This is a genomic window from Gordonia sp. CPCC 206044 (assembly GCF_048537895.1).
Lineage (GTDB): Bacteria > Actinomycetota > Actinomycetes > Mycobacteriales > Mycobacteriaceae > Gordonia.
Genome location: NZ_JBCLVL010000010.1, coordinates 173,015 through 227,652, shown reverse-complemented (window position 1 = coordinate 227,652; position 54,638 = coordinate 173,015). Strand labels below are relative to the sequence as shown.

43 protein-coding genes (1 of these 43 cut by a window edge) are annotated in these 54,638 nt (G+C 65.6%); 27 read left to right on the top strand and 16 right to left on the bottom strand.

From position 1 onward, the window contains the following. Nucleotides 1-741: 741 nt before the first annotated feature. From AAFP35_RS17505 to AAFP35_RS17465, 9 genes are all read left to right on the top strand, one after another. Entirely contained in the window at nucleotides 742-1,584 is an 843-nt protein-coding gene (locus AAFP35_RS17505) for a hypothetical protein (RefSeq protein ID WP_419222906.1), read from the top strand. 106 nt (nucleotides 1,585-1,690) lie between these two features. Further along, nucleotides 1,691-5,878, top strand: coding sequence for a hypothetical protein (locus AAFP35_RS17500; RefSeq protein WP_419222905.1), 4,188 nt, complete (start codon nucleotides 1,691-1,693; stop codon nucleotides 5,876-5,878). Nucleotides 5,879-6,302: 424 nt separating this feature from the next. Continuing rightward, complete coding sequence (locus tag AAFP35_RS17495) at nucleotides 6,303-7,169, top strand: hypothetical protein (RefSeq protein ID WP_419222904.1); 867 nt, start codon at nucleotides 6,303-6,305, stop codon at nucleotides 7,167-7,169. Continuing rightward, the gene (locus AAFP35_RS17490; protein ID WP_419222903.1) at nucleotides 7,169-8,056 is read left to right on the top strand and encodes a hypothetical protein; all 888 of its coding nucleotides are present in this window, start codon (nucleotides 7,169-7,171) and stop codon (nucleotides 8,054-8,056) included. Before AAFP35_RS17495 ends, AAFP35_RS17490 begins: the two co-directional genes overlap by 1 nt. Further along, nucleotides 8,056-8,904 carry a hypothetical protein gene (locus AAFP35_RS17485; protein ID WP_419222902.1) on the top strand — a complete coding sequence of 283 codons (849 nt, stop codon included), beginning with the start codon at nucleotides 8,056-8,058 and terminating at the stop codon, nucleotides 8,902-8,904. The genes AAFP35_RS17490 and AAFP35_RS17485 overlap by 1 nt, the downstream gene beginning before the upstream one ends. A 52-nt stretch (nucleotides 8,905-8,956) precedes the next feature. Then, nucleotides 8,957-14,287 (top strand): hypothetical protein, encoded by a 5,331-nt coding sequence (locus AAFP35_RS17480; RefSeq protein ID WP_419222901.1) that lies wholly within the window; start codon nucleotides 8,957-8,959, stop codon nucleotides 14,285-14,287. 13 nt (nucleotides 14,288-14,300) lie between these two features. Continuing rightward, nucleotides 14,301-15,209, top strand: a complete 909-nt coding sequence (locus AAFP35_RS17475) for an immunity 49 family protein (protein WP_419222900.1) — start codon at nucleotides 14,301-14,303, stop codon at nucleotides 15,207-15,209. A 1-nt stretch (nucleotide 15,210) separates the two neighbouring features. Next, nucleotides 15,211-15,588 (top strand): hypothetical protein, encoded by a 378-nt coding sequence (locus AAFP35_RS17470; protein WP_419222899.1) that lies wholly within the window; start codon nucleotides 15,211-15,213, stop codon nucleotides 15,586-15,588. Between the two features lie 38 nt (nucleotides 15,589-15,626). Then, nucleotides 15,627-16,505, top strand: coding sequence for an immunity 49 family protein (locus AAFP35_RS17465; RefSeq protein ID WP_419222898.1), 879 nt, complete (start codon nucleotides 15,627-15,629; stop codon nucleotides 16,503-16,505). Between the two features lie 273 nt (nucleotides 16,506-16,778). Here AAFP35_RS17465 and AAFP35_RS17460 read toward each other — a convergent pair whose 3' ends face one another. Continuing rightward, complete coding sequence (locus tag AAFP35_RS17460; protein ID WP_419222897.1) at nucleotides 16,779-17,774, bottom strand: hypothetical protein; 996 nt, start codon at nucleotides 17,772-17,774, stop codon at nucleotides 16,779-16,781. Between the two features lie 108 nt (nucleotides 17,775-17,882). On the opposite strand from AAFP35_RS17460, the gene AAFP35_RS17455 reads away from it, so the two are divergent. The 6 genes from AAFP35_RS17455 (at nucleotide 17,883) to AAFP35_RS17430 (ending at nucleotide 24,629) form a co-directional block, all read left to right on the top strand. Then, complete coding sequence (locus AAFP35_RS17455) at nucleotides 17,883-18,413, top strand: hypothetical protein (protein ID WP_419222896.1); 531 nt, start codon at nucleotides 17,883-17,885, stop codon at nucleotides 18,411-18,413. Between the two features lie 81 nt (nucleotides 18,414-18,494). Further along, entirely contained in the window at nucleotides 18,495-19,691 is a 1,197-nt protein-coding gene (locus tag AAFP35_RS17450; RefSeq protein WP_419222895.1) for a hypothetical protein, read from the top strand. A gap of 55 nt (nucleotides 19,692-19,746) precedes the next feature. Next, nucleotides 19,747-20,259 (top strand): YbaB/EbfC family nucleoid-associated protein, encoded by a 513-nt coding sequence (locus tag AAFP35_RS17445; protein ID WP_419222894.1) that lies wholly within the window; start codon nucleotides 19,747-19,749, stop codon nucleotides 20,257-20,259. A gap of 43 nt (nucleotides 20,260-20,302) precedes the next feature. Continuing rightward, nucleotides 20,303-20,611: a hypothetical protein gene (locus AAFP35_RS17440; protein WP_419222893.1), complete on the top strand. Its 309-nt coding sequence runs from the start codon at nucleotides 20,303-20,305 to the stop codon at nucleotides 20,609-20,611. Nucleotides 20,612-21,592: 981 nt separating this feature from the next. Beyond that, nucleotides 21,593-22,903: a hypothetical protein gene (locus AAFP35_RS17435; RefSeq protein ID WP_419222892.1), complete on the top strand. Its 1,311-nt coding sequence runs from the start codon at nucleotides 21,593-21,595 to the stop codon at nucleotides 22,901-22,903. A gap of 469 nt (nucleotides 22,904-23,372) precedes the next feature. Then, on the top strand, nucleotides 23,373-24,629 hold the full coding sequence (locus tag AAFP35_RS17430; RefSeq protein WP_419222891.1) for a DUF222 domain-containing protein: 1,257 nt from the start codon (nucleotides 23,373-23,375) through the stop codon (nucleotides 24,627-24,629). Nucleotides 24,630-25,104: 475 nt separating this feature from the next. Here AAFP35_RS17430 and mycP read toward each other — a convergent pair whose 3' ends face one another. Further along, entirely contained in the window at nucleotides 25,105-26,484 is a 1,380-nt protein-coding gene (gene mycP / locus AAFP35_RS17425) for a type VII secretion-associated serine protease mycosin (protein WP_419222890.1), read from the bottom strand. Continuing rightward, nucleotides 26,484-27,974 (bottom strand): type VII secretion integral membrane protein EccD, encoded by a 1,491-nt coding sequence (eccD, locus tag AAFP35_RS17420; RefSeq protein ID WP_419222889.1) that lies wholly within the window; start codon nucleotides 27,972-27,974, stop codon nucleotides 26,484-26,486. The genes mycP and eccD overlap by 1 nt, the downstream gene beginning before the upstream one ends. Before the next feature lie 142 nt (nucleotides 27,975-28,116). Here eccD and eccCa point away from each other — a divergent pair, with 142 nt between their 5' ends. After that, on the top strand, nucleotides 28,117-32,175 hold the full coding sequence (eccCa, locus tag AAFP35_RS17415; RefSeq protein ID WP_419222888.1) for a type VII secretion protein EccCa: 4,059 nt from the start codon (nucleotides 28,117-28,119) through the stop codon (nucleotides 32,173-32,175). Between the two features lie 131 nt (nucleotides 32,176-32,306). Here the strand turns inward: eccCa and AAFP35_RS17410 are convergent, their stop codons facing one another. Together AAFP35_RS17410 and AAFP35_RS17405 are read right to left on the bottom strand one after the other, a co-directional pair. Next, on the bottom strand, nucleotides 32,307-32,843 hold the full coding sequence (locus AAFP35_RS17410; protein WP_419222914.1) for a ferritin: 537 nt from the start codon (nucleotides 32,841-32,843) through the stop codon (nucleotides 32,307-32,309). Nucleotides 32,844-32,955: 112 nt separating this feature from the next. Further along, on the bottom strand, nucleotides 32,956-33,882 hold the full coding sequence (locus AAFP35_RS17405) for an LCP family protein (protein ID WP_419222913.1): 927 nt from the start codon (nucleotides 33,880-33,882) through the stop codon (nucleotides 32,956-32,958). Between the two features lie 673 nt (nucleotides 33,883-34,555). Here AAFP35_RS17405 and AAFP35_RS17400 point away from each other — a divergent pair. Together AAFP35_RS17400 and AAFP35_RS17395 are read left to right on the top strand one after the other, a co-directional pair. Further along, a complete protein-coding gene (locus AAFP35_RS17400; protein ID WP_419222887.1) occupies nucleotides 34,556-35,494 on the top strand; it encodes an AurF N-oxygenase family protein in 939 nt (312 codons plus the stop codon). Between the two features lie 6 nt (nucleotides 35,495-35,500). Next, complete coding sequence (locus AAFP35_RS17395) at nucleotides 35,501-36,211, top strand: DUF4873 domain-containing protein (protein ID WP_419222886.1); 711 nt, start codon at nucleotides 35,501-35,503, stop codon at nucleotides 36,209-36,211. On the opposite strand, the gene AAFP35_RS17390 is transcribed toward AAFP35_RS17395, so the two are convergent. Both AAFP35_RS17390 and AAFP35_RS17385 read right to left on the bottom strand, forming a co-directional pair. Then, the gene (locus tag AAFP35_RS17390; protein ID WP_419222885.1) at nucleotides 36,182-36,991 is read right to left on the bottom strand and encodes a CPBP family intramembrane glutamic endopeptidase; all 810 of its coding nucleotides are present in this window, start codon (nucleotides 36,989-36,991) and stop codon (nucleotides 36,182-36,184) included. The genes AAFP35_RS17395 and AAFP35_RS17390 overlap by 30 nt on opposite strands. Before the next feature lie 33 nt (nucleotides 36,992-37,024). Beyond that, nucleotides 37,025-37,780 carry a DUF2470 domain-containing protein gene (locus AAFP35_RS17385; protein WP_419222884.1) on the bottom strand — a complete coding sequence of 252 codons (756 nt, stop codon included), beginning with the start codon at nucleotides 37,778-37,780 and terminating at the stop codon, nucleotides 37,025-37,027. A 141-nt stretch (nucleotides 37,781-37,921) separates the two neighbouring features. On the opposite strand from AAFP35_RS17385, the gene pheA reads away from it, so the two are divergent. Then, nucleotides 37,922-38,863, top strand: a complete 942-nt coding sequence (pheA, locus tag AAFP35_RS17380; RefSeq protein ID WP_419222883.1) for a prephenate dehydratase — start codon at nucleotides 37,922-37,924, stop codon at nucleotides 38,861-38,863. Continuing rightward, nucleotides 38,863-39,525: a histidine phosphatase family protein gene (locus AAFP35_RS17375; protein ID WP_419222882.1), complete on the top strand. Its 663-nt coding sequence runs from the start codon at nucleotides 38,863-38,865 to the stop codon at nucleotides 39,523-39,525. The genes pheA and AAFP35_RS17375 overlap by 1 nt, the downstream gene beginning before the upstream one ends. A gap of 11 nt (nucleotides 39,526-39,536) precedes the next feature. Here the strand turns inward: AAFP35_RS17375 and AAFP35_RS17370 are convergent, their stop codons facing one another. Together AAFP35_RS17370 and AAFP35_RS17365 are read right to left on the bottom strand one after the other, a co-directional pair. Further along, nucleotides 39,537-39,887 carry a metallopeptidase family protein gene (locus AAFP35_RS17370; protein ID WP_419222881.1) on the bottom strand — a complete coding sequence of 117 codons (351 nt, stop codon included), beginning with the start codon at nucleotides 39,885-39,887 and terminating at the stop codon, nucleotides 39,537-39,539. 4 nt (nucleotides 39,888-39,891) lie between these two features. Beyond that, nucleotides 39,892-41,355: a septum formation family protein gene (locus AAFP35_RS17365; RefSeq protein ID WP_419222880.1), complete on the bottom strand. Its 1,464-nt coding sequence runs from the start codon at nucleotides 41,353-41,355 to the stop codon at nucleotides 39,892-39,894. Nucleotides 41,356-41,534: 179 nt separating this feature from the next. On the opposite strand from AAFP35_RS17365, the gene serS reads away from it, so the two are divergent. Next, nucleotides 41,535-42,791: a serine--tRNA ligase gene (gene serS, locus AAFP35_RS17360; protein WP_419222879.1), complete on the top strand. Its 1,257-nt coding sequence runs from the start codon at nucleotides 41,535-41,537 to the stop codon at nucleotides 42,789-42,791. A 14-nt stretch (nucleotides 42,792-42,805) separates the two neighbouring features. Further along, nucleotides 42,806-43,738 carry an EamA/RhaT family transporter gene (locus AAFP35_RS17355; RefSeq protein WP_419222878.1) on the top strand — a complete coding sequence of 311 codons (933 nt, stop codon included), beginning with the start codon at nucleotides 42,806-42,808 and terminating at the stop codon, nucleotides 43,736-43,738. A gap of 222 nt (nucleotides 43,739-43,960) precedes the next feature. On the opposite strand, the gene AAFP35_RS17350 is transcribed toward AAFP35_RS17355, so the two are convergent. The 3 genes from AAFP35_RS17350 to AAFP35_RS17340 form a co-directional block, all read right to left on the bottom strand. Further along, nucleotides 43,961-44,587: a TetR/AcrR family transcriptional regulator gene (locus AAFP35_RS17350; RefSeq protein ID WP_419222877.1), complete on the bottom strand. Its 627-nt coding sequence runs from the start codon at nucleotides 44,585-44,587 to the stop codon at nucleotides 43,961-43,963. A 22-nt stretch (nucleotides 44,588-44,609) separates the two neighbouring features. Further along, the gene (locus AAFP35_RS17345) at nucleotides 44,610-46,232 is read right to left on the bottom strand and encodes a Rieske 2Fe-2S domain-containing protein (protein WP_419222876.1); all 1,623 of its coding nucleotides are present in this window, start codon (nucleotides 46,230-46,232) and stop codon (nucleotides 44,610-44,612) included. Nucleotides 46,233-46,359: 127 nt separating this feature from the next. Next, nucleotides 46,360-46,566: a hypothetical protein gene (locus tag AAFP35_RS17340; protein WP_419222875.1), complete on the bottom strand. Its 207-nt coding sequence runs from the start codon at nucleotides 46,564-46,566 to the stop codon at nucleotides 46,360-46,362. A gap of 123 nt (nucleotides 46,567-46,689) precedes the next feature. Between AAFP35_RS17340 and AAFP35_RS17335 the strand changes: the two genes are divergently transcribed. From AAFP35_RS17335 to AAFP35_RS17320, 4 genes are all read left to right on the top strand, one after another. After that, nucleotides 46,690-47,466, top strand: coding sequence for a lysophospholipid acyltransferase family protein (locus tag AAFP35_RS17335; RefSeq protein ID WP_419222874.1), 777 nt, complete (start codon nucleotides 46,690-46,692; stop codon nucleotides 47,464-47,466). A 9-nt stretch (nucleotides 47,467-47,475) separates the two neighbouring features. After that, complete coding sequence (locus AAFP35_RS17330; protein WP_419222873.1) at nucleotides 47,476-48,249, top strand: lysophospholipid acyltransferase family protein; 774 nt, start codon at nucleotides 47,476-47,478, stop codon at nucleotides 48,247-48,249. Then, entirely contained in the window at nucleotides 48,246-49,118 is an 873-nt protein-coding gene (locus AAFP35_RS17325; RefSeq protein ID WP_419222872.1) for an HAD family hydrolase, read from the top strand. Before AAFP35_RS17330 ends, AAFP35_RS17325 begins: the two co-directional genes overlap by 4 nt. A gap of 75 nt (nucleotides 49,119-49,193) precedes the next feature. Beyond that, a complete protein-coding gene (locus tag AAFP35_RS17320; RefSeq protein WP_419222871.1) occupies nucleotides 49,194-50,120 on the top strand; it encodes a haloalkane dehalogenase in 927 nt (308 codons plus the stop codon). On the opposite strand, the gene AAFP35_RS17315 is transcribed toward AAFP35_RS17320, so the two are convergent. The 4 genes from AAFP35_RS17315 to AAFP35_RS17300 are packed head-to-tail and all read right to left on the bottom strand — an operon-like array spanning nucleotide 50,103 to nucleotide 53,739. Next, nucleotides 50,103-51,272 carry an LLM class flavin-dependent oxidoreductase gene (locus tag AAFP35_RS17315; RefSeq protein WP_419222870.1) on the bottom strand — a complete coding sequence of 390 codons (1,170 nt, stop codon included), beginning with the start codon at nucleotides 51,270-51,272 and terminating at the stop codon, nucleotides 50,103-50,105. The genes AAFP35_RS17320 and AAFP35_RS17315 overlap by 18 nt on opposite strands. Then, nucleotides 51,269-51,814, bottom strand: a complete 546-nt coding sequence (locus AAFP35_RS17310; RefSeq protein WP_419222869.1) for an LLM class flavin-dependent oxidoreductase — start codon at nucleotides 51,812-51,814, stop codon at nucleotides 51,269-51,271. The genes AAFP35_RS17315 and AAFP35_RS17310 overlap by 4 nt, the downstream gene beginning before the upstream one ends. Continuing rightward, nucleotides 51,811-52,557, bottom strand: coding sequence for an SDR family oxidoreductase (locus AAFP35_RS17305; protein ID WP_419222868.1), 747 nt, complete (start codon nucleotides 52,555-52,557; stop codon nucleotides 51,811-51,813). The genes AAFP35_RS17310 and AAFP35_RS17305 overlap by 4 nt, the downstream gene beginning before the upstream one ends. Then, the gene (locus AAFP35_RS17300; RefSeq protein WP_419222867.1) at nucleotides 52,558-53,739 is read right to left on the bottom strand and encodes an acyl-CoA dehydrogenase family protein; all 1,182 of its coding nucleotides are present in this window, start codon (nucleotides 53,737-53,739) and stop codon (nucleotides 52,558-52,560) included. A gap of 50 nt (nucleotides 53,740-53,789) precedes the next feature. Between AAFP35_RS17300 and AAFP35_RS17295 the strand changes: the two genes are divergently transcribed. Next, nucleotides 53,790-54,638, top strand: the 5' portion of a protein-coding gene (locus AAFP35_RS17295) for a LysR family transcriptional regulator (RefSeq protein WP_419222866.1). It continues 78 nt past the right edge of the window; the window shows 849 of its 927 coding nt (coding positions 1-849); it begins with the start codon at nucleotides 53,790-53,792; the stop codon falls past the right edge of the window.

Below are 54,638 nucleotides of genomic sequence, written 5' to 3'. Positions count from 1 at the left end.
ACCGCACTGCGAGGCAACTCACCCGTCAGCCGCGTACCCAACCTGGCAGGTCAGTACAGCTAGCCAGACCAGGTCGCCGAGTCGTGCCAATGTGCTACTCCGTCATGGCGTGGAGGTACATATGGCGGAATCGTGTACTCGACGCCATACTCGTTTGACGAGATAAAGTCTCGGAAGTACTTTTCCGTCTTTGAACATACGACGGCAAATGGAAAGAAGGCGATCGCATACTCGGTTAACGACGTCGATGTTGCCGACCGTTGTGACCTTGCGTGGGGCGCCAGCTTTGGGACGGTCTGGCTGACTATTAATCGCCGGAGGCCGACGGACCCGCCGGATAATTGCAGATTTTTGAAGGAATGGGCGGAACTTGTGCGCAGTTCCGCCCCGAGGTGACTGCCGGTTCGCGATTGTTAAGCCGCTTTCGTCGGGGAAGATTTTAGAATGGCAGTACCGGATACTGGCCGAACACTTCCGCAGTTCACAGCCGCTCGCCGCGCTCATCCAAATGCCGCACGGCTGGGCGTGGGGGGAATCTTCGCCTAGAGCGGGACGCGACAGCCGTTGCTGCACGTGTATCCGCCCGGCATGTGCTGGGCCGATGACCAGGTCATTCGGCTGATCGACGTCGAGATCGCCTACTGGACGCCAAGCCTGATCGGTGATGAGAATCGTGTTCTGACGTTGGCGGCTGCGGCGGATTGAAGCGGTCCGTCACGAGCTTCGGGGTGGGGGAACCAGATGGCTGCGGGACCGGTTGTGCCGCTCGATGATTCGTCGATCTATGCCAGTGGCCTGTACGTACTCATCTCGGATCGCTGGTTCTCGGCCGAGCAAGGTGGTCGTTGGCCGCGGGATGTCGTTGCTGGTGTGCGTGCAGGCGAGGTTGTTCCGGACGGGTTCGTCAAAGCGCAGGATCGTCGAAAGTACGTTGCCACCAAATCATTCACGACCGCAGACCTCGCGGCGTTGTGCTGGGTGGAGGCGCGCTGTACGTGGAAGAACCGCGCATGGTCCATCACCAAGATCGACGACACGACTCGTCTGGTGACCCTGCAGATTGCGACCACCGTACGTGGGTACCCGCAGCACGACCAGCGTCCCGAGCCTGCCGACTTCTGGTCCTGGCCGGGGGTGGAGTACCGCGACAGAGATCAGATCACGGTCACCGTTCGACCCGACGAGATGGCGAACGTAATGCTCCTGGTGACGCCGTTCGAGGTTCCCTTGCCGGTCGCGCCGCTGCTGGACGACGACATTCAGGTGTGGCCGCGTTCGGCCCCGGCATCACCGTGGTTACCCCGGACCGAGGCGCTGCGGTTGGTACGCGAGTCGCTGGTCGGGCAGGAGACGGGTTCCTACCCGGTGGAGTCGATCCGGGCGAACCGGCTGCGAGACGGTTGGCGCGTGTGGGCGCCGCCGCCACCGCCGGCAGATCCACTGGACATGCGGGTGGGGTGGGCCGTTTGGTACGTGGCCGACGACGGTGTGATGTGGCGGTCGTCGACATCGACCGAGTTCGACGCGGCATCGATACGAATGACTCGTGAACTGAGCGAACGATTGCAGCTGGTCCTGCGGTGAAGATGATCGTAACGGCAGGCAGGCGACGATCTACTCGGGTGGGACGTGATGCCCTGTGACCATTGGGTTTCCGAGCGAGCTTGCTTGGGTAGGTTTCATCATCGGTGTGGAATGGCCAGAGGGCGACGAGGATTCGCTGCGCCGCATCGGCGCGGCATGGGACGACGCGGCGAGCGCCGTCGAGAGTCTTCGCCCCGCGTTGGTGGCCGCAGCGGGTGTGGTGCGCCAGAACATGTCTGGCGCCACGAATGACGCACTGACCGCGGCGTTCAACGAGTTACTCGATGGCGAGCAGTCTCCGGACAAGATCGCCGCGGCCGCCCGTCACGCGGCGAACATGTCGAACTCCACCGCCACCGACGTGGAATACACGAAGATCTCGTTCTACGTGATGATGGCCGTCACCGCGGCGCAGATCGCCTGGGCATTGGCGATGGCCCCCGCAACAGCGGGTGCGTCGATGGCAACGGCGGTCGCCGCCGAAGAGCTCGGCAAACTTGCTGCCCGGTTAGGCCTGCAGCAGCTGGTGGAACGGATCGCCGCGGTCGTCGGCAACGGGCTGGTCCTTGGTGCCGTCAAGGGAGCGATGACGAATGCCGCGATTGCGTCGATGCAGAGCGCAGGAATTCAGGCTTATCAGATCGCGGCCGGTGGCCGGAAAGGCTTCGATTCCGAGCGATTCCTCAAAGATGTGTCGACACAGGCGGTCGGAGGTGCCGCCGGCGGCGCGGCCGGGCAAGTCGTCGAATCCGGGGTTTCCAAGGCGCTCGGACGGTCCGTGGACGACCTCGGTGCCGGCAAGCGCGTCGGTGTCAGCATGGCAGCGGGAGCGGTCAACGGCGGTACCAGCGCGACGGCCTCCGGCGTCTACGCGAATCAGAAGTACGGCGACCCTTTCAATCCGAAGACGATTCTCGGGGGAATGGCCGCCGGTGCAGCGAGTTCCGGATCAGGTCGCCGAGGCGCGAGCACCCGCGACGACGCTGCCCCCGCGACCGGCCGAGCAGGGGATGCCGACCACTCGAGCACATCGGAAACCGGTGGTGCGGGACCGACCCAGTCCCCGCCGTCACCATCTGACGATGCCAGCGTCCGCAGCGCGACACCATCGTCGGCCACTTCCGCCGATTCGCCAGGTGGGCCGCAGGTTGGCCAACAGTCCTCGGCGGCATCGGTGTCTCCGTCGACAGAGGGCGGATCGGGTCCGATGGACGCGCCGACCTCCGCGACTGACGCGCCAACAACCTCCCCGGGCGGCGGCGAGGAACCTCCGGCCGCGGGAGATCGGTCGCTCGCCGAGTACCCGACACCATCGAGTTCCACCGAACAGGGCCGAAGCGACTCGTCGTCACCGGGGGAGAGTTCTGATTCCGCTGACACAACGCAAGATTCACCAGAGCGCGCGCAGGATGCAGGATCTGCAGCGTCGGGTGAGCAATCACATTCACTCGACGCGGATCCGGTGGATAGTGGGTCGGTCCAACCCTCGTCGGACTCGACGAATGCTCCTGGCGACCACAATGATTCGGGAGCGATAACCGAGCCGGCTGCGGAACCCGAGCAGTCGCCATCGACCACGCCCAGGGGTGAACCGTCGACGTCGACACCGGACCGCAATGCGGACAGTGACGCGCGGTCGCCCGAAACACACTCCGACGACGTGGATTCGGGCAACGGGCGTGGTGCCGCCCCGCAGGTCGAGGACACGTACACGGCCGTCGCCGGTGAAGGATCGAACTCGACGGCTTCAGAAGAGCTGGAGTCGGCGAAGGCCGATGCACACGAAGGTGATTCGAGCATTGCCGACCGAGCACCAGCGGCAAGTGTGCCGGTGACCGAACCAGATTCCGGCAGGGGGTCGGAATCGCCCCAACCCGATGCCACCACCGATGAGCGGTCGACGGCGGGAGCAGAGGGTTCGTCGACCGACCAGGCGGCCACCGTGCCCGGCGCGGACACCGCTGACGAGACGGCAGGCGAGCCGACGGCAACGAGCGGCGAGAGAGCAGACGCCGAAACTCCCAGTACGGCCGCTGATTCGCCGACGACCGAAAACGGTGAAGGCACCGAGGCTGCCGACGGTTCCGACCTGCCGGGTCAGTCCGGCGAATCCACCGACACCGCCGATACCGCCGACCCTTCCGACCTTCTGGACGAATCTGGCGAAGGTGCCGACGGGGTTGACACCACCGACTGGCCGGGTGAGTCTGGTGAAGCCACCGACACCACGGACCCTTCCGACCCGACGAAGTCGGAGTCAGCTGACGGCCTCCCTGATCACGACGAATCCGAAAGCAGTGGCGATTCACCCGATCCAGAATCAGACGCGCCGTCCGAGGGCAGCTCCGGAGATGATTCTGATGACGAGACCTCCGGTACTGATTCGGACGAGTCGGTGCCCCCGGCCACCCCCGACGACAGTCCCCCGGCGCCGGACACGAATCCACCACCTCAGCCATCCGCCGCGCAGTCGGATCCGGATGCCCCGGAACCAGATCACCCCGGTTCGCCACATCCTGAGCCCAGCGAACCCGAGCCGCGACCCGACGAGTCGCCGGCACCTGACGCATCGGCAGAAGCCGGTGTGCCGTCAGCGCAGGACAGTGCCGGAGGCCCTGTGGCCGAAGCGCCCGGTTCCGACGACCCGGGTTCATTCGAGGCGCCGACCGTATCGGAACCGGGTCCCGCAGCCCACGACCCTGGTGCGACGGTGCCCCAATCGGCGGGTCAATCGACTCAGGCGTCGGTCACGGCCGCAACGACGCCCATGTCGGCAGGTCAACCGATCACGGTGACGCCCGCCGCGACGGCACCCTTGTCGACCGCACAGGTGTCGATGGGAGGCGGACTGACGGTGGATGCCCCAGCGGCGGCGCCTCCACATGCCGTGACACCCGGGGCGACCACAGCGCCTCCGGCGCAGGCCCACATCTCGCCGCCGCCCCACGCTATGCGACCTGATTCACTTGGGGGAGATGGCGGTTCCTCGACGCAACGGACACCCGATGTGGATTCGCGCTCGACGCCCAGAGCGGACGGCGGTATGCGCAACGATGCACCACATCGAGCGGAACCGGCAGTCCGTCATGATGCTCCGGGTCGAGCAGACCCGGCGTTACGGCGGCCGGTGGGGCCTGAATCAGGTTCCCGGATAGGTGATTCGACGGATGCGCAACCGATTCTGGAGCGGCCTGTCCCGACACCGCCGCCCACACCACCGACTGTGGACATTCCGAAGGTGCCCGAACTCCATCCGCATGACGGGCCGCCTGATCCCCTGGCCCCCCGCGACGCGCCCGCGGAGGAGTTGCCACCGCCGAGAGGCGGCGATACGCCGCCGAAGCCAGACAGCCCGGAGACACCTCCCGGTTCCGACGAGGGCACCGGCCGCCACGGCAGCGATGAACACGTCACCGATCCTGAACCGCGCGACACGCAAGACACCGACGAGCCAGGGGGTAGGCCGGATTCCTTGCCGGGGCATGCTGTGGGGAACCTGTCGGAGAGTCTTGGCCGTGGGCTCGAGGTCGATGGGGCCGATGGTCCGTCGCTCGACGTCCCTGACGACCAGGCACTCTTGGGTGGCGACGCCGCGACCAACGCCGACGCAACAGGTCTACTCCTGCTCAATCATCACGCGGCGTGGTCGGACGGTTCGCAGATCGGTCGAGAGACCACGCAGACGCGGGCTCGACTCGATGCGGCGCGCGACGCACGAATCCGGGCAGTCCGCGACGCGAACGGCGCGGATCCGGTGCACGAGGAGCTCACCGAAGATGCCGCGGCCGAGTTCTCCGCCGATCATCCTGACGGTCGCGGACTGGATCAACCGACACACATCGCAAACGGCCCGATCTTCATCGGGGCGCCGACTCCGCCGGCAGTACCGCCTCACCACACTGTCGAGGACCGAGCGAACACGAGTGGGTCCGATGCGATCGCAGTGTTCGACGAGCACTACGCATGGGAGCGACTCTCGAGCCCCGACGACACGTCCGGGCTCGATGGAATGACCGTTCGCGAGCTTCAGGAGGCTGCAGGCGGCGAGTTCCGGAGCACCTGCGCTGTATCGTTGCGTGAAAGTCTCACGTTGTTGGGCGATCGGTCTGGTGCGCTACTGGTGCTTGCGACTGAGGGCGGCGCAGATGTGAAGGCGGTGCTGAACCGCAATGGTGCCCTCGTCGCGGTCTCCGGGCCGTCAGGCGAGCGCGTTGAGCGATCCCTGCCGGGTGCGTTCGATCAGCGGGCCTGGGCGATCACGTTCGGACCGGATGGGAGCCCCACCGACAGCTGAGGGTCGCCCCGGGGCTCGCATAGCACTCGCTGCGATTGTCCGGCGCCGTGTTGTCGGCGGCCACCAGGAATGGCTGCGACGTGCATAGACGGTGCGGGTCGAAGTCATCTGGATGGACCACCCGGGGTGGTCTCATGCGTTCGTAAGCCCGTTTCATCGGTACTCTGTCCAAGCGAGAACGTCGGCCTCCGATGACGCCGGCTCTGAGGGGCAAGCACCGCGTGGATCAGATTGATCAGGGGGTACGTATGGCCGCGGAAGTACTCGCGCCATCGTCTGGTGTGCCGCCTGCTAACCGACCCTGCATTATGTCAAGTTCTTCTGGCCTGAATGCCGCGACTTGCGGTCGGCGACCAACCCGCCGGGCCAGGGCGTTGGGGTTTCGAAGAGCGGCAGTTGGCAGAGTTGTCAGGGCGGTGTGCTGATGACGGCTGGCCCGCTAGTGCCGTTGGATGGTTCGACGCTCTACGCCAACGGCTTGTATGTGCTGTATGAGGGCCGCTGGTTCTGGGCGGAGATGGGGCGCTCATGGCCGAAAGACGTTGTCGTGGGAGTCCGCAACGGTGAAGCGATTCCAGAAGGGTTCGCTGAGACACCAAATCATTTTAAGTTCATCGCAACCCGAACGGTTGATGCTGGCGAGCTGTCGGCCGTGTGCAGCGTAAACACGTATTGCACCTGGAAGAACCGGGTGTGGAACATTGCGAAGATCGATGAGACAAGGCGAGTCGCAACGCTGACAATCGCCACGTCGTTGAAGGGAGGGTATCCGGAATCGGAGCCCTGGCCGCAGTCGGTGCAGTTCCGGGGCATGCCCGGAATCAACTACATCGATCGTGAACAGTTCGCCGCTGAGGTTCGTCCGGCCGAGATGGCACGGGTGATGTACTTGGTGAACCCGTTTGATGTTCCACCACCGATCCATTCACGCGTCGAGGAAAGACTCCAAGTGTGGGTGGATTCGGTGGATTCGTCTCCGTGGTTGCCTGCTGAGGATGCGTTGGCCCTGGTGCGTGAGCGTGTTGCCGGTGAGGATGCGGGTTCGTATCCGGTGGAGCGGTTGCAGGCGGATCGGTTGCGCGATGGCTGGCGTGTGTGGGCGGTGCCGCCGGCGTCGGATGATCCGTTGGATGTTCGTATGGGGTGGGCCATTTGGTATGTCGCTGATGATGGGGTGGTGTGGCGGTCATCGAACTCGACGGAGTTTCGTAAGGCTGAGTTGGAGCTGACGAATCAGCTGTTCAAACGACTCCACGCTTCGCGTCGTGTGGGTGCGGAGGAGGTGCGCTGATGGTCGCTGGGCCGGTTGTGCCGTTGGATGGTTCGATGCTCTACGCCGATGGCTTGTATGTGCTGTATAAGGGGCAGTGGTTCTGGGCTGACACGGGTAGGCCGTGGCCGGAGAGAGTTGTTGTGGGTGTACGTGCAGGGGAACCGATTCCGTCGGGATTTACCGAGACGCCCAGCAACTTCAAGTTTATCGCGACGCGCGAGGTGGAGACTGCAGAACTTTCGGCATTGTGCGCAGTCGAGACTTTTTGTACGTGGAAGAACCGCGTTTGGGCCATTGCCAAGATTGACGCGTCGACCCGGGTGGCCACACTGACGATCGCACAATACTTGCGAGGAGGGTATCCCGAATTCGAGCCGCGCCCACGGCTGCCTGAGTTTCGGCGAATGCCTGGTATCAACTATCGCGACGATGACTGGATCTCTGCGCAGGTGCGGCCGGCCGAGATGGCGCGGGTGATGCTTCTGGTTACCCCGTTTGAGGTTCCTCCGCCTGCCAAGCCGATATTAGATGGCGAAGTACAGGTGTGGGTGGATTCGGTGGATTCGTCTCCGTGGTTGCCTGGTGAGGATGCGTTGGCGTTGGTGCGTGAGCGTGTTGCCGGTGAGGATGCGGGTTCGTATCCGGTGGAGCGGTTGCAGGCGGATCGGTTGCGTGATGGGTGGCGGGTGTGGGCTGTGCCTCCGGTGTCTGATGATCCGTTGGATGTTCGTGTGGGGCGGGTTGTTTGGTATGTGGCTGATGATGGGGTGGTGTGGCGGTCGTCGAACTCGACGGAGTTTCGTAAGGCTGAGTTGGAGTTGACGAATCAGCTGCACAAGCGATTGCACGGTACCCGGCAGATGGCCGACGTCGGTGGTTTGACACCTAACGAGGGAGCGCGGTGATGGTTGCGGGACCTACGGTGCCACTAGATAGTTCGACGCTGTACGCCAATGGCCTGTACGGGCTGTTCGACGGCCGGTGGTACTGGGCAGATATGGGTCACCCGTGGCCTGAGAAAGTCATACTAGGTGTCCGTGCCGGCGAAGATGTTCCGGAGGGTTTCACGGAGACGCCAGAGAGTTTCAAGTTTATCGCGACCCGGGTAGTTGATTCGGATGCTCTCTCTGCGCTCTGTACTGTCGGGACCTACTGCACCTGGAAGAACCGTGTCTGGAAGATCGCCAAGATTGACGATACAAGAAGGGTTGCCACCCTTCATATTTCGCTGATGATCGAGCGTGGTTATCCGGAGAGTGAGCCGTGTCCCCAGCCGGAAGAGTTTTTTCGGATGCCGGGAATCAATTACATGGACCGAGAGTGGATCGCTGCGGAAGTGCGCCCGTCTGAGATGGCGCGGGTGATGTTGCTGGTCACGCCTTTTGATGTTCCCCCGCCGGTGCGGTCGCGGTTGGATGACCAGATCCGAGTGTGGGTTGATTCGGTGGATTCGTCTCCGTGGTTGCCTGGTGAGGATGCGTTGGCGTTGGTGCGGGAGCGCGTTGCCGGCGAGGATATGGGCTCATATCCGGTGGATCGGTTGCAGGCGGATCGGTTGCGTGATGGGTGGCGGGTGTGGGCTGTGCCTCCGGTGTCTGATGATCCGTTGGATGTTCGTATGGGGTGGGCCATTTGGTATGTGGCTGACGATGGGGTGGTGTGGCGGTCGTCGAATTCGACGGAGTTTCGTAAGGCTGAGTTGGAGCTGACGAATCAGCTGTTCAAGCGGCTGCACGCAACGCGGCAGGGCTGACGATGGGTTGGGGGCAGACGACCGGTACTGACGCGTGGGGAAGTGATCGACCGTGACTATCGGTTTCCCCAGTGAGCTGGCATGGCTCGGTGTCATCATCGGTATGGAATGGCCTGAGGGCGACGAAGATTCGCTTCGGCGGATCGCCACCGCCTGGAATGATGCTGCCTCCAGCATCGAAGACCTGGCGCCCGAACTGCAAGCCGCAGCACAATCTGTCCAACTGAACCTGGACGGCACCACTGCCGATGCACTCTCGGAGGTGTTCCAGCAACTTCTGAACGGCGATCTATCGCCCGAGAAGATGGCCGAGGCTGCCACGGCCGCTGCCGATATGTCCGATGCCAGCGCCACCAATATCGAGTACACGAAGATCTCTTTCTATGTGACGCTAGCGCTGACGGCGGCGCAAATCGCCTGGGCTATCGCTATGGCGGTGCCAACGCTCGGTGCGTCACTCGCAGAGATCGGCATTGCGGAACTCATCGCGCAAGTGGCAGTTCGGGAAGGTCTTCGGCTGCTGATCCAGAAGATCACGTCCGAGGTGAGCAAGCGAGTTCTTCTCAGGGCAGTGCAGGCGGCGGTCACCAATGCAGCGCTCGCCGGCCTCCAAGATGCTGCAATCCAGGGCTATCAGATCGCAGCCGGAGGACGTAAAGAGTTCGATTCCGGACAGTTTTCCAAGACTCTGGTGACCTCGGCGATCGGCGGCGCAGCCGGGGGTTTGGCTGGAGGGTTGGCAGAAAAGGGCATCGGCAAACTGGCCGGCCGTCAGATCGATGACATCGCCGGCCAGGGGACCAGATGGGCTTCTCGGTCTGTGGTCGGAGCGACAGACGGCGTCGTAAATGCCGCTGGCGCAGGAGCAGCAGGCTCACTCATCTACGGTGACAAGTTCGATCCCAAAACTCTTGTCGGAGGCGGACTTTCCGGCGGTCTGACGGCCGGCCCGGGCAAGCGGCCAGACGCAGGTGATGGGCCGAGCTCAGGGGACGGAAACCAGCCGTCCCCGAACGGTGACGGCTCGACGGACGCGGCAGACACCAACCCCGACGCCGCAGGGGAATCCGCGGCGTCACCCGAGGGGCAGCCAACCCCTGCGCCCGCGCCGGATGCAAACGGGGGAGCAAGTCCCTCCGATGGATCCGGAGATCCAAATAGCGGTACTCAAGCAGGACAACATGATTCGGAGGCGCCCTCGTCGTCGCCCGAGGCTCCCTCGGAGGCGCCGGTGGCGGACTCTCCGCAATCCGAACAGGCGCCCGCCAACAATTCCTCGGAGACATCGCCCCAGCCTGCCCAGACGCCGGAAGCATCGCCGCCGCAAACTCCGGACTCGACACCGGCGCCTACCTCCGATGTCTCGACGACCGAGGCTGGTCCCGAACCGTCGACGTCGGACACTGCGCCCACCACCGACTCGAGACCGGAGGGAGGGCAGCAGCACCCGAACGACGGAGGGCAGAACCGCGGTGATGTGCCGTCTGATGAGACACCGTCACCGGCGGGGTCAGATGACGCCTCGTCCGCCCCATCCGCTACACCCGACGGGCAGCCCCGGAACGAACCGGGTGCCACCACACCGCAATCCGCCGGGCAGACCACATCCCCAGGCGCCACGACGCCACAATCGGCAGGGCAGGCGGCCGCGTCCCCGGCAACGCAAAGTACACCAAACACTTCCGCTCCGAGCGCGACCCACTCTCCGGTAAACGCCGACACGTCACCCTCTAATGCGTCTGGCACACAACAGCATGCCACCTCGAGCCCTGACAGCCGTGCCACGGACTCGGGGCCGGGCAAGAACCAGACGGCCGCTGATCGCCCGTCGCCCCGAACTGATGGTGGCGCGCGGCCGGATGGGGCGCAGCACCGGCCCGACGCCACTTCTCCTCGGACCGAGACTGCGGCGAGGAGGCCCGCTGGATTCGAATCGTCCTCCAGGCCGGTCGAACACTCGCCAGGGCGTCCGGCACCTGAACGCGCACCAGGGCATTCAGATCGGGCCGCCGCTGAACATTCGTCGCCCAAGGCGCCTGAAGAAGCGAGCGCGCCCCATCGACCGGCAAGTGTCGAAGACGAGTCCGTTGGGCCGTCCCATCGGACGCCTCAGGAGACGGACTCGGCGAGTGACAACGCGACCGACACGTCTCGTCGTGACCAGTCGGACGGTCCCACTCGCCCAGACGAATCGACCGGCAAGAACGAGTCTGACTCCCCCAAGGGCGACGACGTCGACAGCGGTGTTGAAAGGTCATCCACGGATCACTCGAGCGACGGTGAAAAATCGGACTCGGCTGTGCCGGTCCATGACAGGGCGGAGCCGACCGGAGACCGGGCGGATTCTTCGGCGGCCTCACGTCGTATCGACGATCGATCGGATGAAAATGACAAAGTGTCCGGACTCGGCGACGAATCGGCGCTTCTTCTGACGTATCCAGACGGTGCGCGCACAGCTTCTGCGGGTTTCCGCGACAACGTGACTCAGACTCGAGCTCGGTTGGATGCAGAACGTGCTGCTCGCGGCACGCACGATGGCGCAAATGACCACGGAAAATCTCAGGCCTATGAGAATACTGGAGACGCAGGTGATGGCGGGTCTCCACCGAACGGACCAGATTCGACAGGGAGCGGGGGGAAGTCGCCGCGGCCCGATGTGCCGGCGCTGCTGGAAGAAGCGGCGTCCCGAAACGGATTTCAGCCATTAGAGGTTCGAGATCTTCTTCATCGCATTGCGGAGACTGGCGCAGGACGTGACCATCTCGAGCGCATGGGCGATGCTGAGATCGATGTCTTGATGGGGATGCGGGACGCGGTGCCACCGCCTACCCTTGCGACTGACCCGGTCCGCAAGGTCGTCAGCGGCCCCCAACTTGACGCGATTGTGAATCAGGTTCGACACGGAACCCCATTTACCCCGCCGTTCTCGCCGGGAAGCGTCGGCGGGTGTGTATCAGTTGTCTCCGATGTATCGGCGGTCATGCGATCGTCGGGCCAGATTGTCGAAGGACTCCGACTGGACTACCACGAAAGTCCGTTTACCAGACCTGATGCAGGCGACCATGTCTTCGTAATCGACGGACTGTTGGATCCAGAGACAAGCGAACTGAACACTCTCGATCAACATTTGATCGACGAACATAATCGGCGTTCGGGCCCCCCGATGGTGGTGGATCCGTTGTCCAGCTCGCTTCAATGGGGCGATCCACCGCACACTGGGGTAGGGTTCCCCGGCAGTGAGCGAGTCCTGACTCCCGAGTATCAAGCCGCCGGTGGGTCCAGGTTTGTCGACGGTGCCGAGTTCAAACGGGTGAACGCTGACGGTACTTCTGAAACTGTTGCGCGACTCGAGAATGGGGAATGGACCGCAGTATCGCCTGACCCGAATCTCGATTCGGGTGGGTTGGGCGCTCAATCGCAATCTCACGACACTTCATCGTCAGACAGTGGACTGCCCTCAGTGCATGAGAGGGATGCAGATCCGAGCGAGCCACTCGGAGATGCTGACTTGGGTGAACCTGATATCCAATCCTCTACGCGAGCTACGGACTACACGGACGATCCGGCCAACAACTGCGGTTCGGATTCCCTTTCGGCACTTGGTGATCACTTCGGTCGCCCGATCGATTCGATGGACGGGGAGCCCTCGGGTCCGGAGGGAATGAGCGGTCGGGACCTGGAAGCGCGGGGCGGCGGCGAGCTGCGTCCGACCGACCCGTCTGCCCTTCGGGAGCGCCTTCTCGAGCTCGGCGACGGTTCTGCGGCAGTTGTGGTGTCCGAGCACTCGCCGATCTCGACGTCGCCGGACGGACAACCGAGACCGGTTGGTGCACACGCGTACACGGCGATCAACAGGGACGGTGAGGTCGTGCTCGTCGACGGTCCGCCGCACGCGCGGACCGAGATGCCGCTGCCCGACGATTTCGGGCATCGTTCGTGGGCGATGTCGTTCGACCCGGACGGAAACCCGGTACACCCGATCAACCACGATCCGGCGACCCTTGGTCGAGATCGTCTGCCGGGCGAACGAGGACCTGATTCGCGCATCGGGGCGCGCTCCCGCGACGACGCTTCTGAGTCGGATGGTCAAGGTCCGCCCGACGGCTCGCGGCCCCGTGACGATGGTGAACCGCCAGGTCAGAAGTCGAAACCTGAAGAACCCGATACGCATTCGGTGCCGTTCAACCTCCTCGATGAGCATGACGCGACTCGTCCGGCCGCCGTCGACGACGCTTCGACGACCGGTCGGCCGGAGCCAGAGCAGGATTCGACGCAGCGGCCCGGCGCCGATGACCGAGCCGCCGACGATTCGACCGGACAACCGAGTCGCGACGAGGCCGAGACGGATTCGAACGACGCCGGTGAACCGGTGCCCGGCGGGGACCGCAACGGCCCCGACAACACCGGCGAGTACAAGCATCCGGTCGACAAAGCGGCTGAACGGACCGCGCAGGCCCGTGCGGAACTGGAGGAAGCGCAGCGTAGCGGAGATCCCAAGCGCGAGGAACAAGCCCAGCAGAACCTGGATCGCGCCGAACGGATCGAAGAACAAACGCGGAACGTCAACGATCCCGGCTACCGCGATAAGAACTACTACGAGTATCGAGAGTCCACCGGTGACTGGCGGGTTCGGTCCGGGCGCGACGATCCCGATGCGCCACGCATGTGGCGTGACGATCACGGAAACTTCTACCTCGACTCCGACATGCCCTATGTGCGGTCGCACTACATCGAGGGGAGTCGCGAACCCTTCGCCGCCACAGACGCTGAACGTGAAGCGGCACAACCGATGATCGACCAGCGCGATCAGACCATCGAGGATCGCAACGAGGCGGAGGCGGCGCGCAACGACCCGGAGAACGACGACGCGGGCATCGGCGCCGATTACCCGGCGCTGCACAACGAGGTCGGCCGTCTCGGTGAGTTCCTCGGCGACGTGGCTGCCGATCACGCGATGGTCAACAAGTACGGTGGCGACGGATCGACCGTCGAACGTCTGAACCCGGACGGCAGTTGGGAACCGGTGACGTCGGAGAGCGTGTTGTCGCGACTCGCGAACGATGTCGACGGCTTCACGCCGCAGGGCTCCGGTTCGTTCGACGCGGTGTACCGGATCACGTCGCCGGACGGGGACGTCACGGTGGAGATCGTGGAGGCCAAGGCGCCGGGAGGCAGCCTCTCGTCGCGAGTCGAGGACGGCGTGCGGTATGAGCAGGGCACTCGCGGCTACATGGACCCGATGTTGCGCAGGGACAAGTCGATCACCCCTGACGTCGATGCGGTGATCCAGGATGCCGACGAGATCCTCTACTCGTCCGTCTACGCGGTCGTGGACCAGAATGGTTTCGGTGGTTCGATCCGACGGGAATTCGATCTTGGTTGAGGAGTGGTAGTCGATGACGTACGTGGAAGCGACGCCGGGTCTGGCTTCGGACCAGCTGGAACATTGGCGTGACGAATACACCCGGATCCTGCCCAAGCAGGGCAGACGCCTGGCCAAGGGCTGGATCCGCGACGCCACCAGCGACACCACGCTGACGTCGTTGTTCGGGACCGCGTCCTCGGCGGCCGCCTATGCGGCGGCACTGGGTGATCCGTCGGCCCGGGGGCTCGCACTCCTCGCTCGCGAAGCGGGAAAGTATGCGGTGCGCGAGGCGCTGCTGCCCGACGGCGAGCAATTACAGGTCGAGATCGGTGGGGCATCGGGAGTGGTCAAGCGTCCGCGGCACACCCGGATGCTGTGGGCGGACAGCTGGCTCGACCTGTGGTGGCTGTGCTGGATCACCGGAGACCGCGAGGGCATCGACGTCGCGATGTCGGTGCCTGCAGACGGGGTGCGTGTCTTCACGTCGGTGTCCGGTGAACACGAGACGCCGTGGATGGATGGAATGCGCGCCTTGGCGAGCGGAGACAAGGAGCGGGCCGTCGAGTTGTTGGAGACGGCGTATGAGCGCACCGGCGACGTCTGGGTGGCCACGATCGAAGAGGCCGACAGCCGCTCTTACACGTCGTCGGTCAGCCGGTCTCTCGTGGAGTTGACTCTCGCTCTGGCCACTGCGGACGCAAGTGTGTTCAACGCCCGACTTGTGGCGGCGTTGCAGGCGCAGAGCGCATTTCTGGCGGCCAATCCGAAATGGGCGAAGGGGATGGCGGCCCACTCGTTCGCATTTCCGGCGTTGGTGTCCTGGGCCGTCCAGACCGGGATTTCCGTCGACGTGCAGTCCCCGTATCTCCAGGAGATCCTGCTGGAACCTGGATGGGCGCAACATACTTCGATACCCGATCTGGACACCTGGCGGTCCTGACGTGGTCGACGCCGTCGAACTCGCCGACGCGATGCGTGAGGTCGCCGAACGTCTCACGCCGCGGTGGCAGGCCATCGTTGCGGTGGCACTGTTCTCCGATGGGTTCGCCGACGTCGCACTCTACGACTACGAAAAGGGGACGGGCCGGTTCGTCGGCGCGCAGTTCTACGGGGAGGACCTTGTGTCGGGATTGCTCGCGGCCAGAAACCGGCATGTGGCCGCCACCGGCGCATGCACAGCCGTGGTGGCGACCGTCTTTCGTACCGAGCACCTCCCACGCGTGTGGTGTGGGTCCGCGGGGCCGGACGCGGCACCGCTGCGCGAGGTGTTCGACGACCACACCGCATTGGCGCGGTTGGTGCAGCCGCTCGGGTTGTGAGCCATCATGCACACGAAGACCGATGAAGGAGGCCCGCAGTGACATCGGTGGTGGAGCGCCATCAGATCCCCGACCGGGACGTGATCGCCCAGGATTTCGCCCGGTTGGATGCGAGCATCCCCGATCTGCTCGAACGGCTGAGGTCCGAGGAGAAACCGGAGAGCCCGGGCGGCCCCACACCCCTCGGCCGTCTGTGGGGAACATGTGTGGCCGCCGTGGAGGATCTTTCGCTGGTGGATCCGACGAGCCGTCGGATACGGGAATTGGCTGCGATGGCACGCCAATCGGGTGTCGGACTCTTCTGGGCTTCGGAGGGGCCGACATCCTGGCCTCCGGTACGAGTTCCGATCGGGCCGGTGGACTATCAGATTCCGGCCACCGGTCGATCGTCGGAGACGACACCTCAGGTGTGGGAAACGGTGATGTGGCAGCAGGAGATCTGCCGCATGGGTAACGCCCCCAAGATGCTGATCGCCGACGACGAGTTCACCGTCGACGGCACCCCGGACCCGTACGTGTTCGCATGGGTGGAGGCGATGCGCGCGGTATGGTCGCGTGCATCGCATGCCATCTCGGCGGTGACCACCGCCATCGAGCTGTCGAAACCCGAGAACGCTCCCAACACCGACTCGCAGTACCTGGACCGCATCGTGTACCCGAAGATGCGCACGTTCTACTACGCGATTCAGGGGCTTGACGACAAGTTCAACGAGTCGTTGCGGGGTGCGCTTGAGCAGCATCGGCGCTACTACGAAGCTCCGCAACGAGCGGGTGTACGTGCCGGCCTCATCTCCTGGCCGCTCCTCGGCATCGCTTGCATGGCAATGACATTCGGTAACGACGTGCGGGTGACCTCGGACTACCTGCCCGAGCAGTTGCTGTACCCGACGGACTGGGCCGATTCGTTGGGCTGGTAGGTCGACGAATTCGTCTGAGCAGGCGCACTGGCCGAGCCGAACCGGACACATCGCATGGGTGTGCGCCGTGGTCGTCTGGGTCGATCGATACGTGACACAGCCTCCCGGCGCCCAGGTCTCGACATCGGACGCGAATGATCGGACGGCCGAGCGGAACTCGTCATGACTGGTGTTGTGATACGTACGAAATGACTGGCCGAGTCGAAGAGGTCGGCTGTTACGGTCTGTGTCGTGTTCGGTCACGATGAACACACCAGGTCGGAGGTCGGTCAGTTACCGCGACGACGGTTTGGCGGCCATCTGCCGGTTGTCGGCAAAGCCGAGGTGGGGTGCCCATTGCTGAACAAGAGGCAGGACCTGCTCGAGCGGCGGCTGAAAGTCGAGGTCGTACACCGGACGTTCATCGATGCGGCGGCCGCTGCCCGGATCGGTGAACCGGGTGGCGAGAACAAGACGATGTGTGCTCTCGGTGTACTCGAGGGCGCCGGAGTTCGTGGTGTGCAGATCGGTCACCGCAGTCAGCCCCGCCACGTCGGTCCACGGCAGACGAACTCCGTTCTCCAGCATCACCCCGGCCGGATCCAGGACGAACTTCGGGACGCCGCGTTTGTCTCGCACCGTGATGACGCCGGTTGTCGACAATTCCTGCAACATCGCGTTCCGGATGGTCTGATCGGCGACGTAGTGCGAAGTCCTGACCGAACTCCAGAACTCGATATGTGGAGCAAATGCTCGGACAGCCGAACGGAATTCGTCATAGTTGTGGGTGTGGTTGACGGGCATCGTCTGACCGATCTGAATGGGTCGACCGTTCTGATCGGTCGCAGTCTTGGTCACCACCAGTGAGCACCGCTTCTCGCGGGTGGCCTGGGTGGTGTGCTGGTCCAGGGTGCGATAGGCCGAAAAGGCAGTGATGAAGTCGAGAGCCCGGATCTCGTCCCATCGAAGTGTGAACCCGTTGGCCCACAGACCTTCTGGACCGGCGGTGATGTACGGTTTGCCGATTCGCGAGCGGGCCACCAGGAACTGCACCGCGCACGGGCCGCCGAACAGCACCAGGAATCCGCCGGCGAATGCCGCCCCTCCGTACACCCCGGCGGCCAGACACACGAGCGCAGTGAGCGCCACCGCCCCGTTGAACGCGCCGATGATGATGAAACCTTTCCAAGACGGCGGTGCTGTACCGCGGACGCTCACCGGCGTCGTGGCGCGCGAGCCGTCCGGATGTGTGCTGGCGGGCCTGGGTGGGAACTGGTGTGGGTCTGCCATTCGGCACATGCTGCCACGTCGGGGCCGTCGGGCGGTGCCGCTGTCATTCGGTAGCCTGCCGGTTGAGTCGACAGCTGTTCGGACCGAAATCGCAGCATGGAGGTGACCTTGTCCGATTCGCCGCGGTCGGTGGGTGTGCACCCATCGATGTGGTCGTGCGTCGGTTGGCAGATGCGGCCGTCGTCGTCGACAGTGGTCAAGGTGCTCGTCGGCACGGTTTTGCTGGGGGCGGCGGCGATCGTGCTCGGTGCGTACGCGGGACGACCGAGAACGGGCTGCACCGACACCCCGTCCGGGCCCACCACGGGCGAATCGTGCATCTGGGGGCCGCCACGGCGACCGCGGATGGGGGTGATGGCCGAGATGCCCGCGCGGCCGGGGTTCCTCGTCGCAGGGATTGTCGGTGCGGTGGTGATCGCTGCGGTCGCTGCCGTGTACTTGCTGTGGCGCCGCAAGCCGAACCACATCGAGTGGGCCGAGTTCGAACGTCGCGCGTCGGTACTGCGTCGTTCCGTGCAAGATCAGTACAACCGTGATCCGAACCCCGGCAACGAGCAACTGCTCCGGCAACTCGACGCCGAGTACGGCCAGATCGCCTCCAGATACCGTCCGCCGCCAGTGTCATCGCCAGGTCGCTGACCTTCCCACTCCAGGTGGAGCCATGTGCGATCGCATGACACGGCGTTGCCGGTGTGCCGCGAACTCTCCTAAGGTGGCGACATGAGTTTGCCGTCGCTCGGAGGGGGAGGCCCGTCGGAGCCTCAGCCCGACATCCCCTTCAGCTTGGGGATGGACGTCGGTGCACCGAACCTGTCCCGTGCCACGCCCACCGGGGACGACGCCGTGTTCGGTGAGCGTCTGGTGGCAGCATTGGCGAAAGATGCACCACCGGGCTGGCACTCGATGGCGGCGACATTTTCGTTGACGGTCGGGCATCAGACGGCTCTCGTGATCTTCGCGACTGCCGAAGACGAATACCAGACGACCCCGTCGCAAGAAGCGTTCGGACTCGTTCGCGAACAACGCGACCTGTCGGCGTCGACGGGTCGGGGACCGTGGTGGCGGCTCGCCGTATCGGTGCAACAGGCCGGTGCACCGGTGATCGAAGTCGATCACGCCGAGCAGCCGTTCGGGGCCAACTTCCTGTTTCCACCGGATGCCTACCGCGCAGACTTCGCGGCGTATCCGGACCGGGACGTACCACTGTGGCTGGCAGCTCACGCCTTTCACGAAGGGCGACAGCATCGGACGCCCGAACATGCTGTCCAGCAGAGCCACTCTCGACGCTCGGATGTGGCGCCGGACGATCAATGGCCGTCGTTGGACGTGATGTGGGCCCGGTGGTCCGCGCTCGCTGCGGTGTTCGCTTCCATGACACCGGGTTTCGGACCCGGTATGGCCCCGGGAATCGCGGTCTTCGAAGCGGCCACCCACAGCGGTTCGACGCTCGTGCGGCTGCCCGGCGATCGAGCTGTGCTGTCGGGCGGGGTATTCGATTCGCACGAGCTGAAGTCCACGTATATCGATGGTGCGGAACTTCCGGATCTGTATGCAGGAGCGCCGATCTGGGTAGGAGACGCCACCCTCAACGTCCGTCTGGAGACCGGAATGCTGTCGTTCTGCTGGTGGTACGAGCGAGGACATTGGCACCGCGGGCAATCTCCGGACGCAGTCGCGAGTGCAGGAGCTGTGCCCGCGGTGGCCAGCACCGATGACACGGCGAACGCCATCGTCCGTGCCATCTCCGCTGATCAGTCGGCGAACCTCGTCGCAGTCGCGGAGGCGTTCGTCGGTGCCGTGGAGACCGGAACCGTCACGAGCACTCTCGTCGAGTCCCTGCTCCCACGATCACACGGGTACGACGTCGATGCGGCGCTCGTATCGTTGTCGGTGGCCGGACGTTTCGATGGCAGGTGACCAGGAATGACACCGTGGACCGACCGATCCCAACGCCAGGCCGGGGGTGCGAATCATGGCGAATGAAGAGATGAAGGAGATGCTGCACACGTTGCTGCAGGATCTCGACGAGCAGAAGGCCGACATGTCGACCCTGCAGCAGCGGTTGGCGGCGGTCACCGCCAGTGCGTCGTCCACCGATGACTTGGCGACCGCGTGGGTGAATGCCAAGGGCATCCTCATCCAACTCAAGTTCCACCCGGACGCCGTCGAACGGGCGGGCGGCCTCACCAACCTCAGCCGGTACATCACCGAGGCGACGCAGAAGGCCGCGCAGGCTGCACAGCGACAGATCGACGAGATCATGGCGCCCATGAAGGCGCGAATGGATAAGCTGCCCAAGATGTCCGAGCTGTATCCGGGATTGCCGGATCTCGACGACTTCGTGCCCGAACCCGTGGATCCGTCGATCGAGCCACCCGACTCGCCGTCGCGATCGGTGGACACGTTCGCGGACCCCGACGAGCACTACGAGGATCTCGACGACGCCCGTCCCGTCAAACGTGGTCCACTGGACCAGGCGTGGTGAGTGCGAGATCATGGCAACGACCGACCAACAGGGGGAATGACCGATGAGCGGTGGAACTACACAGGTCGAGGCGCAGCAACTGCTAGCCGGTGCCGCGCAACTCGACGGTGTCGCCGATCGCCTCAAGTCCATCCGGGACGACCTTCGTGGTCGGCTCGAAGCCGAAGGTCAGGCATGGGGCGCCGACAAGCCGGGTAGCACTCACGCGTCGGGCTACGATCCGCAATCGCAGGAGACCCTGGACGCGACCGAGTCGAAGATCGACACGATGATCCAGTACGTCCAGGGCATCGAGAATGCGGCCAAGACGTTCGTCGGCTCCGAAGACGCCATCGCGAGCAACTTCCGCTGAGCCTGTCCTGGGTGACCAACGCGTTGTCGGTCACCTGAACGACAAATTTGTGACAGCACGCGTTTCCACTAATGTATGGGCGCGTCGCCCGTCGGGGGCGAGGAAACTCAGGGTGAATCATGCGTAGAGCGTCTGTGCTGCTGATGGCCGTGGTCGTCGGCGCGTTGTCGTTGTTGGGTGCGGGTGTGTCGAATGCGGAACCGCAGTTGCCGAGGATCACGCAATACAGCGAGAACGTAGGCACCTTCGGTGACCATGACTATTGCCGCGGCTCGTTCAATATCGGGATGGTCGCACCGAAGGGTAAGCGGGGAGTGGTGCGAATCACGCTTCGTTCATTCGGGTTCACCGGCAATGGACACGGGTGGGCACGCGACCCACACTGCCGGTTCTATGCACTCGTGAACTCGACTGCCGGTTTTGGCGCGAATGCGTACCACCCAGTCTCATTTGGTCGCCGCGCGGGAGAGTCTGTGACGTTTGAATCTCGGACGGGGTCCGGCCTGAAGATGGTGACGGTGTCGACGTCTTCAATCCGACAGCGCGGACAGATTCAGAGTTTCGGTGCCTCGATGTACACGATCGTCCCCTGAGTCGGAACCCTCTGTCGGTCACGTAGCGGACACGATTATCGCATTACTACCTGTTTCGGTACTCTGTCCTTTGGAACGGTCGGGGTAAGGATTCAAGATGCTGTATTTCGGGGGTAACGGCAGCGGTATAGGAGCGCCGCGGACCGCGGGGGAGCGGTCTGCGTTGTCGCACCGTGCCGAGGCGATCCCAGTGTCAAACCTCCGTTTTGCCGGCGCTGTTCGTTGCCAGGCCGCGTCTTTACCGCTCGGCTGACTTCGCCTCCAATCGGCCTCGCACTCGCGTGATCGAGGCGACGGGGAGCGCCCTAATACCTGCTGCAACCGCAGCGCATCATCTCATGACCACACGGCGATTTGTCGGGGGCGTGATTCGAAAGGAAGAACTGCCATGGCCCACCCACCGAAGCGAGCACGGCATCGCGATCACGCATCTGCCGCACGACGCGGTCCGCTGCTGAAGACGGTCACCTCGGCCGCACTGGTTGCGTCGATCGCCACGGGTATGGGAGCAGGCCTCGCGCACGCCGCCCCTGAGCAGGGTGGCACCAGCCCCAGCGATACCGCGCCCCAGCAGGGCGGCACCACGCCGACGCCGAGTCCGGGAACACCCGAGCAGGGCGGTACCACGCCGACACCTGAGGCGGCACCGGTCAACGTCCCTGGCCCGGGCACGCTTCCGGCACCTCCGCAAGAAGCGCCGTACCAGTCCTACGTCGAGCCGAGCAACTACACGGCGCCGACCTACGAGACCAACTACCAGCCGCTGACGCAGCAGCCATTGAGCACGCCGAAGCCGACGGCGCCGGTGCGCCCCATCGCGCCGCCGCCCGACAAGATTCGCGTCGGCAACTACGTCACCGACATCCCGCAGGGCATGTCGGACAAGAATGTCAACTCGATCAACGCCTGGTCTGCCTACGGTGAGGCGAAGATCGCGCAGAACCTGATCTCAGTGGGTGTGCCCGCTGACGAGGCGTCACGACAGGCGGCCTCGACGATCATCGGTGTGATGGCCGGTGGCACGGCGGGTGCTGCAGCGCTTGGCATTCCGGCGGCCGCGGTAGGTGCTGTTGCGGGAGGTGTAATTGGAGTGCCGGTTGGTGCGGTCGCCGGAGCGATCTACAACGCTGTCGTATTTGGCCCGGCAGTGGCCGCAACCGGCGGACCCGTGAGCCCTATCGTTGGTCTCGGTGCGCTTGGGGGTGCAGGGATTGGCTTGGCTGCAGGTGCGGCCATTGGTGCTGTCGGGCTAGGCGCGGCCGGAGCGACCGTCGGCGCGGTGCTCGGCGGTGCGGCCGGCGGCGCCCTTGCCAACGCGCTGGGCGCGGGCGACCCGGGTGCTCACCCGAAGGAGCCGTGGAAGAAGGGCGACAAGAACGCGCCCAAGGCCAAGCCGCTGCCGAATCCGCAGGGTAACCAGTACGAGCTGCACCTCCCGGCGGAGAAGGCCGCGAAGGCTGGGCTGCCCAAGGCGGATTACGTGGTCAACCAGCGCGGCGACGTGAACCTGCAAGTCGGCGGGTTCAAGGCGAATTGGTCGGCCGAGCAGGCGAATGCCCCGTACCAGGCTCTGGGGGCCGGCGGCGCACAGCAGAAAGACAACGCGCGCAAGGTGACCAAGCAGAACGAGCCGAACATCAAGCAGATCCTGCCGGGCGTGCAGATCACTTGGCCGCAGGAGATCGCGCCGGGCCACTGACCCGTTACGACGCAGTCGAATCGTCCCGCACCCTTGTTGGGTGCGGGACGATTCGTTTCTCCGGTGCGCCGAAATCCGTTGCGTGGAGCGTGATCACCCGGAGGGCATTATCCACGCGTGCGGGTTCTGGTCAGAGTCCTCGTTGGGTGGCGTAGCGGCGGCAGCGCCGACAGGGTGGTGTGCTGCTGGGTGATCGAGGTGGCACAAGGGCGAGCCGAAGGAGTGCGGCAGTTAGCTGCGAGGTGTCATCAGCAGCCTGCACATCGAGGCCGGTTGCCTCCATTGTGCCCACCGCAGTGGTCGACTTCGTCGAAGAAGTGAGTTGTCAACATCCCTGTGTAACAACACCACTCAACAGCCCGAACCTGTCAGAGGTCGCCGCTACAATTGCATCAGGGCGACGACCGTGCCGCCGAAATACGTTGCTGCACAATAAGATACCTGTGGATGAACTATTCCCGCCGAACGCATGTTCGACTACAATCGAGTCATGCCGTTGGACACTCTGATTCCGTTGCTGCGTGAGGTGACGATCGACGCTGATGCGTCTGGTCGCCAGGTCTTCGAGACCACGAAGACGTTGATGGACGTGCGTAACCTGGTCGATCATCAGTTGGCGGTGCATGTGGCGGCGATGGACAGGTTGGGGGTGGCGCCGCGTTCCGGTGGTCGCACGCGGAGGTTGTTGATCGAGATGGGTGCTGCTCCGGCGGTCGCCGACCGGTGGCTACGCATCGGGACGGCCCTGGACCGGCTGGAGCGGGTGGCTGCTTATTCTGCGGACGGGGTGTTCTCTGGCGAGCACGTCGACGCGGTGGTGCGGGGGATGGCGCATATCGATCAGCGGGCGCCGGAACCGTTGTCGGCGGGGTCGGTGATCGAACACGAGTTGGCGTTGATCGCTCAAGCGTTCTCCGGTGCCACCCCACGCGAAGTACTCGCGGTGGCGCGGTCGAGGGGAAATCAGATCGCCGACGATGAGGGTGGGGTGCCGGCGGCTGAAGACCGTTCGATCAACGAGCTGTCGACCGCCCCGACTGCCGATGGCCGGTTGGAGGTGTTCGCCAACCTCGACATCGTCACCGGGGAGAAACTCGTGTCCGCGGTCGAATCGCTGTCCCGCAAGCGGCCGGAACCGGACGGATCCGAGGATGCCCGGTCGGCCGGGCAGCGTCGTGCGGATGCGTTGGAGATGATCCTGGATTCCGCGGCCAAAGCCGCCAGAACAGGTGACGCCGACATGGTGGTCGCCCCGAAAACACAGGTGAGTGTGACCGTGCCGGCCGACCACCCGGATCGGGCGTCTCTGGAATGGTTGGGTCCGGTCTCCCAAACCACCGCGCATTTGGTTGCCTGTGATGCCAGCGTCACCGTGTTCGACCTCGATGAGCACGGTGCACCCCTCGGCGTGAGCAACGGGACGAGGTTGTTCACCGTCCAGCAGCGTAAAGCGTTGATCGTGCGTGACCACTGCTGTGTGAAATGCGGAGCCGCTGCAGGGTATACGCAGTGCCATCACATCGTTTACTGGTCGCATGGTGGTGCCACGGTCATCGACAACGGCTGCCTGCTGTGCACCGCCTGCCACGCCCAGATCCACGCGTCCGGATGGGAGATCATCATGGGTGCCGATCGACATCCGTGGTTGATTCCGCCGGTCGAGGTCGATCCGACACGCACACCGTTACCGGCCTACAACCGGCGCACCATGACCCTCGCCGCCTGACGCCATCAGGGATGCGTTCGGCATCCAATCCGCACCCTCGACACCCACCCACCGCCGATCGAGTAGCCCGCGAGGCGCAAGCCGAGCGAGCGTATCGAGATCACCATCCCGACATCGCCACATTCATGGCCATCGAAACAGACTGACCCACCAGGACTTTCACCACGCCTAAACCAGCAACCCGGGAACCCTGGGTTGTGCACGACCCTTGACAACTCCACAGTGTGAAATAGGAACCCCTTCGGGTGCCCGCCGAGCAGTGAGCCGGCGGGCACCCGACGGCGGGCTCTCAAAGGCATCACCAGATCGCCCAGGGAAGGATCGCTCGCGATCTCGCTCTCGAGGACCCAGGTGCCGCTCGCAGATCGCACGTCGGCGGCCGACCGTACTCGCAGGCAGTTCCCGAGTCTGGCAACACAAGCGGACTCGATCTGCAGGAGCCAGTGGAATCTCGAAGGCTCGCCTGTGCCTCGCGTCAGTACTCGTCTTCGCTCAAGCGTCGCAGGCGCCGTCGCGGAATCGACACCGCCCACCAGATCACCGCGATGGTCACACAGACGCCCGCGCCGGCAAGTGCCACGTTGCGGGCGGTTTGGTCGGGCTGAGACATGTCGGGCGGAGCGATCGGTCGCCCGGCGGCCACGCCGGAGGTGTTACGTACCACGGTGTCACTGAGCGCAGCAACGGGATCCACGACCCCGTAACCGATCGCGTCGTTGCGGCCGGACCCCGCTCCGTGCGCGGTTGCGGTGATTCGATGCATGACGTCAGCCGCCGACATGCCGGGGAACTTGGCCTTGATCAGGGCGGCCAAGCCGGCCACGTACGGGCTGGCGAAGCTGGTGCCGTCGAGCGTCACCGGGCCGTCCTGGCCCTCTTGGCGATTCACCGCCTGACCACGCAACCCCACACTGACGACTTCGGTGGCGGGTGCCGCAACGGACACCCACGGCCCGTGCACGCTCAACGACCACGGACCACCCGTCGTGGATTCCACGCCCCCGACGGTGAGCACGTACTTGCTGTACCAGCCGGGCGACACGATCGTGTTCAGCGTGTCCCAGCCCTTGGCCGCCGGGTTGGCCGGATTGACTCCGGTGTTCTGCGTCTTGCAGGGTTCCACCAGGTTGCCCGCGGCGGCGACCACGACCACGTTGCGCTGGTAGGCGTACTGCAACGCGGCGCCGAGCTGTTTGTCCTGCATGTCGGTGCCCGCCGGGCCGCACGCGACCTCGGAGATGTTGATGACGTCGGCACCCTTCTGCACGGCGGCAACCACCGCATAGGCCAGGGTGCGCACGTTCCCGTAGCTCGACGAGGCGATGTCCCCGGAGTCGGCGTCGGAGCTGTTGCTGTCCTTGGTGCCGTACGCCAACGACGTCTGGCGGATGGCGATGATCTCGGCTTCCGGGGCCACACCTGCGAAACCGTCACTTGGGCTGGGCTTTCCGGCGATGATGCCGGCAACCATGGTGCCGTGACCGTCGCAGTCGGTGAGGCCGCCACCGTTGCTGACGAAATCGCCTCCACCGGTGACCTTCTTGAACCGTTTCGACGGCTGGACCCCGGTGTCGATCACGGCCACCTTGACGCCGTTGCCCTTGCTGTAACGCCACGCAGCCTGAACGTCCATCAGTTGCTGTGCGGTGGACGGGTCACGGACATCGGCAGCACTCGAGGCAAAGGGTTTGCCGCAGAGTGCCTTCTGCTCCGTGGGCTCGGGCGGACCCGACGGCACCCGCAGAACGAGGTTCGACGGAGAGGCGGTCGGCGGTGTCACCGCCGCCGCGGGCGCGGCAGACGCCCACAGCGCGGCGCAGACGACAGCGACCGCACCGGCCCGCACGAGACGCATCAGCGGTTGCGGACCATGGAGTAGACGTCCATGACCCAGAAGGTCAGCGGCGGGATGACGCCCACCAGGATGTACTCGAGGATCTCACCGGCGCGCTTCATCACCGGTGAGAATTCCTGTTGCGGAGCAACCACACCGGTGAACAGCGCCAGCACGACCAACGCGAGGACACAGCCGAAACCGATGTAGCCCCACATGACGTCGTCGCCGACCGCCAATCCGGCCATCAACAGGGTGAAGATGATCGCGCCCGCGGCCACCAGGATCGCGGTCTGGGCGACATCACTGTGAGCGCGTCCGCGTAGAGCGAGTACGACGGCGACGATGATCGCCAATGCGGTGGTCCGCCATTCGAAGCCGTCGAGCGGGTTCGCGGCCAGCAGGGCGCCGATACTCGCCAGCACCGCGGTGCCCAGAACGATCCCGGTCAGGTACTGGTTGGCCGTGTAGGCGCGACGTTCGAGTGCGCCCGCCGACGGGAGCGCCATGGCACCGATCGCACCGATGCCTTCGATACTCGGACGCACCTCGGCGTCGATCGGGTCGATCGGGCCTCCCGACGTCGGCACCGGCGGGAGCGGCAGTCGCGCCAGGCCGATCGTGAATCGCGGCGCGAGCAGGACGCACAGGATCGCGATGGCGGCCATCGCGGCGCCGACCTTGGCGACGTCCGAACCGAAAAGGGTGATCTCGCCCGCGGCGATCAGACCACCGATCGATGCGAAAAGGATTGCGCTGTGCATCATCGGCCCCACCGCGGTCACGCGGTACACGATCACCGCGGTGACAAGTGATGCAGCACAACCGAAGGTGAGGTGCGGCGCGCCGAACGCATGTGGGGTCAACAGCATCGCGCCGGCGAACACGAGGGGTTGCGCGCAGAAGGACAGTACGGTGGCGCTGCCCTCGTCGCGGTAATACCGCATGACGATGGTCGCGGCGACGACGAAAGCGACGGCCAACGCGACGCTCGCCGCACCGGCGATCCAGTTGTCCGACTGCCACCGCGAGGCCAGCAAGATCAACGCCGCGGCGATGCTGCCGACCATGGCGACGACGTAGCCCATGATCCGCGCCGAACGTGGCGACCAACTCGTGAACCGAGATTCGTTCAAACGACCGACAGCGTCGATGACATCGTCGAAAAGCGCTGGTGTCTCACGAGAGACGACGGACTTGAGGATGAGCAGGTCCCCATCGAGGATCTGGGCCTCGTTCAGGGTGCGATGCGACTCGATCGGATCCTGGCCGACCTTGCTCAGCGTCCAGTGCTCACGCTTCTCGTCGTCGGAAGGATTGTCCTTGTGGCGCCGTGGATTTCGCGACTCGATCAGCGTCACGAGATCTGGGAGCAAAGCGGCCACGGGGATCGACGACGGCAGTGCGACGTCGACTTGGGTGTTGCCACCGAGAATCGAGATGCGCGTCAGGTCGGGCTCACCGGTGTGCGCCTCTTGATCGAGATCGGCGAGCGGGTCCTCGATCGTCATGGTCTCCTACATTCCCCCAGGTCACGTGTGTTTGGGGCAGCAAACCAGAGCCCCGTCGTTTAGGCAATCTACCGGATTCTCGATAGCATCCCGGACAGTGGTGTGAGGCACCGTCCCGGGAATCGGTGCGTGAGGGGGAGCATTGGCGACCACGGGCTTTGTGCGGAAGCCGCGGATTTCTCCGCCGCGGGCGCCGGGCGGCGAGGTGGCGGTGCAGCCTCCACCGGACGTCCCCCGCGTGATCCCGGGCAGCATCATGATGAAGATGCTGCCGATCGTGATGATCCTCGCGGTGATCGGCATGGTGGCCGTGATGTTCACCGTCGGTGGACGGTCGATGCTGACCAATCCGATGATGCTGATGTTCCCGATGATCATGGTGATGTCGACGGTCGGCATGTTCATGGGTGGCGGCAGGCAGGGCGGTAAGAAGGCCGCCGAGCTCAACGAGGAACGCAAAGACTACTTCCGATATCTCGCCCAGCTGCGCGAGGACGTGCAGGCCACGGGCAAGACCCAGCGTCAGGCTCTCGAGTGGAGCCATCCCGAACCGAAGGCACTGCAGGGTGTGGTGGGCAGTCGCCGCATGTGGGAGCGCCGCCCCGGCGACCACGACTTCGGCCACGTTCGCGTCGGCGTCGGCAGCCAGCGACTCGCTTCCCGGCTGATGCCGCCCGAGACCGGACCCCTCGAAGACCTCGAACCCGTCTCCACCGTCGCGCTGCGACGCTTCGTCCGCACCTACTCGGTGGTACATCGCCTGCCGACCGCGGTGTCGTTGCGTGGCTTCCCGGCCATCAGTATCGAAGGCATCCGGCAGGAGACCCGCGGGCTGTTGCGGTCCATGGTGATGGAACTGTGTGCATTCCACGGTCCCGACCACATGCGTGTCGTCATCGTGTGCGCCGACGCCGAGGCCGAGTCCTGGTCGTGGACCAAATGGCTGCCTCATGTGCACCACCCGACTCGTCGTGATGCGGTGGGTGCCGAACGTATGCTCTACGGTTCGGTCGCCGAAGCCGAGGAGGCTATTGCGTCCGACCTGCTCGATCGCGGTCGTTTCTCCCGCACCACGCCGCCGACGCCGGGGCGTATGCATTACGTCATCGTCGTCGATGACGGCTATGTCAACGGCGACGAGCGACTGATCAGCGACGCGGGCATGGACGGCGTCTCGATCCTCGATCTCACCGCGTCACCTGACGGGTTGGCCGCCCGCCGCGGACTGCAGCTCGTGGTGCACGACGGCACCATCGCCGCACGCAGCGCCGTCGGCGTGGAGACCTTCGCCGACATCGACACCGTGTCCGTGCCGGATGCGGAGGTCTTCGCCCGCGGCATGTCGCGTTTCCGCATCGCCACCGCGGCGCAGATCGTGAGCCTCGAACAAGACAGTTCGCCCAGCGACCCCGGTCTGATGGCGTTGTTGAAGATCCCGGATGCCAACCGCATCGATCCGAACGTCGTGTGGCGACCACGCACGCCGCGCGAACGCCTACGGGTGCCCATCGGCATCTCGCAGAACGGCAGCCCCGTCGAACTCGACATCAAGGAAGCCGCCGAGAACGGCATGGGCCCGCACGGTCTGTGTATCGGAGCGACGGGTTCGGGAAAATCCGAATTCTTGCGAACACTCGTGCTCTCGCTGATCACCACGCACTCCCCGGACGCGCTCAACCTGATCCTGGTCGACTTCAAGGGCGGCGCCACCTTCCTCGGCCTCGACTCGGCGCCGCACGTCGCGGCGACCATCACCAACCTCGAAGAGGAACTGGCGATGGTCGACCGTATGAAGGACGCGCTGTCGGGCGAGATGAACCGCCGCCAGGAACTGCTGCGGTCGGCAGGTAACTTCGCCAACGTCGGTGACTACGAGAAGGCCCGAGCGGCCGGTAAACCGCTCGATCCGTTGCCCGCACTGTTCATCGTCGTCGACGAGTTCTCCGAACTTCTCTCGCAGAAGCCGGATTTCGCCGAACTGTTCGTCGCGATCGGCCGTCTCGGACGATCGCTGCACATGCACCTGCTGCTCGCCTCGCAGCGATTGGAGGAGGGCAAGCTGCGCGGACTGGACAGCCACCTGTCCTACCGCATCGGTCTGAAGACGTTCTCGGCCAACGAATCCCGCACCGTCTTGGGTGTTCCGGACGCGTACCACCTGCCCAGCGTGCCCGGCTCGGGCTACCTGAAGTGCGACTCGGCCGATCCGGTCAGGTTCAACGCCAGCTACGTCTCCGGGCCCTACACCACCCCGGACACCGTCGAGACCACCGTGTCCGAGCAGCACGGGCAGAGCCACATGAAGATGTTCACCGCCGGGCGCGTGGCCATCGACTACGACGATCTGCCGCCCAAGAAGGTCGCCGCGCCCAGCGGTCTGCCGTCACTCGAGGAACTCGAGGCGCCGCTGCCGAGCGCGTCGGCCGTCGGCCCGACGTTGCTCGACGTGGTGGTGTCGCGCCTGGCCGGACATGGACGTGCGGCTCACGAGGTGTGGCTACCGCCGCTCAACGAGTCGCCAACCGTCGACATGCTGGTGCCTTACGCCGACTGGCGCGAAGGTGCCAATCACCTCGGCGACCTGCGGTTCCACATCGGTGTCGTCGACCGGCCGTACGATCAGCGGCGCGACGTTCTGATCCTCGATGTCGGGGGCGCGGCGGGCAACGTGTCGATCGTCGGTGGTCCGCAGTCGGGTAAGTCGAATGCGTTGCGCACGATGATCATGTCGGCGGCGGCAACGCATGTGCCCGAACAGGTGCAGTTCTACTGCCTCGACCTCGGCGGCGGCACCCTGGCCGGACTGTCGGAGCTTCCGCACGTCGGTACCGTCGCCACCCGATCCGACGCAGACGGCGTGCGCCGTACGGTCGCCGAACTCGCCACGCTCATGCGCGAGCGCGAAGATCGATTCCGTGAGTTCGGTATCGAGTCGATGCGCGATTTCCGCAAGCGCAAGGCGGCCCTCCTCACCAGCGAGTCCGGTTCGAGCCAGGACCCGATCGCACAGGATCCGTTCGGCGATGTGTTCTTGGTGATCGACGGCTGGGCGGCGTTCCGCTCGGACTTCGAACCCCTGGAAGCAACCGTGACCACGCTGATCAACCAGGGCCTGACTTACGGCATCCACGTCGTGCTGACGGCGTCGCGGTGGGGCGAGATCCGTCCGGCGATCAAGGATCTCATCGGCTCACGACTCGAGCTGCGCCTCGGTGACCCGATGGAATCGGACATGGCGCGCAAGGTCGCGGCACTCGTCCCACAGGGGCGACCGGGCCGCGGTATCTCGGCCGAGGCGTTGCACCTGCTGGTCGGCTTGCCCCGACTCGACGGCGACAGCGACACCGAGACACTGACCGAGGCGGTGGCGTGGTCGGTCGATCAGCTGCGACGGACCTACCCGGGGCGCGGCGCTCGACGGGTCCGCAAACTCAACCTGCAGCTCACTCGTGCCGAGATGCAGCAGCGCACACGGGAACTGGGCCTGCATCTCGGGCCGCAGAAGATCCCGATCGGTCTGGGCGAGAACGAATTGGCCCCGCTGGTTCTCGACTTCGACAGCCAGCCGCTGCTGTTCGCGTTCGCCGACAACGAGAGTGGCAAGACCACGTTGTTGCGGAACATCGCGATGAGCCTCATGGAGCAGGGCACCGGTGCGCAGAACAAGATCGTGTTGGTCGATTATCGACGCACGATGCTCGGTGCCGTCGAAGGCGATCACCTGGCCGGCTATGCGACGTCGGCTCAGGCGTTGGGTCCGATGATGAAGCAGCTGCACCAGTATTTCTCGAATCGGCTGCCCGGCCCCGACCTCACGCCGCAGCAGTTGCGCGACCGCAGCTGGTGGGAGGGCCCGAACGTGCACATCCTCGTCGACGACTACGACATGGTCGCGTCCGCGTCGTCGGGCAATCCGCTCAGCGTGCTGGGCGAACTGTTGCCTTCGGCCCGCGACATCGGCCTGCGTCTGGTGATCTGCCGCCGATCCGGCGGTGCGAGCCGTGCACTGTTCGATCCGGTGATCGGCAAACTCAAGGATCTGTCGTCGGACATCCTGCTGATGAGCGGCGACCGCGACGAAGGAAACATCGTCGGGCGTACCAAGATGCAGAAGCTGCCACCCGGCCGCGGCGAGTTCATCTCCCGCTCACGGGGCAGCGAGATGGTGCAGATCTGCCACCTGCCGCCGCTGTTCGAGTAAGCACTGAGCACAGACCTTCGCGAGAGCAACCAAAAATCCCGCGACAGCAACCTGGCATGGTTGCTGTCGCGGGATTTTCGGTTGCTCTCGCGAAAAGTGGGGAAAGCGCGAGGGGTGGTGCAGCGTGAGGGTCAGAGATTGCCGCCGGCGGCCCGGGGCGCATTCGTGGTGGTCGCCTCGCTGCCGGACATCTCGCGTCGGACGAAGTTCTCGACGTCGAACATGTTGCCCTGAGCCCGCTCGGCGATGGTGTGCAGAGTGGTCATCGTGGCGACTTCCTCGACCTGCTCGGAGAGGAACCACTGCAGGAACTGCTCACCGAGGTAGTCGCCCTCGTCACGCGCGGTGCGGGCCAGGTCGACGATCTGCTCGGTGACCGTCTTCTCATGGGTCAGTGCGAGCTCGATCGGATCGCGGAAGTCGTCGAAGGCCGTCTGCGGCGCGGCCACGCCGGGCAGGTCCACCGCGATGCCGCGATCGAGCAGGTGCCGCACGATCATCATCGCGTGGTTGCGTTCTTCCACGGCCTGCGCATAGAAGTACGAGGCCAGCCGGGGCATGTCGATCCCGTCGTAGTACACCGCGATGGCGATGTACTGCTGGGATGCGGCGAACTCGTTTCCGATCTGCGCATGCAGCAACTTGTGGAAGACGGATTCGTTGGTCATTTCCGGTGCGGTCGATGCGGTCATGGCCACATCGTAGGAGGCTCTGAGCAGGTATTTCATCCAAGTGTTGGCTAACTGAGTTGAGCCTCAACTTAATTCGGATTGCCTTTGCTCAGCGCCCGATGACGCCACCGGAACTCGAGATGAGATCGTCGGGAACCTTTGTGCCAGAACGAATATGGGAGAAGAATTCTTCGGTGTTGGCGCCCACTGACAGCGAGTCGCCGTCGTCGGTGTACTCGCTGCCGCCCGTGGGAGTGGTCGTTGTCACAGGATCGCCACGCAACGCGAAGGCCAGGCCGACCAGATTCCAGATGTGGTCGCTCTGATCGACGGTCACCGCGTCCACGGCACCGTTGGTGAACGGGATGATCCGGAACGGATTGGCGAGCACCGAGGGGCTCGTCGCCTTGGCCATCAAGGCGTTGAGGAACTTTCGTTGATTGACCACACGTTCGAGGTCGGCGTTCGGGAATGCGCGGGTCCGCACCAGGCCGAGGGCTTGGCGTCCGTTGAGGTCGTGACAACCCTTCGTCAGGCGTAACCCGGCCTTGGGGTCGTTGAGGGGCTGGTCGATGCAGATGGTGACGCCACCGACGGCATCGACGACGCGGTCGAAACCGCCGAAACCGATCTCGGCGTAATGATCGATCCGGACCTCGGTGAGCTGCTCGACGGTCTGGGCGAGCAACTGCGGGCCGCCGAAGTTGAACGCCGCGTTGATCTTGTGCGACCCCTGCCCGGGGATCGGAACGTACAGATCGCGGGGGATGCTGATGATCATCGCCCGGCCGCTCGGCGGCTTGTGCACCATCATGATCGTGTCGGTGCGTGAGCCGTCGCTGTCGCCGGTGGACAACTGGGCGCGCTGTTCGTCGCTCAGGTCCGCGCGCGAATCGGTTCCGACGATGAGCCAGTTGGTGCCCGGCGTGTCGGCCGGGCGGCCTGCGTAGGAGACCAGTGCGTCGGTGCGGTGCAGTTTGCTGTCGTAATAGAACAGCAAGCCGACCGATCCGACGACGAGCACCAGCAAGATCACCAGGATCAGCCGGCCGATGCGGAGCTTGCGACGTCGCTTGCGGGGTGGGGGAGGGGTCGTCGACGCACGTGTTCCGCCGCGGCGCCCGGGGGGCGAATCTCCGCCACCCCGTGGCCGTGGCGGCGGCGGTGCATCGGACCGGCGCGACGAACCGGGGATCGGCTCGGGCTTCTGCGTGGGTGCGTAGCCGGCAGCACCACGCGATTGCGGTGTGCCCTGCTGCCCGGGTCGCGGTGGGGCCGGCGGGGGCCCGGCGGGCGCGCCCGTGTTCGACCAGGCTCGTGGCGGTTGATAGGCGGGATCGGGACGTTGTCCGTCGCGCAGATGCGCGGTGGGCTCGGGGCCGGGAGCGGGCGCAGGCCGACGGGGCGTGAATCGGCGCGTCGGTCCGCCCTCGGGTGCAGGTGCGCGACCCGGCGGAGGCACCCGCCGCGTGCGGTCGCCGGAGCGCGGCGCGGGCCCGGGCTGGGGTCCGCGCCGGTGCATCATCGGCGGCTCGGGCTCGTTCATCTCCCCCAATGTACGCACCGCCGAACGACATCCCGCCCGTCCGAACGGTCACGAGTGCGCATCCACACACGCCGACAATCAATAGTGTGACAGTGAATGTTGACACATAGAGACGGTCGTCATAGTGTCGGAGATCACAGGACATCCAGTTCGGAGGTCGTCGATGAGCGTGACAGCACAGACCGGACAGCGTGACGGTACCGACCGCCGCGCGGGCGCCGACGATGGTCGCGAAGCGATCGCCCGCAGGCTCATCACCGGATCGGTGAAACGGTCGTACGAGCCGATCGTCGACCTCGACTGGGACAGCGCTCCGGTCCCGGGGCGCTACTTCCTCCCGCCGGGCGCGCTGTCGCTCGTCGGCACCGAACTCTGGAACCAGATGACGGTCGAGCAGCGCATCGAACTGTCCCGACAGGAGATGGCGAACATCCTCTCTGTCGGGATCTGGTTCGAAAACCTGTTGAATCGGACGCTGTTGGCGCGTCTGATGAGTGCCGACCCCGCCGCGGCCGCCACCCACTACGCGCTCACCGAGATGGGTGACGAATGCCGGCACATGGTGATGTTCGGTCGTGCGATCGAATGGTCGGGAGCCCGGCCGTACCGCATGGTGCTCGCCGATCGCATCGTGATGACGCTCCTCCCACATGTGCTGCGGGGCAGCCTGCTGTGGGTCGCGGCACTGATCGGTGAGGAGATCTTCGACGCTCTCCAGCGCGAGATGCTCGAGGACCCGGAACTCCAACCGCTGATCTCTCGACTCATGCAGGTCCATGTGGCCGAGGAGGCCAGGCACATCGGCTTCGCCCGCGACGGCATCATGCGCCGCAAGCCGATTCGCGGTCGGTGGGAGACGTTCGTCGCCGGGCATGGTCATGCGCTCGCCGGGGTGATGTTGCGACGGTTGTTCACCAATCCGGCGATGTACCGCCGTGCGGGTCTCGACGGTCGCGCCACGGCGCGCAGCGCGCGGGCGAATCCGCACTTCCAGGATGCGCAGGTGCGCGGATTCGCCTCCCTCGCTGCGTTTCTGGAGGAGGCCGGCCTGATGAGTCGCGTGGCCCGCTACGGGTGGCGCCGCGGCGGATTCCTGCGGTAGTCGTCGATGACGACCGTTGCGATCCGTGGCACCGGCCCGCTCGCGAATGCGTTGCGGGACCGGCTCGAACGCTCCCCGTTGTCGATCACGATGGTGGAGCGCGAACCGGCGAATCTGGTCGTGCGAGAAGGAGCCGCGCCGCCGGACAGCCATCTGGGATTGACGTCGGCCGACGAGCCCGGTGTGTTCTACCTCGACGACCCGCTCGCCGTCGGCTACCTGGTCGCGCTCGCCGAACATCACGAGGTGTCGGGCGCCTCGACGGTGACCGTCCGGCGACCCATCCAGATCGAATGGGCGAGACGCGGTTCGCAACGATTGCGGCGCAGACGATTACGCAGATTCGATCCCGTCGACTACGACTGGGGAGGTCCGGAGTCGCTCGACGACGATGTCTTCGACGGCACCGTCCGACTGGACTCCGACGACGGTGACGAGGTCACCGCGCGGGTCCGTCTGGTCGGTCGCGTGGATCCGTTGGACGGTCGATACCACTGGGGCGGCACGGTGTTCGGCGCAGATGTGCGTTCCTGGAAGGAGTCTCGCGTCGGGCGGGTGACGGTGTCGGCGCACGGGCGCGAACCCGTCGATGCCCGACTGTCCGAGATCACGCCATCCGGTGACGTCCACATCGTGGGGGTGGGCCAGCCGCCGTACGAGCTGGACCCGCTCGTGGTGGACGCCAGGTCAACCGACCCAGCTCAGGTGATCGTGTAACAGCGCGTAGCCGACGAAGGCGACGATGTCCATCACCGAGTGCGCGACGACGAGTGGCCAGATCCGCGTCGTCACCTGGTAGTAGCGGCCGAACACGAGTCCCATCACCAGATTGCCCAGACCGGCGCCCACACCTTGGTAGAGGTGATAACCCCCGCGCAGCACCGCACTGGCCGCCAGCGAACCGTTCTCCGACGCGCCGAGTTGTCGGAGCCGGGTGATGAAGTAGGCGACCACGACGATCTCCTCGGCGGCCGCATTGCCGATCGAGATGAGGATGAGGATGGGCCAGCGCCACCAGATGCCGTCGGTCTCGGCGGGGACGAGGTGGGCGTTCATCCCGAGGGCGCGGGCGATCGCGACCAGTGCCAGGCCGGGCAGGCCGATCGCGGCGGCGAGCCCGAGCCCTACGGGCACATCACGCTTCGGCGCCCATCGCGCAAGCCCGACCAGACGGAGGGCGATACCGCTGCGCCACAACAGATAAACGCCGAGCGACCCGATCGCGAACAGTCGGATGGCGCTCATCAGCTGACGCGTGAAGTCGAGCCAGCCCAGATCGGAGCGGCTCGGATTGAGCGCGACCGTCGAGTTGCCGATGCCGCCCGACAGCTGTGCCTCGATCAGCGACAGGGCCGCGGACAGCGCGGAGAACAGGAACGTCAGGACCCCGACGATGACGAGTTCGATGATGATCCCGCGACGTTCGACAGGATCGGTGACGACGGCGATGCCGGGCGGCCGTGTCGGTGTGAGAAGGCTGAGACGGCGGCCGGTCATGCTCGACAGCCTACGAGCCGTTGGCGCCCGAGGTCAGTCGGGCAGGCTGTTCATGAACGGGCAGCCCGCGAGACCACGCAGCGCCAGCGAGAGCTCCCGGACATCGGCGACCGGGCGCGGGAACGGCAGCCGGACGTCGGAGTCTCCGGCCGGGCCCTCGATCCGGAATCGGATGCCGAACCGGTCCAGGCCGAGCGGTCGTACCCGACCGTTGCGGAGTTCGCGGGGCAGCTTGCGCGCCAGTTGTCCGATGACGTCGGCATGGTCGGCGTCGAGGTGGGCGATCCAATCGCCCTCGTACTCCCAGAACGGGTCCGGTTCGGCGCCGGCCAGATCGGGTGCGGTCACCGCCGCCGCCCCGGAGGAGGTCGCGATGACCGCGCTGTCGATCTGCAGGCGCAGCATCGACGAACCGTGCCCGAGGTCGAGCAAACCGTCGTCGGGGTGCTCGGTGGCGATCTCCACCGCCAGGTCGCGCTCGAGGTTGCCCGGAACCGCGTGCAGGTTGCCGTTGAGCCAGATCAGGGAGCGGACCCGCTCGCGCAGGTCGATGGGCGCACAGTCGGTGACCTCGATCATCGCCTGCAGCCCGTCGGGGCTGTCGGCGGTCAACACCATCGCGTCGCTGTCGGTCGGCACCAGCACGAAGGCCTGTGACTCGAACAGATGGACCACGTTCACCGAGGTCGTTTCGGTACCCTCGATCGCGAGGGTTGCGGCGGCCACGCGGCGGCACGCGGTCTGGATCAGTTCGGCATCCGACGGGCGGGCGGTGACTGCGTGGGTCATGCGGTCCCTCGCTTTCTGCTCATGTAGGTAACCCTAACCTAAGTCTTACGTGGCACGTGTGCCACCCGTCAATGCTTCTGTTCATTCGGACGCCAACCGCGTTCGGCGGGACGGGCCCTCCGATTGCCCTAGGATCTTGTCGTGACCGTGTTCGCATACTTCGGACCGTCGGGCACCTTCACCGAGATGGCGCTCGATCAGTACCTCGCGTCTTCGTCGTCGGCAGCGCTGCCGGTCGACGGCGATACCCACAAGATCGCGGCCAACAGTCCGGCCGCCACGATCGCCATGGTGCGTTCCGGGGCCGCCGACTACGGTTGTGTGCCCGTGGAGAGCTCGGTGGAGGGCTCGGTACCCGCCACCGCCGACGCCTTGGTCCCGCCCGGTGACGACACCGCTGGCAGGGTGCAGGTGTTCGGCGAGGTGGTCCTCGACATCGCCTTCACGATCGCCGCACGTGAGCCGCTGGCGGCGTCGGAGGTGCGTACCGTCGCCGCCTACCCGGTGGCGGCTGCGCAGGTTCGTGAGTCGGTCGAGAAACTCTATCCACAAGCGCAATTCGTGACCGCATCGTCGAACTCGGCTGCGGCACAGGACGTTCTGGAGGGCCGGGCCGATGTCGCGGTGACCACGAGACTGGCGGTGGATCTGGTGGGGCTGAGCGTGCTCGCCGACGGGGTCGCCGACGCCGACGACGCCGCGACCCGTTTCCTGGTGCTCGGTCGTCCGGCGCCACCCGCTCCCCGGACCGGCGCCGACCGGACGTCGGTCATCCTCGATCTGCCCAATGTGCCCGGCTCGCTGATGGCCGCGATGAACGAGTTCGCCTCTCGCGGAATCGACTTGAACAGGATCGAATCCCGGCCACGACGGGGCGTGCGGGGCTCGTACCGGTTCTTCCTCGATGCCGTGGGGCACATCGACGACGATGCCGTCGGTGAGGCGCTGCGTGCCCTGTACCGGCGTTGCGAACGCGTGGTGTTCCTCGGTTCGTGGCCTGCGGGCCGAACATCTGGGTCGATGCCGCCGGATACCTCGGACAGCGTGTCGTGGTTCGACGGTCTCCGGCAGGGGGCGCCCTGATGGCCCGATTGCATCTGGTGCGTCACGGCGAGACGACGTCCAATGTGATGCGGCGACTCGACACTGCCCTACCCGGCGCGGACCTCACCGATTTCGGTGTGCGCCAGGGGGTTCGGTTCGCGTTGGAGCATCAGCCGGAAGAGCCGGTCGTGCTGGTGAGTTCGGCGGCCCGGCGTGCCCGACAGACCGCCGAGATGATCTCGTCGGTGTGGGGAGTGCAACCCGACGTCGCCGACGGGATTCACGAGGTCCAGGTCGGCGAGCTCGAGGATCGCACCGACGACGACGCGCATGGTGTGTTCAAGGACATCGTCGACCGTTGGCATCGCGGCGAACTCGAGGCACGCATCCCCGGCGGAGAATCGCTGGCCATGGTCTACCAGCGCTATCTGCCGGTGATCGACGATCTGGCCGGCCGCCATCTCATCGGTGACAACCAGCGTGACGTGTACGTGGTGAGCCACGGCGCGGCGATCCGGCTGATCGCCGCCAGGCTCGCCGGTGTGGATCCGACGTTCGCCGCGAGCACCCATCTGAAGAACACCGGCAGCATCGAGTTGGAGTACGTCGATGGGCTGTGGGTTTGTCGGCGCTGGGGCGCCGAGACCGGCCCGTTCGGAACGACCGTCGACGAGCCGCTGGTCACCGACCCGATGGGCTGATCGGGCGGAGGTCAGCCCCAACCGTTGGCGTGCAGCCAGTCGTCACTGATGCCGAAGTGATGGGCGATCTCGTGGATGACCGTCACCGCGACCTCGTGCACCACCTGGTCGCGTGTGTGGCACATCGCCAGGATCGGGTCGCGATAGATGGTGATGGTGTCGGGCAGGAAACCGCCGTACTCGTGGTCGCGCATGGTGAGCGCGACACCGTGGTAGAGCCCGAGGATGTTCGGTTCCTCTGGATGATGTGGTTCGACGAGGATGACCACATTGGACATGTTGTCGGTCAGCTCGGACGGGATGGTGTCGAGTGCATCGGACACCAGCCCGTCGAACTCGTCGTCGGACATGCGGACGGCCATCGGATCAGCCGGCCGGAGCCGGCTCTTCCTGCGGGTTCGGGACCACGCCCGGGGGCAGCGGCACCGGCGTCGGCAGAGCCCGGCCCGGAGGTGCGGCAGGCGGCGGCACCGGTAGCTTGCCGTTGATGAGCAGCGTCGAACGCGCGTCGCCGACGAGCGTCGCGAACCCGCCGCCGTCGGGTAGACCCAGGTAACAGACCGCGGTGCGGCTACCGGCCAGCCAACTAGGCTCCGACAGCACCGACCACTGCACGTTCAACGTGGTGGCATCCAGCTTCTGTTTGCCGCCGACGAAACGGTCCGCCTGGACGGGACAGATCGACTGCAGATAGTTGTTCTGCGCGGCGACACCGGGCCACGGCTTGCCCGAGAGTCGGTCACCGAACTTGTGGGACAGGTCGACGGTGCCGGTGGTCTGGAAGGCGTGCGCCTCGGTGCAGTTCACGGGCATGCCGGTCGGTTTCTTGGTGGCGGGATCGATGCCGATACACGTACCCGGATCCCAGTGGAACGACTGGTCCTGATCGGCGACGCGACCGGTGAACTGGTCGGCCTCCCCATCCTTACCCGTCTGTTGCAGTCCGCAGCGGAGCTCGCGGGCGCCCTTTTCCCATTGGGCCTGGGAGGGATACATCATCCCGACGGAGAAACGGCCCTGCGGGTCCAGTCGTCCGTCGAGGTACTGGTCGACGATCACCGCGCACTGTTCGTCGCGGATGGCCCCGAAACGTTCCGGTCCGGGCCATACCGCGGACTCGCCGAACTCCGAGCCGGGCAGGACGGCGGTGTCCAGGGGGCCGGCCACCTCGAAACGATGTTTCTGGTCGCAGGTCACCTTGTTCGGGTCACCTGGATTGCCTGCAGCCCAGTCCAGGCAGTCGCCGGTCACCGACTTGGTGAAGGCGTTCTCGGCGAGCCGTTCGTTCTCGCCGATGTCGGTCCCGCCGACGCTGCCGCTGTCGTTGAACACCCCGATGGCCAGGGCGACGGCCCCGGCCACGACCGCGCCGATCACGACCGCGGCCAACACCACACGCACGGGGTGGGCCAGGATCGAATGCACCCGGCTCTCCGAACCCTCGGCCGGACCCTCGGGCACGTCGTCATCGGGCACGCCGCCCGCGGGGGCCGCGGAATACGCCTGTGTGGGAGCGTCCTCGATCCGGTCGAACTGCTGGGTGTCGGTGTCGTCGGCGGAGGGCTGTTCGCCCGGCAGATCCGGTGCCGGCACCCAGAGATCGGTGGTGGTCTCCTCGGGGGTCGCGTCGTCGGTGACCTGCGGCTCGGCGTCACCAGGCTCGGCGGCGTCCGGCTCGGTGCCATCGGATGGCGGCGTCGCGCCGTCTGCGTCGTCGGTTGCCCCGCCCGGTTGGGCGCCCACGGTCTCGTCGTCGCTGCCGTCGGACGGCGTCAACCCGCCGGCATTCTCGGCGTCGCCATCGTCGGGGGTGGTGTCGTCGGCGTTCATCGGGATCCATCATGCCTGCTGTCGGGCACGCGCAGTACCGCGATGTCTCATCGTCGGTGCGGATATGTCGAACCGTCGGGCGCGATGTCGTGCGGACCCCGGTGATCGGACCGGGGCGGCGGGCCGGACTGTGGATCGACCCGAACGGCGACCGATCGCCGTCCAGTAGGGTTTCAACCGTGATCGACCTCAAGATTCTTCGCGAGAACCCCGACCTCGTGCGCGCGTCGCAGCGGACCCGCGGTGAGGACCCGGGCCTGGTCGACGTGCTGCTCGAAGCCGACGCCGCGCGACGGGCCGCCATCGTGGACGCCGACTCGCTGCGTTCCGAACAGAAGGCACTCGGCAAGCAGGTCGGCAAGGCGCAGGGTGACGAAAAGGCCGCGCTGCTCGCCAAGGGCAAGGAGTTGGCCGAGCAGGTGAAGGCTGCGGTGGCTCGACAGTCCGCTGCCGACGAGACCGCCGCCACCGCGCAGCGCGCGATCTCCAACCTCGTGCAGGAGGGGGCGCCCGCCGGCGGCGAGGACGACTACGTGGTCCTCGAACACGTCGGTGAGCCCCGGGCCATCGAGAATCCCAAGGACCATCTCGAACTCGGCGAATCGTTGGGGTTGATCGACATGGAGCGCGGGGCCAAGGTCTCCGGCTCGCGGTTCTACTTCCTCACCGGACAAGGAGCGCTGCTGCAACTCGGGCTGCTCAACATGGCCGCGCAGAAGGCGGTCGCCAACGGCTTCACCCTGATGGTGCCGCCGGTGCTCGTGCGTCCGGAGATCATGCAGGGCACCGGCTTCCTCGGTGCGCACGCCGACGAGATCTATCACCTGGAGTCCGACGACCTGTACCTCGTGGGCACCTCGGAGGTGCCGTTGGCCGGATATCACTCCGACGAGATCATCGACCTGTCGGCCGGACCCAAGCGCTATGCCGGATGGTCCAGTTGCTTCCGGCGTGAGGCGGGCAGTTACGGCAAGGACACCCGCGGCATCATCCGGGTGCACCAGTTCGACAAGGTCGAGGGCTTCATCTACTGCAAACCGGAGGATGCGCCAGCCGAACACCAGAAGCTGCTCGGCTGGGAGAAGGAGATGCTCGCGGCGATCGACGTGCCGTACCGGGTCATCGACGTCGCGGGCGGCGATCTCGGTTCGTCGGCGGCGCGCAAGTTCGATTGCGAGGCCTGGGTGCCCACGCAGAACACGTACCGGGAGCTGACCTCGACGTCGAATTGCACGACGTTCCAGGCCCGCAGACTCTCCATCCGCTATCGAGACGACGCCGGCAAGCCTCAGGTGGCCGCGACCCTCAACGGCACGCTCGCGACGACGCGGTGGCTGGTCGCGATCCTGGAGAACCATCAGCAACCGGATGGCACGGTGAAACTCCCGACCGAACTCGCGCGGTTCGTCGGCACCGAAGTGCTCGAGCCGAAATGATCCGGCGCTGATCCATGACCGCGGGGATCATCATCGCGGTGGTCGGTGCGTTCTCGTTCGCCGCTGCCGCTGTACTGCAGGCTCTCGGCGCCGAGAAGGTGGCGCAGCGGGCGGCCGTTCGCGAAGAGAGACGTCGATCGGCGAAGGCCCACCCGTCGCTGCGGTCCACCGCCGCGACGATGCTCACGGTGCCCTTCCTCATCGGGTTCGTGTTCGACATCGTCGGCTTCGTGGCGACGATCATGTCGGCGCGGCTGATCCCGCTGTTCTTGTCGCAGACGATCATCTCGGCGCGCCTGCTCGCGACCGCATTGTTGGCGATGGTGGTGCTGCACCTGTCGTTGACGATGCGTGACTGGATCGCGGGCACGGTGGTGGTGGCCTCGCTCGTCCTGCTCGCGGTGTCCGCGGGACGTGAGGGCGTGGAACGGGATACGTGGATGCACTGGGGAGTGCTGGTCGCAGGCCCGGTGCTGTTCGGACTCGGCATCGTCGTGATGCGCACAATGCACAAACACATCGCCGCGGCGACCGGGTTGATCGCCGGCACGATCTTCGGTGTCATGGCGATCGCCTCCCGACTCCTCGACGGTCTCGATCCGTTCGACCTGACCGCGCTGCTGACCGATCCGGCGCTCTACGGGTTGGTGATCAGCGGGATCGGCGGCTTCTATCTGTTCACCGTCGCCTTGCAGACAGGCTCGGTGAACGGTGCGGCCGCGGCGTTGGTGGTCGGGCAGACGGTTCTGCCGGGCGCAGTGGGCATCCTGTTCCTGGGGGACGTGACCCGGGCGGGATGGGGTCCGGCCGCGATCGTCGCGTTCGTGGCGGCCGTCGGGGGTGGCGTGGTGCTGGCGTCGTCGGGGGCGGTGACCGCCGTCGAACAGGCCGATCGCACCAACATGCCTGCCGGATACGGGCACCCGCCGCGCGAGTCGGATTCCTGATCAGTCGCCATCACTGCGAAGGTCGCCCGGTGGTACGGCCCCGCCACCGGAACGGAGCAGACGTGTGCCGCCACCGTTCCGGTGGCCCCCGACACCGGCACCGCCCGGCACGCCGGGCGACTATGTGAGAACAGAGAGTCCCACATTGGGGCGAAACTAGCACGGCCACCGGAGGTCGGCAACGCGTCGTCTGGTCGGACGACACAGCTTCCGGAAGGCCGCTCAGCGATCCGATCGACCGTCGGCCAACGCCAGGATGATGCGCACCAGCATCTCGACGACGACGTCCCGGTCCGGCCGGGGTTCGCTGCTCGCCCACAGGTGACCGGCCTCGGTCAGTGCTCCGATGAATGCCGCCGCCTCGTAGTCGAACCCGAACTCGGAGTCCGACAGATCGCCGAACTCGCTTGCCGCGGCCGAGAAGAACGCGGTCCACTGGGCGCGGGCACTGATGCGGTGGGCCTCCACGCGCGGGCTGATACCGCCGATCTCGACGAAGGCAATACGCATTCGTCGTGGGTCCACCGCGACCGAGTCGAAGAATGCTGCCACCGCCGGACGCGTCCGCGCCTCGATGGAGTCGCCGGTGGCCTCGGTGAATGCCTCCAGGACCCTGTCGCGGGCCTCGGCGTGTATCCGGTCATAGACCGCGATCAGCAGCTCTTCGCGGCCTTCGAACAGTTCGTAGAACTGTCGTCGGGACAGCCCCGCCGATGCGCAGATCGCCGACACCGTGCCGTGCGCATATCCACTGGTGCCGAAGACGTTCAGCCCGGCCTCCATGAACCGCTCGCGACGGTCGGCCTGGCGCTCGACCATCGAGCGGCCGCGGTAAGAACGCTGCGGCACAGGATGTTCCGGGTCGTGCGATTCAGTCGACGTGGCGAGCTCGCAGTTCGTGCCCCTTGGAGGTGAGGCAGCGGCCACTGGGGAGGTCCCACTGCCAACCGTGCAGGTTGCAGGTCAATCGATCGCCCTCGATGACGCCGAACTTGGACAGGTCGGCCTTCAGGTGCGGGCAGCGTCGCTGGATCTCCCACCCGTCTTTCTCGATGGATGCCGAATCGTCGTGAGCTTCGGCGAACCAGCCGTCCGCGTACGCGATTCGTTCATCGGTCAGGCATTTGAAGAAGGTGTACAGGTATTCGTTGTAGCCGCCGATCCGCCAGGTCGTGAACCGTGTGGACAGGAAGATGGTGTTCACCCAATCCGGTTCGTCGTCGCGCAGCACGGTGCGCACCAACTCGGTGGCGATGCGGAAACCGTAGCGGTACTTGCCTTCTCCCTCCTTCGGCTCGCGCACGATGCGATTCGGGAAGTCGATGACGACGGTCTCGGTGGCGTCGGTGGTCGGGCCGCCACCGGGTGTCAGCACGAGCCCGACCGGGTAGCCGATGCCATCGCAGATGAGGTCGGACTGCGCCATGATCGGCTCGAACAGTTCACGGATCGCGCCGATCAGCGGTTCGCCCTCGGCAGGTGCCCAGCCGGCCTTCTCCGCGGCGATGACCGGCGCGAACTTCTCCCGCATCCGCTCGAGATAAGTCTGTTTGTTCTCCCCGAAGACATCGTGGGGCGGGTACGGATGACTGATCTCGTTGAGCGCGGAGCCGGTGAAATCCGCGACCGAACCGGACACCATCATCAAGCCGCGGTGACGTTGCCCGTCGTCGGTGCCGTGGATGCGCATCTGCTCCAGAAACGTCTCCTGATCCGGGAAGATCGACGTCACGTCGCCGGGTCGCTCGTTCTCGGGCGATTCGATCCCGGAGCCGAAGTCGTTGAGCGAGAAGAGGTCCTCGTCGAGGAACATCGGCGGTCCGGCGGACGGGACGACCCAGGTCGCGCCGACCTGCTCGATGTAGGACCGCGCCCGGTCCATGCCGCGCTGTCGCTTCTGGGCGGCGAAGTTCGCCTTCGACTTGCGGGGGATGTCGTAGACCATCGGATACCAGATCGCGCCCGAGTACTGCAGCAGGTGCACGTCGACGTGCCCGAACGCCTCGCCGACGACGTCGAGGTCGATGGGTCGCGCATCGTTCATGTTGAACACGGTGGTCTGACCGTCGGACACGATGAGGCCGCTGTCGCCGATCGGTCCGTCGGCGGGTGCGCGCAACGCGATGATCATCACGTCGAGCGAGCCCTTCTCGCCGCTGATCGTGGTCTTCACCGAGTCCTCGGTCTCCACGAAGCGATGAAATCCGAGCTCCTCGAGTTCGCGTCGCAGATCCGGCACGGGGTAGTCGGGGAGGAGGACGGTCGCGTCCTTGTTGATGTTCTCCCGCAGGTTCTTCTCGTCGAAGTGATCGCGGTGCAGATGGGACACGTACAGGTAGTCGCAGTCGCCGAGGTGTTTCCAGTCCAGCTCCGAGTTGTCCGGGAACGGCACCCACGACCCGAAGTAGGCGGGATTGACCCACGGATCGCAGAGTATGGAACCGGCATTCGTCTGGATGTGGAAGCCGGCGTGTCCGACGCTGGTGATCTGCACGGATGGGCCTTTCATGGGTGTGCGCGCGGGGGCGCGCGGTGGAGCTCTCGGTGTACCAATCTATCGACCGGGCGCCGACGGTGTCGTGGGCCGTCCGGCCCCTCGGGGCGAGTCGTCGCGTCGGTGGTCAACAGCCGAGCCGCGCGAGCCAGGAATCCACCTGCGCCTGCCCGGACAGGCGGACGATCGGTTCGCCATCGTCGATCCGACGCGTGCGGTTCCCGATCACCGGGTACTGCACCCAGGCCCAGCGGATGATGTTCTCGTGTGGGTCGAGCCGCAGCCAGGTCGACGGACGCTCCCGGTTGCCGTGCCAGAGTACTTCGCGGCGCACAACTCCTCGATCCGGTGGCGACGCGGCTGCCGCGGGCTCGATTGGGACATCCGACCAGTGTGGCACCTGGATGCCTCGTGACGAGGGTCGTCGGGGTGTGGGGACCGTCGCTAAGCTCGACCCATGGAACCCGTCTATTCGACCGTCATCACCGCCGCGCGTCTGCTGTGGCTGGCCGAAGGCCTGAAGTTCAAGGTGTCGGGGGTGGAGCACGTACCCGCGACCGGACCGGGTGTCGTGGCGTTCAATCACACCGGCTACCTGGACTTCACTTATGCAGGTATCCCCGCGTTCCTGCAGGGTCGCCGCAAGGTGCGGTTCATGGCGAAGAAAGAGGTCTTCGACAACAAGGTCTCCGGACCCATCATGCGATCGCTCAAACACATCCCAGTGGATCGGGCCGACGGCGCGGCGAGCTATCACGCGGCCGTCGACTATCTGAAACGCGGCGAGTTGGTGGGTGTGTACCCGGAGGCGACGATCAGCCGGAGTTTCGAGCTCAAGGAGTTCAAGTCGGGTGCGGCGCGGATGGCGCTGGAGGCGAACGCGCCGATCATCCCGACCGTCATGTGGGGCGCACAACGGGTGTGGACCAAGGGGCATCCGAAACAGCTCGGCCGGACCGGCTACAAGATCATGATCGGGGTGGCCGAACCGATCGAGCCCGTCGGCGATGCCGAGACGATCACCGCGCAGCTGCACAAGGTGATGAGTGAGAAACTGCTCGAACTCCAGGACGCCTACGGTGAGCACCCGGCCGGTGAGTTCTGGGTGCCCGCGCGGCTGGGTGGCTCGGCCCCGACACTGGAGGAAGCCAACCAGCTCGACGCCGAGGAACATGCGGCGCGGGTGGCGAGACGAGCGGCCGAGCGCGCCGAGCACGACGAAAGCGCCGGATAGGGTCGTCGCATGGAACCGGTTTTCCGGACGCTGGAGATCATCGCGAACGGGCTCGTGCGTGCCCAGGGACTGGATCTACGCTTTTCGGGCATCGAGAACATCCCGCAGAGCGGCGGTGCCGTGCTGACCGTCAACCACACCGGGTACGTCGACTTCATCCCGGCGGCGCTCGGCGTCTACCGGGCCGGTCGTCGGACCCGGTTCATGATCAAGTCCGAGGTCATGGACATCGGGATCATGCGGTTTCTCGTCACGCACACCGGGACCGTGCCGGTGGACAGGTCGAAGGGGGCGGAGGCCTACCGGGCGGCCGTGGACGGTCTGCGGGGTGGTGAGATCGTCGCCGTGTACCCGGAGGCGACCATCAGCCGCAGTTTCGAGTTGAAGGAATTCAAGACCGGTGCGGTGCGCATGGCCTCGGAGGCGGGGGTGCCCATCGTCCCGGCCGTCGTGTGGGGCGCACAGCGGCAGTGGACGAAGACCAAGACGGGACGACGCAACATGGGGCGCAGCCACCTGCCGGTGGAGGTTCGTTTCGGTGTGCCGACATCGGTGCGGGCCGACGAGACACCGGAGCAGGCGACCGCACGTCTGCACGACACCATGAATGCGCTCCTGCACGCCGCCCAGGACGCCTACGGTCCGCATCCGGCGGGAGAGTTCTGGGTGCCGTCGCGTCTCGGGGGATCGGCGCCGACACCGGAGGAAGCACACGTGATCGAGGATGCCGAAGCGGCCGCGAAGGCGGCGGCACGGGCCCAGAAGGCGCAGGGCGACAAGTGACCGACAGCGGAGCAGCCAATCCGATCCCCGAGTCGCCACGACCGGGTCCGCCGACCCTGATCGCCACCGACGTCGACGGCACCCTCATCGACGACGAGAATCGGGTGTCCAAACGCACCGTCGCCGTCCTCGAGAACGCCATTGCCGAGGGCGTCGAGTTCGTGCTCGCCACCGGCCGTCCGCCACGGTGGATCGGCGAGATCGCCGAGCAACTCCATGATTCGTCGGCTCGTGTCCGATATGCGGTGTGCGCCAACGGCGCCATCGTCTACGACGTCGAGCACGACCGAGTGCTGTCGGCTGCCACCTTGCAGCCGGAGACACTCGAGAAACTCGTGGAGCGGGTGTATCGGGAGATCCCCGATTGCGGGATCGCCGCCGAACGGGCCGGCCGGTCGGCCTACGACGCGGCCACCCCGCCGTTCGTCGCCACCTCGGGGTACCGGCACGCCTGGCTGAACCCCGATCACGTCGAGGTCGGCGACGACGAGGTGTTTGCCGAGCCTGCGGTGAAAATCCTTGTCCGGCAACCGGAGATGCGCAGTGATGCGATGGCGGCGCGGTTACGCGAGGCGGTCGCCGGGCTTGCCGAGATCACCTTCTCCACCGACAACGGACTGATCGAACTGTCGGTGCCCGACACACACAAGGCTTCTGGTCTGCGTGCGTTGATCCGTGATGCCGGGTTGGTGGGGACATCGACGGTCGCGTTCGGGGACATGCCGAACGACGTCGAGATGCTCACCTGGGCTCATCATGGTGTCGCGATGTCGCACGGTCATCCGGCTGCGCTCGCCGCCGCCGACGAGATCACCGTCGGCAACAACGACCACGGTGTCGCGCGGGTACTCGAACGCTGGTTCGGGTAGCCGACCGGTTGCGACGATTCGATCTCACTGGGTGCATTGGTTCCCCGGACCGCCGTCGGCTCCTACCGTGCGGGAATGACCGCATCAGAAGACACCATCAGATCCGCGTCGGCTCGTGACGAGTTCGGCCCCGACGCCCAGAGCAACACGATCGACGTGCTCGACTCGACCCTGCATTGGGTGGAGCACGGCGACGGCGATCCCGTGGTGTTCCTCCACGGCAATCCGACCAGTTCCTACCTGTGGCGCAAGGTGTTTGCCGGGTTGCACGGCAGGGGACGCCTGCTGGCGCTCGACCTGATCGGCTTCGGCGAGTCCGGGAAACCCGACATCGACTATTCGCTCGAGGACCATCAGCGCTACGTCGACGCGTGGTTCGATGCGTTGGACCTGCGGGACGTGACGTTGGTGCTGCAGGATTACGGCGCGGCATTCGGCGTGACCTGGGCGCGGCGCCATTCCGACCGTGTGAAGGCCGTCGTGCTCGCCGAACCCGTCATCCGGCCGATCGCGTCGGCCGATCTGCCGTCTGACTTCGTCGGGTTGCGCGCCCAGGTCCTCGAACCCGGTGTCGGCGAGCAGATCATCCTGCAGGACAACAGATTCATCACCGAACTGCTTCCGGGTTCGGTCTTGGGTGGTCTCGACGAGGATGCTCGCGCCGCCTACGCCGAACCGTTCCCGACCCCGCGTTCACGCCGGCCGATCCTGGTGTTCCCCCGGTCGTTGCCGGTCGATGCGCAGCCACGCTCGACCGTCGACTTCCTTGCTCGTAACGAGCAGTGGCTGGCCGACTCCGAGGTGCCCAAGGTGCTGGTGACCTTTCGTCCGGGGTTTCTCGTGACCCCCGAGATCATCGAGTGGGCCCGGTCGACCATCAGGAATCTCGACGTCCGAGACGGCGGCGCCGGAGGGCATTTCGTCCAGGAGGATGCGCCGGACGCGATCGCCGCGGCCGTGATCGGGGTGCTCGACGGTTCCGGTTCACCTGACGGCGTCTGACGTCTCCCGGCGCAAGGACGCCCAGCCGGCGCCCCGCCCGATGCCGCGTGCGGTCAGGTGGGGCGCCACGGCTGTGACGAAATCCTCTGTACCGCCCGGATTGTGGGAGAACTTCACCACGAACCCGTCGCATGCCTCGTCGTCGATCCACTCGTTCAGCACGTCCGCGATGGTCGTGCCGGTCCCGACGAGGGACAGGTGTCCGCGGTTACCTGCGATCCGCTCGACGAGGTCACGCCACGTGGCGTCGGTGCCGAGGTCTGCCGCGATGTCGTTGAGAACGGCTGCACGACTGACTATTCCGTTGTGGTGCGGATCGAGTTCCACCCCACGTAGCGGTTCGTCCAGTCCGGCGGCGGGCACCTCGACTCCGTATGCGGCGAGCATCTGCCGCGCGACGTCGTCGACGATCAGCGAGTTGAGCTGCCGACGAAGCGCGAGTGCTCCGTGCCTGCTGTCGCCGATCGTGGTCAGAACACCAGGCAGTACTCGGATCTCGTCGGGGTCGCGACCCGACCGTTCGGCGCGTCGCCGGATGTCGGAGCGGAAGGCCGTAGCTGCAGCCTTGTCCGGTGTCGCGGTGAAGATCACCTGTGCGTGGCGCGCAGCAAACTCCCGGCCTGCATCCGAGGCGCCGGCCTGCGCGAGGACCGGCGCGCGGCCGACCTGGGACCAGCGAGCCGTGAGTTTCTCGACGACGCGTGCGGCTGACACGTAGCGGCGGTCATGTGGCTCGATTTCGACACCGATCGCATCGGCGGCGGCCGGGGCGCCCGCAGTGACGATGTTCCAACCGATTCGCCCGCCGGACAGGTCGTGCAGGGTGGCGAAGCCACGGTAGAGCTGATCGGGTGTGGCGAACACCGTGGAACCGGTGACCACGACGCCGATGTCGGGCACCGCGGTCAGAAGCGCCGCAGCCAGCGTGGTGGGCTCGAAGGGCCACCGCACCACGTGACGCACGATCGGGTCGTAGCCGACGAAGTCCGCGAAGAACACGGCGTCGAAGCCGCCGCCGGCGGCGATGCGGGTGCGCTCCACGTAGTAGTCGGGGTCCGCCAGGCGCTCGACCGCCGAGGACGGCAATCGCCAGGCACCCTCGTGATCACCACTGTGATGGAACTCGGCGAACAGGACAGGGGTCGGTGTCATGGCATTGCTCCGAGATCGCTTTCGGGACCGATGACAGGCACCACACCCTGCGGCCCGGCGCACACGTCCAGCGGGGTGTGCACACTGAAGTACGTCGTGTGGACGTCGACAGCTGTCACCCGATCGGTGTCCACGTGCAGTCCGACGGTTCGGTCGTTGACCACGGCGTCGGGTGCCCAGGAGACCAGCAGGGCCTCGACGATGTCGATCGCCTCGGCGCGGCGCGTTGCATTCGTGTCGTCAGGCCACCAGGCGATCCGGCCGTGGGAGATCTTGTCCAACGCGGCAAGTCGGCGTGCCACGAGATAGGGGTGCCAACGATCGATGGGGACGTGGACGCCGATCCGGATCGACGTGGTCGCTGTGGCCACCGCGCCGGCGATGACGAACGGATCGATGGTGGCTGCATCGTCGGCGCTCAGCAGGATCTCCCGTGTACCAGCGGCTTCCTCGGCGCGTGCCGCATCGATCATTTTCTGCACGCCGGACTCGGCATCGAGCGTGAACCATTGTGTGGCCGAGGCAGACCCGAGCGTGCTCACCGCCGGAACTCGCCGAGGTAACGTCCACCGTCGGCGATGAATTCCGAACCGGTGGAGAAGCGCGAATGCTCGGACAGCAGGAACACCACGAGTGCACTGATGTCCCGGGGCACGCCGGCCTCACGGATGACCTGGTTGGGTAGCACCGAGCTGTCGAGGCCGTCGATGAACGGTGTCACGATCCGTCCGGGATGAACCGAGTTGACGCGGATTGCCCACGGCCCCAGATCGAGTGCGGCCGACCGGGTCAGACCGCGCACCGCCCATTTGGACGTGACATAGGCGACGTGATCATGGATACCGAGGAGACCGGCCACCGACGAGATGTTGACGATGCTGCCCCCGCCGTTGTCGCGTATCGCGGGCGCGACCGCCGCGATACCCAACAGACTGCCCTCGACGTTCACCGCCTGCACCTGGCGGAACTCGTCGAGGGAGGTCTGCACGGCCGAGCCGGCACCGAAGATGCCCGCGTTGTTGACCAGGCCGCCGACCCGGCCGAAGTCCTCGGCCAGGTCGGTGATCCGTTGCCAGTCGGCGGGATCGGTGACGTCGAGAGCGACCGAGCGAGCCGAGTCACCCAGTGTCTCGGCGACCGAGGCGACGCCATCGACGTCCACGTCACCGAGCACCACGCGACCACCCGCCTCGACGATGGCCCGAGCGTGCTCGGCCCCCATGCCGCGCGCCGCACCCGAGACGATGACGACGCGATCGGCAAGAGTCTGTGGGGTGAACCCCATCTACAGCAATCCCAGTGCGAAGTTGCCCACATACGTGCGGACCGAGTCCGAGTTCGGCGGGTGGAAGGCTCCGGCACGCACATCGCGGTAGAGACGTTCGAGTTCGTTGCGCTTGTGTAGTGAACCCGCACCGGCGATCTCGAGGGCGAGGTCGGTGACCAGGCGCGCCGTACGAGTGCCGTTCTCCTTGGCCGCGAAGAGACGAAGCAGGGTGCGCTCGCCCAGATCCTCGCCCGCGCTGAGTGATTTCGTCAGATCGTCGAGTTGACCGCGGGTCCCCTCGAGGGCGAGTTCGGCCTCGGCGACGTGGTATTGGGTGAAGGGTTTGTTCGCCACCGATTCGCCGGAAAGGCTCAGAGCGCTGCGGGATTGGGCTGCGGCGACGGCAAGGTCGAGTGCTCGAGTGCCGACACCGAGATAGATGTTGCCGAGCAGGGGCAGTACCCAGGGAAAGATCCCGGCGACATAGCCGGTCGGCGGGGTCCCGAGGTCCACGACGCCGACCGTACGGTCGGCGGGGACGAAGACGTCCTCGAGGAGGGTGTCGTGGCTGGCGGTGGCCCGGACACCCAGCGTGTCCCAGGTCTCGACGGTGGACACCCCTTCGTCGCCCCGACGGATGAAGGTGTGCACGATCTTCGGATGGTCGGGGTCGGAGTTGTCGCGGGCGTGGACTCCGAGCCAATCCCACGCCGGCGACAACGACGTGAAGATCTTGTGCCCGCTGATGCGGTAGCCGCCCGCGACGGGCGTGGCGACGGTGGTGGAATCGTCGATGGCGACGTCGTTGCCCGGCTCCCCGTGACCGGCCGCGATGACCTTGCCGGCGACGACTTCGTCGGCGAGCCAGGCCAGATCTGTATTGCCTGCGTTGAGCTGATCGGCGAGCGGACCGGTCCAATAGAGATGCATGTTGATGCCGAGCGCAGTGGCGGGCGCGAATGCTGCCAGCCGCCGCTGCTCGAGATTGATCTGGTGAAGGCTCCGACCGAGCCCGCCGTGGGAGGTGGGTAGGGCGGCCCGAAGGTATCCGAGCTCCCTCAGCTCGGCCAGGTCCTCGGCGAAGAAGGCGTTGTCGCGGTCGTATCCGGCCGCGCGCTCGCGGAACCGTTCCAGCGTGTCCTCGTCGAGCAGGAACTGTGTGGGATGCAGTCCTGTGCTCTCGTCGGCGATTTCGGTCATAGTGATTCCTTTCGTGGTACCCGCGGTCATTCGCGCGGACGATGTGTGTGGTGAGAACCGAACAGGTGCACGCCGTGTTGGCGATCGCCGAGACGTCGTCGTTTCGCGCCGCGGCCAGTCGACTCGGTGTGAGTCAGTCCGCGTTGAGTGGGTCGGTCCGTCGCCTCGAAGACGAACTCGGCGTTGCATTGCTGCTCAGATCCCATGAGGGCACTACGCTCAGCCCGGCAGGCGCCGCTGCGCTGAGTGCGTTGCGCGCCGTGGGCGCTGCGGATCTGGAGTTGCGAAGCGCGCTGCAGAGCTTCGCCGCCGGACAGACCGTCGAACTGGTTCGGCTGGCCGCGGTCACCGCGGCGATCAACACGGTGCTCCCCGACTGCCTGAAGGAGTTCGTGGTGGATCCCGCGGTCGAGGTCCAGGTTCGGATCGGCGGGGCCGGCGATGTCATCGACAAGGTTCGCAACGCCGAGGCAGATCTGGGCGTGATCACGCTGGAACAGGGAGCCGAGCGGATCGCCGGCCTTCGGGTGCAGACGCTGCTGACGGCGGACATGGGGGTGGCCATGCCCGCCGATCACCCGCTGATGGGCCGATCGGAACTCCGGGTCGCCGATTTGGCCGGCGAGCGGGTCGTCAACTTCCGCGACGGCTACATGATGCACGGAGTGGCCGCCCGGTTGCTGGATCCGACCGAGGTCCGCGTCGTCTCGCACGTGGAGTCCACGCCGGATGCGGTGCGGCTCGTCGCCGCGGGGATGGGCGTCTGTCTGCTCCCGGAGTTCAGCGTGGCCGAACGCGACGGCGTCCGGTGGCGACGTCTCGGCGATGTCGACGAGCCGATCGAGTTGGCCCTGGTCACCGCGGTCGGGGGCAATCCGACGCCGCGTGTGCTGCGGCTG

What these genes read in the sequence shown, in the direction of transcription:
- AAFP35_RS17390 (WP_419222885.1), bottom strand. Translation starts at nt 36,991, where the DNA reads ATGACCGGCCGCCGTCTCAGCCTTCTCACACCGACACGGCCGCCCGGC.
- AAFP35_RS17505 (WP_419222906.1), top strand. Translation starts at nt 742, where the DNA reads ATGGCTGCGGGACCGGTTGTGCCGCTCGATGATTCGTCGATCTATGCC.
- AAFP35_RS17495 (WP_419222904.1), top strand. Translation starts at nt 6,303, where the DNA reads ATGACGGCTGGCCCGCTAGTGCCGTTGGATGGTTCGACGCTCTACGCC.
- AAFP35_RS17355 (WP_419222878.1), top strand. Translation starts at nt 42,806, where the DNA reads ATGACCGCGGGGATCATCATCGCGGTGGTCGGTGCGTTCTCGTTCGCC.
- AAFP35_RS17335 (WP_419222874.1), top strand. Translation starts at nt 46,690, where the DNA reads ATGGAACCCGTCTATTCGACCGTCATCACCGCCGCGCGTCTGCTGTGG.
- AAFP35_RS17445 (WP_419222894.1), top strand. Translation starts at nt 19,747, where the DNA reads ATGGCGAATGAAGAGATGAAGGAGATGCTGCACACGTTGCTGCAGGAT.
- AAFP35_RS17300 (WP_419222867.1), bottom strand. Translation starts at nt 53,739, where the DNA reads ATGACCGAAATCGCCGACGAGAGCACAGGACTGCATCCCACACAGTTC.
- AAFP35_RS17485 (WP_419222902.1), top strand. Translation starts at nt 8,056, where the DNA reads ATGGTTGCGGGACCTACGGTGCCACTAGATAGTTCGACGCTGTACGCC.
- AAFP35_RS17450 (WP_419222895.1), top strand. Translation starts at nt 18,495, where the DNA reads ATGAGTTTGCCGTCGCTCGGAGGGGGAGGCCCGTCGGAGCCTCAGCCC.
- AAFP35_RS17385 (WP_419222884.1), bottom strand. Translation starts at nt 37,780, where the DNA reads ATGACCCACGCAGTCACCGCCCGCCCGTCGGATGCCGAACTGATCCAG.
- AAFP35_RS17410 (WP_419222914.1), bottom strand. Translation starts at nt 32,843, where the DNA reads ATGACCAACGAATCCGTCTTCCACAAGTTGCTGCATGCGCAGATCGGA.
- AAFP35_RS17490 (WP_419222903.1), top strand. Translation starts at nt 7,169, where the DNA reads ATGGTCGCTGGGCCGGTTGTGCCGTTGGATGGTTCGATGCTCTACGCC.
- AAFP35_RS17475 (WP_419222900.1), top strand. Translation starts at nt 14,301, where the DNA reads ATGACGTACGTGGAAGCGACGCCGGGTCTGGCTTCGGACCAGCTGGAA.
- AAFP35_RS17435 (WP_419222892.1), top strand. Translation starts at nt 21,593, where the DNA reads ATGGCCCACCCACCGAAGCGAGCACGGCATCGCGATCACGCATCTGCC.
- AAFP35_RS17400 (WP_419222887.1), top strand. Translation starts at nt 34,556, where the DNA reads ATGAGCGTGACAGCACAGACCGGACAGCGTGACGGTACCGACCGCCGC.
- AAFP35_RS17330 (WP_419222873.1), top strand. Translation starts at nt 47,476, where the DNA reads ATGGAACCGGTTTTCCGGACGCTGGAGATCATCGCGAACGGGCTCGTG.
- AAFP35_RS17315 (WP_419222870.1), bottom strand. Translation starts at nt 51,272, where the DNA reads ATGACACCGACCCCTGTCCTGTTCGCCGAGTTCCATCACAGTGGTGAT.
- AAFP35_RS17370 (WP_419222881.1), bottom strand. Translation starts at nt 39,887, where the DNA reads ATGGCCGTCCGCATGTCCGACGACGAGTTCGACGGGCTGGTGTCCGAT.
- AAFP35_RS17365 (WP_419222880.1), bottom strand. Translation starts at nt 41,355, where the DNA reads ATGAACGCCGACGACACCACCCCCGACGATGGCGACGCCGAGAATGCC.
- AAFP35_RS17305 (WP_419222868.1), bottom strand. Translation starts at nt 52,557, where the DNA reads ATGGGGTTCACCCCACAGACTCTTGCCGATCGCGTCGTCATCGTCTCG.
- AAFP35_RS17395 (WP_419222886.1), top strand. Translation starts at nt 35,501, where the DNA reads ATGACGACCGTTGCGATCCGTGGCACCGGCCCGCTCGCGAATGCGTTG.
- AAFP35_RS17460 (WP_419222897.1), bottom strand. Translation starts at nt 17,774, where the DNA reads ATGGCAGACCCACACCAGTTCCCACCCAGGCCCGCCAGCACACATCCG.
- mycP (WP_419222890.1), bottom strand. Translation starts at nt 26,484, where the DNA reads ATGCGTCTCGTGCGGGCCGGTGCGGTCGCTGTCGTCTGCGCCGCGCTG.
- AAFP35_RS17440 (WP_419222893.1), top strand. Translation starts at nt 20,303, where the DNA reads ATGAGCGGTGGAACTACACAGGTCGAGGCGCAGCAACTGCTAGCCGGT.
- AAFP35_RS17375 (WP_419222882.1), top strand. Translation starts at nt 38,863, where the DNA reads ATGGCCCGATTGCATCTGGTGCGTCACGGCGAGACGACGTCCAATGTG.
- AAFP35_RS17430 (WP_419222891.1), top strand. Translation starts at nt 23,373, where the DNA reads ATGTTCGACTACAATCGAGTCATGCCGTTGGACACTCTGATTCCGTTG.
- AAFP35_RS17320 (WP_419222871.1), top strand. Translation starts at nt 49,194, where the DNA reads ATGACCGCATCAGAAGACACCATCAGATCCGCGTCGGCTCGTGACGAG.
- eccD (WP_419222889.1), bottom strand. Translation starts at nt 27,974, where the DNA reads ATGACGATCGAGGACCCGCTCGCCGATCTCGATCAAGAGGCGCACACC.